We start from the raw sequence: 46,558 nt of genomic DNA on the forward strand, positions 1-46,558 counted from the left end.
TCACTGTTCCTTGGATTGGCTTTTTTGAAAGCAAGAAATATACCTGCGGCAGAAAAAATAATGAGTTCAGGCGTATCTATCACCAGGGGGAACCCAAGAATGTCCTGGTAAAAATTTTTGGTGACATCGAAATTTGTCGACCTCAGGCAGATGTGATGAATGCCCGGCGTTACAGGAATAATAGCCATACATTTAAAATTTAAAAGTTATTAAAAACGGCTTCCTATATGGGTTCTATTGAGGAGGTCTTTGATAGTCAGATTGGAAAATTAAATTCTGCTACAGCCAAGATAATAATAAATAATAAATCCGCGTAGTCTTTGCCTCTTTTGTTTTCGTTCGGGGCCTATACGTTACGTTAGCTTATTTTTGGAAAGATCATCGGATGGACAGATATTTAGAGAATTGGCAGTTCAATTATGAATTCAGTTCCTTTACCTCCGTTCCTTTCTACCTTTATCTCCCCTCCATGTGCTTTTATAATGTCATAACTCAAGCTCAACCCTAATCCTGTTCCTTCTCCAGTTGGTTTTGTAGTAAAAAATGGTTGAAAAATTTTATCAACTATATTTTGCGGAATGCCATTACCGTTATCCGTTACTGTTAGTTCAATGGCATTATTTAATTTCTTAGTTGTTACTGAAACTGTAGGTTCATAGCTGTCAGTTTGTTGCTTTGATTTTTCGTTCACTGCATAAAAGGCATTGTTGTATAAGTTGAGTAGTACTCTTCCAATGTCCTGCGGAACAATATTGACATTACCAATGGTTTCATCAAAATCAGTTTTTATTTTGGCATTAAAAGAGGCATTTTTTCCTTTCAACACCTGGTATGCCAGGCGCAAATATTCATCGGCCAGGCCATTAATGTTGGTAGGTTCTTTTACACCTGTGCTTGACCGTGAGTGTTGCAACATTCCTTTTACAATGGCGTCGGCCCGTTTGCCGTGATGAATTATTTTTTCCTCGTTTTCTATCACGTCTTTGGCAATTCCTTTTGCATCATTAAAATTTCCTTTATCCATTTCATCCTTCATTTCCGCCAGTAATTCTTTGTTCACTTCCGAAAAATTGTTCACGAAGTTTAATGGATTTTGTATTTCGTGGGCAATTCCCGCAGTTAGTTCGCCCAATGAGGCCATCTTTTCGGATTGAATCAATTGTGATTGTGTTGCCTTTAATGTTTCGTGGGCTTCCTCCAGTTTATGATACGCCTTTTCTATTTCTTTAGCCTGCTCCAGCTCACGGGCACGGTTTTTTTCGCGTTCTTTTTGCAAGAGCCGCCGGCGCAGATAACGATTGACGGCTAAACTTGCCGCTATTAACAACAACGCATAAACGATATATGCCCAGGTTGTTTTCCACCAGGGAGGATTGACAGTAATTTTTAACGAGGCTCCCTCCTCATTCCATACCCCGTTATTATTTGCCGCTTTTACCCGGAAGACATAATCGCCGGGTGGAAGATTTGGGTAAAAAGCAACACGTTGACTTCCTACTTCCCGCCAATCATTGTCATAGTTTTCCAGCTTATAGGCATATTGATTTTTGGATGGATTAGAATAATGAATGGCCAGGAACTCTAAGGAAATATTGTTCCGGTTGTACGGCAATACAATCTCTTTGGTTTCGTAAATTGGTTTTTTTAAAATTGATCTTTCACCCGGTATCACTGATTTGTTGAACAACTTCAGGTCCGTTAAAAATACTTTGGGTGGTGTAGATGATTTGCTGATAGCATCAGGATTGAAGATGGTAACTCCATTGGAGCCTCCAAAAGCCAATAGCCCCGACGATGTTTTCAATGTAGACCCGTCGGCGAATAGCTGGCCCTGTATTCCGTCTGCTATCGAAAAATTATTAAAGGTCTTTGTTTTCAGATCCATCCGGCTAAGGCCATCAAATGTGCTAAGCCACAAGGCATTATTTTTTTCATCAGGAAGGATACCCTGTATACTCATGGAGGGCAGCCCGTCGTTCCGGGTATAGGTTGTGATCTTTTGGGTTTCCAAGTTATACATACTCAATCCGCCTTGCCAGGTACCTACCCATGCCATGCCATCAACATCTTCATAAAATGAATTTACATCCTGCGTAATAAATATATCACCCTTGCTTTTATCGTAGCCGTGTCTATCAATTTTATCAGTTGCGTAATTGTATAAGAACAACCCATTGTTTGTAATTAGCCATAACCCGTGTCTTTTGCTTTCAAATGCCCGGGTAATCTCGTTACTGCCGGCGTTGCTGCCGGGCAATGTGCTTAAGTCATATCTTTTAAGAGTATCCGTTCCTTTATTCTTTTTGAAAAGTCCTTTTAGTGTACACAGCCATAAATTCTCTTTGCTGTCTTTATAGAATTGATTGATGGCGGTTGTTTCGGGCAACCAGCCCAACTCTATTTTTTTTACATCGCTGGTTGTAGTTGAAAAATTATAGTTGCCTGATTGCGTATTTAGTAACAATTCCCCGGGTTTGGTTTCCATGAGCCCATTTATCTGGTGGACGCCAGGTAAAAATGATCCCAACGGAAGGGGATGGATGGTATTGTTTGCCAGGTCCAATTCATTTATTCCCGAAGTAGTACCCGGGCCGGCAGTAGTAATCCATATTTTGCCATCACTGGTTTCATAAATATTGTTAGCCCACCCCGGGGTAATTGAATTCTTATCAACCTTATCAAAACTGTAAGTTTTAAAAACAGCCTTTTCTTCATATCTCAATAATCCCAGGTTTCCGGCGCCAATCCATAATGAGCCAAAAGAATCAAAACAAAATACATTCACATTTGATTTTTCGATTTGCTTTTCGGATGCGGATGTAAAGAACTCAAACTTCCCGGTTTGTCTGTTGAACCGGAATAAACCTCTTTCGGTACCAAGCCAGATACTCTTATTTTTATCCAGGACCATTGTGTTGAAGAAGTTGGCAGATGGTATTCCTGGCGGTGTATAAATCTTATAGGAAGTGTCAGCAAGATCAATTTCGTAAAGCCTGGATTTAGTGCTTATCACCCAGAGATGACCTTCCTCATCAAACTGAATGTCTGATGGTCCTTCGTCATTCTTCTTAAATTCCTCTTCAATTCTTTGTGAATAAACTTTAATGAGCTTTCCCCGCAAATCAATTTTTAATAATCCGTTATAACACAGCAACCAGATGTCACCCATTTTATCTTTAGCCATCCGCATAACATTTTGTATCGGAATGCTGTCGGGGGAGTCGAATCGTTTCAGTGTGTCTTCATTTTGCTCTTTGTATAAAAGCGCTGAGGGAATAGTTTGGCCGTAGTTCGTATTTATTCCAAAATATATTCTTCCGTTATTATCTTCGCAAAATGCCATTACGTCCGGTTCTACGTTTGCCGGGTGATTAATCAAATTAGTGAAACGGTACTGCCTGAATGTTTTGGTAACAGGGTTGTATGCATTAATAAATGATGGTGCGGAACCTATCCATATCCGGCCTGTGTGATCTTCAAAAAGTGACCACACATTGAGACCGTGCAGCGTAGCGGTATCGTTGGGGTTGTAATAATATCGTTTGAATTCGTACCCATCAAAGCGGGCCAAACCGTTGATAGTTCCAACCCACACATAACCCAGTTTGTCAACCAATATTTGACTAACCTGTGCACCCGGCAATCCATCAGTTTCGGTGTATTGCGTTAAATTATTGATATTAAGTTGCGCAACAGAATGGAACCCGGTAAACAGCAGCGCAACAAGAGCGGCATATCTAAAAGTTTTTGAAATATTCCGGTATAGGGGTCTCATTTTAAAGAATTAGCAGTTTAATTCAATAATAAATTTTGTTCCTTCTCCTTCTTTTGTTTCCACTTTCAATTCACCATTATGTGTTTTCACAATATCATAGCTCAAGCTCAAACCCAGTCCTGTTCCTTGCCCTGTTGGCTTGGTGGTAAAGAATGGTTGAAAAATTTTATCTACTATATTTTGAGGGATGCCATTACCATTATCCTTTACCGTTAGTACAACCCCAAAATCGCCTGAAGGGGACTTGACAGACTTTGTGCTAACCGCGACTGTTGGCTCATAAAGTTGTCCTGCTGATCTTGTCGAAGCATTCTTTTTTTCACTAACTGCGTAAAAAGCATTGTTATATAAATTCAACAACACTCTTCCGATATCCTGCGGGACAATATTGATTTTTTTAACAGCCTCATCAAAATCTGTATTCATTGTTACATTGAAATCTTTGTCTTTTGCCCGAAGACCGTGATAGGAGAGACGTAAATATTCATCAGCCAATGCATTGATATCAGTTGGTTCTTTTACACCTGTGCTTGACCGTGAGTGTTGTAACATTCCTTTTACAATTGCATCGGCACGTTTGCCGTGATGATTTATTTTTTGTTCGTTCTCTTTAATATCTTTTGCTATTGCCCTGGCTTCGTTAATATCTCCTTTATCCATTTCCTGTTCCAGTTCATCTATTAGTTCAGTATTCACTTCGGAAAAATTATTCACGAAATTTAAAGGATTTTGTATTTCATGTGCAATGCCTGCAGTAAGTTCTCCAAGCGAAGCCATCTTTTCGGATTGAATGAGTTGGGCTTGTGTGGCACGTAACTCACTCAAAGCATCTTCGGCACGCTTTTTTTCAGTTTGCAATTTTATCAAATCTTCCTCTGCCTGTACCGCATGGGCTTCTGCAACTTTAAGATCATTAAAGCGGGTATAGGTAAGATTAAATACTGCTGCAAAACGCTCAATCAGTTGTATTGTTTCCTGGGGTTGTGGATCGGGTGAAGCAATGCCAATGAGACCTTTTCCGAAATAGGCTATGTTCTGTACTCGCCGTTGCTGCGTATGGCCAACGGTAACAGGTACATGAATTTCTCCTGAGATATATGCGATATAATCAGCAAGCTCTTTGCCTTGCATATCAATAGTGATCGATTTTTCCTGGAGTTTCCATCCATCGTACATTTTCTTAATAGTTGCGTTTCTACTGCTGGTTAGGGTAAACCGGCTATTAATTTTACCGCCGTCTTCATCAGTGGCCCAGGCTTCAATGTCTCCCGTATCATCATTTATAATACCGATGTATAAACGGTTGGGTGCAATACCAAGGTCGATTAGTTGCCTGAAAACTACCGTGGCAGTCTCTGCAAGTTCATCGCTTTTTTGCATGGCAAGCGTGCGGCTTCTTACCCGTTCCAAGGCGGTTTCAATCCTCGCTTCTTTTGCTTGTGCTTCTGCCTGTTTCAAATCGTTAAAGCGGGTATACGACATGTCAAATACTTTGCCCAGCCGGTGAAGAATTTCGAATTTTTCATCAGAAAGGTGTTCGCTGCCTACAATTTCCAATGCGCCGAAATTATAAAACGACGCAGAAAACACCACGCTTTCAGGAGCTTCCAGGGCTTTTTTAATAAGTGTAGGGAAACTGCCGACTTCATTAAAAAATTGTTCCTGGAAAACTTTTTTCTCGTCACCTTTCATTTCGTACACCCATTTTTTATTTTTCTCTTTAAATGCATCTATTACTGATTTAAAATAAGGATGACGGAAAGGTTTGATGTAATAAGGTTCCGGCGGCTTATTAAGTTGGGTGCTGGCTACCCACATTTCAGCGGTTAATAATTCAGGATTATTGATCCAAATAATACAACTCGTTAATGCAAATTCAAGACGGTTCAGTTCAGTAAATACAGTCGCTACGAGCTCGGCAAGTTCATCCGAATTTTGCATGGCCATGGTTCTTGAACGGACCCGTTCCAAAGCAGCTTCAATCTGTGCTTCTTTTGCCTGTGCTTCCGCTTTCTTTAAATCGAGATACCGGCGGTAAGTTTGCCCAAACACACCCGTAAACCGTTTAAATATTTTTTTCTGTTCTTCACTTATTTGCTCCAGCGAAAAGGCAAACAAAATGCCTTCGGGGAAATAAAATTCATTATGATGAATTCGCCTGGGCAAGGAAGCAGTATCATATCTAATCGGGTAACCCGGATAATTATTTATCGCGTCGAAATAACTTAATAATTCATCATCTTTTAAGTCATAATAATATGATTCATTTTTCAAGCGCCAACTCTCAAATGCGTTATGCAAAAGCGGGTGCATGTTCATATCAAGCCAGCCAATAATGATGTCTGTTTTGTTATTTTCATCGGTGCGTATGGTCCAGACTTCCATATCCCCCTCTTCGTGCATAATGCCGATTCCACAGCGTATGGTTTCTATTCCAAGTTTCTTTAATTCTTCCACCATAACAGCAGCTGTTTCACCAACATCTGCGCTGTTGTGCATGGCCATTGTTTTTGCACGTACCCGTTCCAGTGACAGTTCAATCTGCGATTCTCTTGCTTGCGCTTCTGCCTTTTGCAGATCGAGAAAACGGGTATAGGTTTGTCCAAATGCATTCGCAAATCTTTCTAATAAAGCATCCTCCTCGCCGCTGAAAGGTATTGTGTTGAATTTGCAAATTGAAACCCAGGTGTCTTTCAAAATCACCATTGACCAGGCATAGCCAGACTTTTCATACATTGACTGTTTGATCTCTTCAGAGGTTAAATCCTTATAAATTGTTTGGGTATTAACGTAATCCTGCCACGAGTCTTTATCTTCTTTTGAGAATACGTCTTTAAATATATGTGTACCATCCTTCCTGAAGGTTTCAATATTTTTTTCCACATGGTGAAAATAGGGGTGATCTATGCGGGGAAAATGAACATAATTATTAAAAATAGTACCATCGTCTGCCGCCACCTCAATCCACAAATCCCAATCTCCGCCGGGTATTCCGTTGCTGAAATTCGCAACTTGCAGATTTACTCCCAGCTTTACGAGTTGCTCAACTAATAAATCCAGTACTCCCAGCAAATCATTTTGTTTCTGCATTGCCATTGTTCTTGCTCTTACTCTCTCCAATGCTAATTGAACTTGTGATTCTCTTGCCTGCTTTTCTGCTTTTTGCAGGTCGAGAAAACGGGTATAGGTTTGTTGAAACACTTTTCCAAAACGCATCAACGTATTATTCTCTTCATAACTATAAGGCGTACCCGAAAAATTCTCGATGTATAAGCCAATATTATCTAACAATACACCTGATCCGGCAAGGCCATGACAATTGAGATAATATTCCAATGTTTCCTCGGGCACATCGGGGATAAACTTAAAAAGGTCCCGATAAAATTTGTTTTTTTCTTCAAAGGTCAGAAGGTATTTAAAGAAATCCTGTCCTTTTTCTTTTGCTTCCTTAATGCTGTTATTGGGTGGAGAATCAAACCAGGGGATTGTTACCTCTGAAGGAACCAGGTGCTGGTCAGCCAGCCAGATATGCAAATCATCCCTTACTTTATAATCAATTAGAAAACCTGTATGTTCTATATAAATATTTAAGTGAATAAATTGTTCATATACAAGTTGAATTACTTCTTTGAGCTCATCGCTTTTTTGCATAGCCATTGTCTTGGCACGAACTCTTTCCAAAGCCAATTCTATCTCTGCTTCTTTTGCCTGTGCCTCTGCTTTAAGTAAATCATTGAAACGGGTATAAGTAAGATCAAAGACTTTTCCGAACCGTTCAAGTATATCGAGATTACTATCTGACAAGGGTTTGTCGCCTACTGTTTGCAGTCCGCCAAAATTGCTGAACGAGAAAGAGACAACATATTTTTCCATTGCCCTCGATGCGGCCTTTGCTTCTTCAGGAACTTTTCTGAATTCAGTTTCATTAAATAAATATTCATCATAAACTTTTTTCTCAAGCCCCTCAAGAACGTATATATATTTAGTGGCCCTTTCTTTATAACCCTTCATCATCGCGTCATGAAAAGGATAATCTTCAAACTTCATGTGATAAGATTCCGGTGCGCCATTAATATCCGGGTTAGCTGCCCAAACAGTATTAGACAAAGTACTTTCATCGATGATATTAATGATGCACCAATTCAATGCAAAATCAAGTTTGGTGAGTTCTTTAAAAACACAATCAACCAAATTGGACAACTCATTAGAACTTTGCATGGCCATAGCTCTTGCCCTCACTCTTTCCAATCCTAACTCTATTTGCGTTTCTCTCGTCTGTGCTTCTGCCTTCTGTAGATCGAGGAAGCGGGTATAGGTTTGTTCAAATACTCCTGCAAATCTTTCCAACAGGCGGATGCTCTCCGCGGACCGCACTTCATTTGACTGCACATTGATAAGACCCTTTGAAAAAAATGCAACATTGATCACGCGTTTATTTTCTTTGGCGTTATAGGCAGCTCCGCCCATGCTTTCCCTGAAGGTAGAAAAATCGTAAAGCTCCTTCCCGGTAAGGGTTATCACCAATGATTTTTTGTGTTCTTTCCATGCCTGGTATATCTTGTTGGTAACATTGGGCTCATCAATGGGAAATTTATACATCCGTTTGGTTTGGTTGCCGTACATCGTTACCCAATAGTCAATTGCACGGTCTGCCTCGTTTATAATGCCTATGGTAGCCTGGTCAGGGTTTTCACCCAATTCTTTAAACTGCTGAAAAAGGATGAACACTGTTTCCGAAAGTTCCTCGCTTTTTTGCATCGCCATTGTTCTGGCTCTAACTCTCTCTAATGCCAGTTCCACGAGGGCTTCCCTTGCCTGGGCTGCAGCCTGTTCAATATCCAGGTATCTCGTATAAGCGAGTTCAAATACATTCAGGAAACGTTTGAATAAATTTATTTCCTCCTTGCTTAATGAAGCATAAGTGGAAATTCCCAAAGCAACAGGCCCTAATGAATACCAGTAATAATTCAGCGAATTTTCGCTTTCCAGGTAGTGGTCGATAAAGACATTGGTTGTTTTCTGATAGGCCAGCCATTCTCCTACTTTTTTGCCCTTGATGTGGGTAATATAAAATTCCCCCTTGCCTTTGAGCATTTTTGCAGCAAAGGCCCTGGCTACTTCATGATTGGTATAGACGGTTTCTGTAATGACTGTTTTATCGTGCCTTGCATAATATTCGTAATTCATGTAACTGCCTCGGTTCTCATAAAAAATTGCCGTTTGCACATTTCGAATTTCTTTTAATCCTAATGATTGCAATTGAAGCGCAATAGTTTTACATACTTCAGGCATGTCTTCTGCCCTCTTCATCCTAAGAGCGATTGAACGGACTTTTTCAAGTGAGGCCTCGATTTCCAAATTACGTTTCGCCCGCTTTATAACCATGGCCTTTTGCTCCAGCTTCCGCTCCAGTTGCTGTTTTTGTAATTGCAGGGATTTTTCGGTTTCCATGTTCATTAGTTCAAATTATATCAAATCATTTTGAATACTCATTCTTCAAGCCTTTTCGGATCCAAAGCTAATTGACAGTTATTTGTTTCATAAAATGTTGTAATTGTCTAACTCGCCAATTAATCGGATTTATAGATTTCATTGGATTGCAATAAGAGGTTTATTCAGTGTAATCTCTTCGTCGAACAAGCCTGTAATTCAGATAACGGGCAATGAAATAATAAACTTCGTCTCCTCTCCCTCCTTCGTCTCCACTTTTATTTCCCCTCCATGTGCTTTTACAATATCATAACTCAAACTCAAACCTAATCCCGTTCCTTGCCCAGTGGGCTTGGTGGTAAAAAAGGGTTGAAAGATTTTATCAACTACTTTTTGAGGAATACCGTTGCCATTATCCTGAACTCTAATTTCAACTTTATTATTGATCTTTTTTGTAGTTACTGAAATCGTTGGTTCGTAACCGTTGGTTTGTTGCTTGGCTTTTTCAGTCACCGCATAAAATGCATTGTTAAATAAATTAAGCATCACTCTTCCAATATCCTGTGGAATAATATTTATGTTGCCAATATACTTATCAAAATCAGTTTTCATTTCGGCATTGAAATTTTTGTCCTTTGCTCTCAAGCCATGATAACTTAATCTTAAATATTCATCAGCTAATGCATTAATATCCGTTGGTTCTTTTACACCTGTGCTTGACCGTGAGTGTTGTAACATTCCCTTTACAATGGCGTCGGCACGTCTTCCATGATGATTTATCTTTTCTTCATTCTCTCCAACATCTTTGGCCAGTGCATTTACTTCATCATAATTTCCTTTTACAATTTCATCTCTCATTTCTGCAATCAATTCTTTATTCACTTCAGAAAAATTATTCACAAAGTTTAACGGGTTCTGTATTTCATGGGCAATGCCTGCGGTGAGTTCTCCCAAACTTGCCATTTTCTCGGACTGGATGAGTTGCTTCTGGGCAGATTTTAAATCGCTGAGCGTTTGTTCTATCTGGCTGTTTTTCTCTTGCAGTGTTTGATTTGCTTTTTGCTTTTGACGATTGTTGCGGTAAAGTAAGAATCCGATAGTACTGAATACGGCAATCAATGCTATGATGGCAATCGTTTTTTGTTCACCCTCTTTTTCAATTCGCTCTTGCTCCTGTTGCTGCAACGTTAATTGCTGATTGAATGCTGCCACCTGGAATTCCTGGAGCCTTTTCTTTTCTATGCTGCCAAGACTATCATTTAGTAATGTAGCCAGTGTTAAATAAGCAAAAGAACTGTCTGTATTGTTTTCATCGTGATAATAATCTGAGATCATCCGGGAGGCAATTGCTTTTTCCTTTTCGTAACCACCCAGTGTAAAAGCGTCAAGGGCTTTTTTGGCATAAATAAAAGCCGAATCTGCTTTGTTCAATGATCGATAAAGTTTTGCTAATTGAAGACATGCATTTCCGGCAAGCCGGGGATTACTATTCTGTTCACTAACCTGTGTCGCTTTTTGATAATTTCCCCTGGCGAGATCAGTGTTTCCCATTTGCTCGTAGATCATGCCTATGGATGTATACGTACCGCCTTCAAACTTTCTGGCGTCAAAAGGTAACTTTGAATAATAATATAGTGACTTGTGCTGATAGAAAAGGGCCGAATCGGGCTTATTCAGTTTTAGATAACTGTCACCAATGTCAGGGTATAATCCGGCAAGGTTGAAAGTATCTCTTGCGGCTTCCAAACGTGGAATTGCTTCATGGGCAATTGCAATTTGCTTTTCATAGTTGCCGGCGTAACCGTAAAGGCTCTCAAGGGCTGTATACAGTATGCCGATTACACTAAGCCGGTACATTTGCAGGCTTTGTCCGTTTTGCAGATATCCTGCTTTTTTCCCATTGGAAAGATCTTCGGTAATTTTAAGTCCCTGGTTTATTAACTTAAGAGCCTCGGGATAATTTCCCGTCTTCATGAGCGGCCAGGCCATATATGCCATCATCATAGCCTTGTTTAATTGCAAGTCGAGTTTTTCGGCAATGGCTATCCCCTTATTACAATAATAAATACCACTATCGGCGTTTATATCATCGTATAGACTTCCCAGCATGGAACAAGCACCCATACGAATAGTATCATTCGCTGCATGCTGAAGTATAAGATAGGCGCTGTCTATCTGGCGCCGGGCCTGGGCTTCAACAAATGCAGGCAATAACAAAAGCACCGTAATTTTTAGCAATAATTTCATGCAATCAATTTAAGCTATTGGTAGTTGAATAATGAACTCTGTTGTCTCATCCTCTTTTGTCTCCACTTTTATTTCTCCCCCATGTGCTTTTATAATATCATAGCTCAAGCTCAATCCCAGCCCTGTTCCTTGTCCTGTTGGTTTGGTGGTAAAGAAGGGTTGAAATATTTTATCAACTACTTTTTGAGGAATACCATTGCCATTATCCTGAACTCTAATTTCAACTTTATTATTTATCTTTTTTGTAGTTACTGAAATCGTTGGCTCGTAACGATTAGTTAGTTGTTTAGCTTTTTCAGTCACGGCATAAAATGCATTGTTATATAAATTAAGCAGCACCCTTCCGATATCCTGTGGAATAATATTGATGTTGTTAATATCCTTATCAAATTCAGTTCTTATTTCGGCATCAAACTTTTTATCTTTTGCTCTTAACCCGTGATAACTTAATCGTAAATATTCATCTGCTAAAGCATTAATGTTGGTTGGTTCTTTTACACCTGTGCTTGACCGTGAGTGTTGCAGCATTCCTTTTACTATGGCATCGGCACGCTGGCCATGATGTAGAATTTTTTCGAGATTTTGTTTTACATCATCAGCAATCGCTATTGCCTCTTGCTGGTTGCCGGTTGCTAATTCTATTTTCATTTCATCTATCAATTCATTACTTACTTCCGAAAAATTATTTACGAAATTCAACGGGTTTTGTATCTCGTGGGCAATACCTGCCGTCAGTTCTCCCAATGATGCCATTTTCTCGGATTGGATGAGTTGGGATTGGGTGGCTTTTAATTCTGTAAGCGTACTTTCTACTTTTGTTTTTTGCTGCTGCAATACCACGTTGGCTTTCTTTCTTTGCCGGTTATTTCTAAAAAGAATAAATGCAATGACCAGCAGTACTGCCAGGCCTGCCAAAAATCCGTTCTGTCTTAGCCGGTTTTGTTTTTCCATTTGGTCATCCCGGATTTGTTGCTCATGTTGTTGTTCTTCTGAAAGAGTCTTTTGAAGTTCCCATATTTTCTTTGCTCCGTAAAGAGAATCATTGGCAGCAAGTCCTATCTTAAGATAATATAGTGCCTGCTTTGGGTCCATCTTCTCATATTGATCAGAGAGTATCTTACTGTTATTAAGTATTCCTGTTTGGTAATCAAATTTAAGCGAAGCATCCAGCCCTTTTTTTGCATAGAAAATCACAGAATCAGCGTTGTTCTCTTCATTGAAAAAACCGGCAACGATACTGCTGGCATCAGCAGTTCCAAACGGATCCTGGTAAACATCATAGGTTTCAATAGCCTGGTGGAGGTAATTAAAAGCTTTTTCAAAATCACCTCTTTTAAAATAAAGCTCCCCATAAAACATTAATATCGTGGGGCGGATACTGTACAGATCAGTAAACCCGGGATGGAAAGCATTGTTGTATGCTTTTTTAAGAAAAATATCTGCGGAATCCAGTTTGTTTAAATCTGAGTAATCTGTTCCCAGCCAGAATTCGATATAAATTTTCCAATAAAGATCATGTGGTGTATGTTGTATGGTTTCATTGATTGATTCTGCTTTTCTTGTAAAGTCAATTGCTTTCGACTTGTCGTTTAAAAAAGAGTAACAGCTTCCAATGCTGTTAAGACAAATGGCCGTTTCAAGCGAGTAATTATTTTTTTCTGCTAATTGTAAAGCTTTGAATAGTGTATCAAGTGCCTGCGGAATGTTGCCGTGAAATGACAATGACATGCCCAGGCTATTTAGAATCCGAACTTCTCCTCTTGCAAATTTTAGTTTTTGAGAAAGCTCCAATCCTTCTTTACTGTAATAATTGAGCGAATCAATATTAGTCCATTGATAGGCAGTACATAAATCAACAATTAACAATACCTGGCTGGTATCAGCTCTGGCATTGATTAATTCCTTCTTTACTTCTTCAACGCGTTTCACACCTTCAGCATTTTGAGCTGATGAAATACCGCAGGTAAACGCAAGAAGAAAAGAAATGGTTATTATTTTTATCATTTTTTTCATTAAACTGGTAATTGAATTATAAACTCAGTTCCTTCCCCCTCCTTCGTTTCCACTTTTATTTCTCCGCCGTGCGCTTTCACAATATCATAACTCAAACTCAAACCCAGCCCTGTTCCCTGCCCGGTTGGTTTGGTAGTGAAGAAGGGTTGAAAGATTTTATCCAATGCTTTTTTGGGAATGCCGTTGCCATTGTCAGCAACTTTAATTTCAACGATACCATCATTTTGTTTCGTACTAACGGTAACCGTTGGCTCGTATCCATCTCCAACCTGTTTTTTCTGTTCCGTCACTGCATAAAATGCATTTGTAATTAAATTCAAAATCACTCTTCCAATATCCTGCGGAATGATGTTTACTTTTTTCAATCCTGCGTCAAAATCTGTTTTCATTGTTGCATTGAAAGATTTGTCTTTTGCACGTAACCCGTGAAATGTCAACCGCAAATATTCATCTGCCAATGCATTAATATCCGTTGGTTCTTTTACACCTGTGCTTGACCGTGAGTGTTGTAACATTCCTTTTACAATACTATCAGCACGCTTGCCATGGTGATTTATTTTTTCTTCATTATCGGTAACATCTTTTGCAAGAAGTTTTACTTCTTCAAAATTTCCTTTTTCAATTTCTTCGGTCATTTCTGCCAGTAGTTCTTTATTCACTTCTGAAAAGTTGTTGACGAAGTTTAAGGGATTTTGTATTTCATGGGCAATACCGGCGGTGAGTTCTCCAAGAGAAGCCATTTTTTCCGATTGAATCAATTGTGTTTGCGTCGCTTTCAGTTCGCTGAGTGTTACTTCAATGCTTTGTTTTGCTTTTTCCAGTTTGGTAAAATCTTCATAACGGGCATAGGCAATCGAAAATGCTTCTGCCAGCGATTTAACCAAATCAATTTCATCGTCAGTAAGCAAAGCGGTGTTGCCAACATACAACATGCCCTGCGTGAAGGGAACGAAATGAAGGTGAAGTGACTCGGGAGGTTTTGCGGCACCCTGGTAGGTTTCAGGGTTTTGCACCTGCCCCTGTTCCATCATTGACTGCATCCAGTGAATAAAATCTTCTTTATTCCAATGCTCTGTATAGACAAGCCCTTTGCGCCAATAATCAACTGAATTGGCTGTAAGTGTATTTGATTGCAGCGGTAAATTCATAACGGCTAATGAATGGCCATCGGGCGAGGATAAATAGATATGCGCTTCTGCTTTTGCTTCATCAATAATAAGAACACCGCAGCGGATGAAAGGTACACCAAGCATCGTGAGCTCATGCCAGATCAAAGGTGTTATTCGTTGCAGATCTTCAGTAGAACGCATGCTGGCAATCTGTCCCCGAACCCTGTCCAGGGATGCTTGTTTGGTGGCTTCCCTTGCCTGTGCTTCTGCTCTTTGCAGATCGAGAAAACGGGTATAAGTCTGGTCAAAAACCGCGGCAAATCTTTTGAAGACATCATGAAATTCAGGACATGGCGCCAATGAAATAAAAAGCAAATTGCCGTGCGAAAAATTAGCGAGGTAATGTATTTGTGTTTCGGGCAAATCAAAACCCACACTTATTGCGTAGTCGAAATATGCCTTAAAAGCCGGGATCGTTTTAAGATATTGATAATGCTCCTGCATTCTTTCTCCACGCAGTTCCAAAACAAAAAATGATTCGCCTTTTTCTTTTGACTCAACATAGCGGATAAAATTAGCGTCTTCAGTCAGCGGGATATTTGGAACACCGTTAATGATACTTCCATCCTGTGTACTCATCCAGGAAGTGAATTCCTTATCATCTTTTTCCCAGATATTATAACCGCAACTATAAGCGGGTACTCCTAATGCTTTTGCCTGCTGAAATAATAATGCAGCTGCTTCTTTCAGTTCATCACTATGCTGCATCGCCATTGTTCTTGCACGAACCCTTTCCAATGCCAATTGAATTTGTGATTCTCTTGCCTGTGCTTCCGCTTTTTGCAGATCAAGATATCGCCGGTAGGTCTGGCCGAACACAGCGGCGAACCGTTTAATTACCCGGGATGTTTCATCAGGAATGAATTCTGGAGTAAATGCAAAAACAGCACCTTCAGGGAAATAGAAATCGCTATGAAATTCCCTTGCAGGCAATGTTTCCATGTCAAACTTTGTCGGATAATATTCCAGGTCATTGAGTGCCTGGTAATAATTTCTCAGGTCACTGCCCTCCATTGTGTAGGTGTAAAAAGTCTCTTTCTTTTTCCACGAATTATGAATTCCCTGTAATAATGGATGAACCGTCAGATCCAGTTTACCAATAATTAAATTAGCTTTCCCGCCAGGATTTGATTTCGCCGTCCACACTTCAGCAGCGGGATCATCGCTAAAAATTAAAATGCCGCAACGATTGGTTTGTATACCCAATCTTACAAATTCATTAAACATAGTAGCTACAGTTTCCCCTACATCCTCACTGCTATGCATCGCCATGGTTTTAGCACGAACTCTCTCCAATGCTGCTTCTATCTGTGCTTCCCTTGCCTGCGCTTCAGCTTTTGCAATATCTATGTACCTTTTATAGGCCAGGTCAAATACGTTTCTGAATCGTTTGAGTACGTTCTTTTTTTCGTCTGTAACAGCATTGTATGTTGAAATGCCGATAGAGCCGGTACCGAATGAATAAAAATAATAGTGCAGGGAAGAACAGTCGTCCAGCTTCGGATCATCCTGTTCGCCGTTATTTTTTCTTAATTCCCTGAAGTCTTTTAATTCGTTACCGGCGAAAGAAAATTCAATAAAAGCATCACCCGCATTTTTAGTTTCACTAACCTGTTTATTAATTAACGGATGGAAATTATACGGAATGTGGGTAACGGTTTTACCCGGCCCGGGGGCATAATCATAATTTAAAAAATAAGTTTTATCATCCTCATAAATATTGATCATCGCATTCCTGAGTTCATTAAAACCCAGTAACTGAATTTCCGCAAATAGAATTTCACATATGTCAGGAAGGTCGTTGGGTGTGCGCATACTCATCGCCACTGTTCGTACTCTTTCAAGTGCCGATTCAATTTCCAGTTCCCGGTTTTGCCGTTCAACTGCTTTACGTTTTTGTTCCAGTTCTTCAATGGTTTCCTCCAACAGAATAGCTGTAGTATGCTTCACCTTTTCGGTGCGCTCGAGTTTGAAAGCAGAGATCTCCAATTCTTTGTCGGCATCCTTTAGTGATTGTAAAGCTGCTTGTTTTTGATCTGCAGCCAGGCCTTCAGCCTGCTGAAGGATCTTCATTAAGTTTTGAAGGTGCTTGTTCATATTTTTTCTTTTAAAGCCGCCCAGCAACAGGTGTTGTTATGAAACTCATTGTTTCCATTTTTAGTTCTGCCAAATTCTCCATAAGTAAAAAACCCCGCCATGGGTACATTGAAGACTTTTCTGACGCCCTCTATTTCATCACCTATCAGTGGGCCAAATTGGCTAAGCCTGCCTATACATGAAAACATCAGTAACGCATCTGCTTCCGGCATTTGTTCCTGTTTTATTTTTTCCGCATTTTTACTCACTTCTTCCACCACATCGAAATCAGGAGGCAACGTGAGACGTATTTTATCTCCTTCTTTGATACTTCCAACAATAAATATGGATTTATTCTTCCAGTTGAACACTCCCACTCCCCGAAGCACGGGGTCGCCTTTATCGCGGGAAACGCTTAGCACAACGTTAGCATCCGTAGGATTGAAAGTTTCAGCTTCCTCTTGTGTTAAATTAAGTCCCAGGTACTTTAACACCATTTCTGCGGCAGGTTGATTTTCTATTTCATATACCCAATCACCTTCAGTTTTGGTTATCGTTTTTTCTGTGCCGACCGGTTTCTGCCCGGAAGCTGCCAGCCCCTTTACAGTAATTTTTTCTCCGTTTAACACGAGTAACAGAATTCCTCTTTTTGTTGAATGATGGTTGGTGAATACAACCGTTTCCCTGAACATGAAATCATCGCCCGCATTACCTCCCCATATTATCGTGTCCGTTCCGCATACCGCATCAATTGCCCTGACGATGGGTTCACCCATGACATTTGAATTCGCCAGTTCAAAGCTGTTTGAAATTATAAACGAGGGTTTTTTAAATTGTTCTTTTGCTTTTAGCGCCATCTCCCTTGCCACTGATTCAGGGTGTTTATCGTGGTAATCTCCGAGTAAGATAATAAAGTGGGACGGATCCATATCTACCAGCAGGATGGCAATGGTACCGGCGCCTATATCTCCATCAATAAATTCTCCGCCAGTAGTGGCTCCAAAAATCTGTATACCCTCCTGGGCCAGGAGCGTACAGACAGCATCAACATCTTGCTTAATAGAGATAAAGACAAAGGCTAATGTTGGTTTGAAGCCGTCATTTATACTCTGCTGCAAAGCAGTTTTAATTTCCGCGGTAGAATTTCCTTTGATTGATTTTGCTTTCATATGTTTTTTAATTTTACCTCAATACTTTTTTGATTTTTCTTATTTCAAAAAGCACCCTGTTTATTTTTCCTGCGGCTGTTCTAGAAAAATGAGAATCATTTCCGGGTTGTGTTTACAGGTATTTTCCTGCAATGATTTTGTTGTTTTTTATATAATCCATAAATGTATTTAAGTCAGAAGCGGTAAGGTGGTCTTAATATGTTAACAACGACGGTATCTCAACAAGCAAACGGTATATCAGAACCGCTAATTATTAATAAAAAATACGACAAATTTTCGGGGGTATAATTGTATCGTAAGATATGAACTTAAAATGAACTGGTGCCAGGCATCAATTCTAGGAATTAAGTAACTATTATAGTTTCACCTCATCTCGTTTATTAAGTAGTACTCCGTACCTGATAACCGATCAGGCGGTTTAAATATTTATAACAGTTAATGCTATACGCAGAAAATAGTTCCTGCCCCGGCAAACGCTTTATTAAAGTTATTGTTTCGAAGCAACATTTTTTAATGATTGAGTTTTCTCTTTATCCTGTCTGGTTTAGGTATGAAGGTGTAATTTCTTTTGCAAAAGATATTCTACCCATCAAGGAAATTATTGACAGATAATTTACTTTTCGAGCCGTGGTTTATCTTAACTTTAGTTATAATATGTTTTCGTAAAAACCTTTTAAAATCGGCTTGTATGAAAAGTATGTTTAAGTTGGTATTATCGCTGTTTACAATGTTCATTTTCTCATCCTCATTTGCACAAAAGTTTTCATTGGGGGCAAGGGGTGGTATAAGTATTCCTAATCTCTCTGCCGGGGGCTCCAATAACAATCCGCTCAATACCGGTTACAAATCAAGGTTTGGCCCCGATTTTGGAATTTTTGGGGAATTTACAATATCTGAAATATTCTCTATTCAGCCAATGATCGAGTATTCGTCACAGGGCGGGAAAAAAAGCGGATTACAGGCGTTTCCTACACCACCGGATTATGCGGCTTATTTCCAGCCGGGCCCTGCTCCAACTTACTTATATGCCGATTTTAAAAGTGAGGCAAAGCTTAACTATCTTTTGATTCCTCTGTTAGCCAAGTTTGGCTGGAATTTAAAACCCATGTCGCCCGTAAGAATTTATATTGATGCAGGTCCATTTGTTGGCTTTCTGCTTTCCGCAAAGCAGGTAACATCGGGTTCGAGTAATATTTATGGAGATTCGGGCGGACAACAGCCCCTTACGCAAAGTGCGCAATCTTTCGACGCTACAGATGATATAAAAAGTCAGTTAAATAAAACCAACATTGGAGTTGAGGGAAATGTAGGTATAAGTTATCTTATGGGTAAGAGCAATATTTTTATTGAAGGCGGATTTAATTATGGATTTTTAAATATTCAAAAAGGAACAGCTAATGGTAAAAATAATACGGGAGCCGGCACTGTTTCTTTAGGGTATGCATATAGGTTAGGTTCCACACGAAAAGGGAAATAATACATTGCAGGATTTTTCCGCAACAGTTAAAAGATCCGGTTTTATTTCTTGACCATTTCCAAAACTCCTGACCAGTTTTCAGGAGCTCCATTTTGTAAAAAACTTATTGAATTGTCCAGGAAAAATTGTGCAGTAAGGTCCGCAGGGTTGGTATCAGTTATGGATTCGAAAGCTTTTACAGCATTTCCAAATGCCCTATTCAAATAGTAGTACATTCCTTCATTAAAAGTAGTGAGTGTTTTTTCTTTTTTAAGTATTTGTTCTTCGCTATCGCTGCTAAAACATTCGTGTATACCAATAGAGGATTGCTTCCCTTTTACCTGCACTTTGCCGAGATATCGCAAGTGGAAATTTTCGGGATGTTGTATTTGTTGCAAAGTAATTTCGCTGAGCAATATTTTTACTTTATAATATTTCGTAAGGCTTTCTATTCGCGAAGCGGTATTAACGGCATCAGAAATGGTTGTTGCATCTAAGCGGTTTTTATCGCCGGTAATGCCCATAATGAGCGGCCCGGTATGCATGCCAATGCCCATTCTTATTGGAGGTAACTGATTGATTTTTCTCATGATATTGAACTCATGAATATTCTGTTGCATTTCTATTGCCGCCGACAAAGTGCTTTCAGCACTCGCCGGAAAAAGTGCCATGATGGCGTCTCCAAGGTATTGATTGATGAACCCACCGTGCTTTCTAATGATGGGCCCCATTCTTTCATTATACGCATTTACAAAGCGAAAGTTTTCTTCCGGGGTCATTTGTTCCGATATGGTGGTATAATCTCTTATATCTGTGAAAAGCACGGTAACAACTTTTTCAACCTGGTCGCCCAATTTTACATCAGTAATTATATTATGTCCCAGGGAACCAATAAACTCATACGGAACAAATTTTGCAGTTATTTCATAAACCCGCCTCATGGCTTCTTCTCTCTCACGGGCCTCTTTTAAATTCTTTTCATGTAGTAAGGCGCTTTCAATTGCAGACGATGATTGCAGCGCCAGCGTAGTAAGAAATTTCAGGTCTGAAGCGGCATATTGCATTTGTTTATTTCCGGCGAGGATAATAGCACCCATAATTCGATGCTTCACTTTAAGCGCTGAGTAAATAAGTGAATGAACATCGGAACCAATGATTCCCTCATCTCTAAGGGCGGAAAGATCACTCAATATTTCTGACTGGCCGCTTAAGCCAATTCTTAATAAAAGATCTGCATGGCTGGTTATTTTTTCCGTATCAAACAGGGGCTCACCTGCCGTTGCGGGTATTTGTAGTTGCATGGTTGCTTCATCCCACAATACAACGAGCCCGCTGTTTGAATGAATGAGGTGCATTGCTTCGTCTACGGCTAACTGTGATATGGCCACCGGCCCGATTGCCTGCGCCAGTTTATCAGAAAAATTGAATACCATATTTACTTCCTGGTACAACACGAGGACTTCACTGCCCAGTGTCTTTCTTTCAAATTCTCTTTGCGCCAGGAGTGTAAGCAGGTCTGCGATGTGTATGGCTTTTTCATCACCTTTTACCCATCCGATAATTTCATCGTCAAGGTTAACGGGGTGATTGAATGTGGACATTACGCCGGTGGTGCCGCATAACACAACTCCTTTTTCGTCTTCTATACTTATGTGTGCATTCATCTGCTCAATGAGGGAATTCACCAATGGAGAAACATTATTTTTTTTCGAAAGAATGCTTTTGAGCGTTACCCTTGCCATAGTTTTATAAAAGAATGAATTGCCAAAAAGGTGTTATTGCAAACCCAGTACTTCCCTTGCTTTGCTTAAAATGGCTTCAGGGTCAAAAGGTTTGGTCATATAAATATCAGCACCTACTTCAGCTCCTTTTTGCCTGTCCAGTTCCTGCCCTTTCGCAGTTAGTAAAACGATAAAAACATCGAAAAGTTGCAGTTCTTTTTTTACTTTTCTACATACTTCCATGCCATTCATTTTAGGCATCATTACATCCAGGAAAACCAATTGAGGCTTTTCCTTCTGAATAATCTGCAATGCGATCTCCCCGTTTTCTGCAGTTAAAAACTCTACCCCATCGTCTTCCAGTTCTTCCAGCGTTTGTTCAATCAGCATCCTTATGTGAGGTTCATCGTCTACAATCAAAATTTTCTGTTCCATTAAATCGATTAGTTTTAAATTAAAGCTTTTAGTTTTTTTTCGAATTTATTTTTTGATAAGCACTACTGGTAAATTAAAAACAATACATTTTCCAATCCTTTTTCGAAACGTAGTGATTGAACAATTTCATTTTTGTCTGACACAACCGAATTCAAAATGATGATATCAGGCTGTGTTGAGATTGCCTTTTCTACCAATTCTTTTCCGTCTGATTCAACAACAATATATCCTTTGGCCTGTAACACTTCCGTTAAAGAGCGTACTGCTGAAGTATCTTCATCAACTACCATCACCTTTTTCTTCGACTTGCCCTGCTCTAATAAATTGCCAACTTCCTCAAATAATTGCACGGTGTCGATGGGTTTGGTAAGATAACGGTCAACGCCTATACGAAAACCTCTTGCCTTGTCCTGTACAATGGATAAAATAATAATTGGAATATCCATTGTCTGCGGATCATTTTTTAGAATGGCGGCTACATCGAATCCATTTATTTCGGGCATCATCACATCCAGTATAATGAGATCGGGGCGATTTTTACGGATGCTTTCCAGGGCCATTTTTCCATCTCTCGCTTCTTCAATAATATAGCCGGCATCGCTCAACTCCTGGTGTAATAATGACCGGATAGAATCATCATCGTCAACTACCAGTATTGTTGCATTTTTGCCATCTGTTTTAATTCTTGAAAAAACCATTTGTTCTTTCAATTGTTTCATCAATTCATTTAAGTGAATCGGCGTATCCTGTGTCTTCCTTCCTGTTGGAACAAGCGGTAACGCAAATGAAAAGGTGCTTCCTTTACCCACTTCACTTTCGAGCCAGATGCGTCCGCCGTGATGTTCTATTATTTCTTTGCAAATTGGTAAACCTAAACCGGTGCCTTTAGGCTTGTCCGTTAGTGTATCTCCGCCAACCTGCTTAAATTGCTCGAATACGGCTCCAAAATCTTCTTTTGCAATGCCAATGCCTGTATCGGTAATGTTAACAATTACTTCATCATTAGTGTGAGATAAAGTGCAGTCAACAGAACCGGCGTCCGTAAATTTTACCGCGTTAGAGAATAAGTTAATTACAACCTGGATAAGTTTATCGGTATCGCCAATGATGGTTGGCACATCGTTTTCAATATGTTTTATTAGCTTGATATCCTTTTGGTCAAAAAGGGAAGTAGTGGCCGCTGCCGCTCTTTCAATAACTTCGACCAGCGATACATTCTCCTGGTTCCATTCCATTTTCCCGGCCTCAATTTTGGCCAGGTCAAGTACATCGTTTATGAGGTGTGTTAGCCGCTCACCTTCAGAAATTACGACATTCAAATTTTCAGAAACCTGGTCAACTGTCTTTTCCGTTTTGGAATCAGTTTTGTCCAGCATTGGAAATATTTTTTCTTCCAGTCTTTTCTTAATTATTTTGGCAAAACCTAAAACGGAGGTTAACGGCGTTCTTAGTTCATGACTAACGGTGGAGAGAAACGCACTTTTTGCCTCGTTGGCTTTTTCTGCAATTTTACTTGCCTGTTCAGCTTCCATCCTGGCCTGCTGGACATCTTCGAACAGCTGGGCATTTTTTAAAGCGACTCCTACAGAAGAAGCAATGGTAGAAAGCAGGCGTAAATCGTTTTCATTAAACCTGTTTTCCTGCTCGGTGCTTTGAACACTCAATACGCCAATCATTTCATCCCCTACGGGAATGGGAACGCCCAGGTACGAAGCTGCGGGTATGCCAACCCGTTGTAATCCTAACTGGTCGGTTTGTTCATCTACGCCCTTATTTATAAGGAGGGGTTCGCCTTTTAAAATAATGTTCGAAGTAAGGCCTTTACCCAATTTCATGGATGGCATGTTATCACCGTATTGATAAGGGAAATTTATAATATTTGTTTTTTTGTTTAACAATGCCAGGTAAACAATGTTCGCATTAAACAATTCTTTCAACTGGTCGCCAACTAAATTTATAAGGTCATGAGCATCTAATTTTGAAGCCAGAGCTTTACTGATGTTGTTGACAGTGCTCAGTTCGGAAGCCCTTTGTTTTGTTTGTGCAAGAAGATGGGCGGTTTCATCAAATAGTCTTGCGTTTTCAACGGCAACGCTCATACTATTGGTAACGGTTGTGAGTAAACGAACATCGGCTTCGGAAAACGCATGTTCCTTATCTACGTTTTGCAGGCTTAAAGAACCTTTCACCTCCTCGCCTACTATCATCGGGACAAATATTGCTGACTTGGGAGGCTGCCCTTTGGAAACTCCGGAACCCCCAAATTTTTTTGCCGTTTCAAGATAATTGTCATTAATGAGCATTGGCTTCTTCGTAACCAATAGTTGTTTGTTGGCCCAAATTAATGGTTGGGGGTCGTTCTTTAACTTAACCCCTTTTTCTATAGCATACTGCCAATGTTCAAGGCCGTTTTCGCGATCAAATGTGCGAATAACCATAGTTTGTGTTTCGGGAAACAAGCTGCAGATGCGGTCTCCAACAAGATTAAAAATAGATGCCGCATCTATCTCTCTTACGAGATCTTCCTGCACGCTGTTAATAACACCCAGTTCAGACGTGCGCTGTTCTGTTTCTTTAAGGAGGCGGGTGGTTTCATCGAATAATCTTGCATTTTCGAGTGCCACGCTCATAGCCGATACCACAGTTTGGAGCAAGCGTACATCGGAATCACTGAAAGCATTTTCTTTTTCATAATTGCTCATGCTCACCATGCCCAGCGCATTATTGCCGACTATGATAGGTACTGCCATGAATGATTTTTCCATTTGCGTACCCGGTATCGAAGTAGATCCCAGTTCAACCATTCGCTTTTCAAGCCCTTCATTAATAATCAGGGGTTGACGGGTTTCATAAACATATTTTGACATTCCCCGCATGGAGATGGGAGCCACTTCAATTTTCGTCCCATGATCACGCATATATGGAAAGAATACCTGGTTAGTTTCCGGTGAAAAGAGACGAATATCAATATCCAATGTGTGCATCACCTCGCTTAATTTGTCACCTACCAGTTCATAAATGGATTGCATGTTCAGTTCTCTTGCTAAGCCTTCCTGCACACTATTTATAACGGAAAGTTCGGCGGTACGTTGTTCTGTTTCTTTTAACAACCTCGTTGTTTCGTCAAAAAGCCGGGCATTTTCTAGTGCCACACTCATACTGTTGGATAATGTAGAAATCAAACTGACATCAGAATCTGAAAACGCATTTTCATGATCTACATTTTGCAAACTTAAATTTCCGATTACAACATCGCCAAGTACCATTGGCACAAATAAAGCCGATTTTGGGATTTCACCTTCCAGATTTTCTTCACTGGAAAATTGATTAATGTATTCCTTGAAATGGTTATTGATGAGCTCGGGTTTTCTTAAGCTTATAAGATGTTTCGTGAATTCATCAAACGCTCTTGGATTTATCGAAAGCCGTTTGCCTTTTTCAATGGCATATGGGTATTCTTCTATTTGATTTTTATGATCATAGGTTCGTATCACTACAGTTTGTGCATCAAAGAGATCCCTGATTCTATTACCTACCAACGTATAAATCTGGTCAATGTTCATTTGCGCTACCAGCCCTTCCTGCACGCTGTTTATTACTGAAAGTTCCCCGACACGCTGGCTTAATTGTGATGTTCTTTCTTCAACTGTTTTTTCAAGTTCAGCATGTTGTTCTTTTAACTTTCTTATTCTCCAACTAATGAATAAATAGATAATTAAAAATGCAGCCAATGCATAAAGTACATAAGCCCACCACGTAAAATACCAGGGCGGGTTAATAGTAAAACTGAAAACCGCTTCCTTGCTTATTTTATCATAAACATTTTTAGCCCGCACGTGAAAGTGATATTCTCCCGATGGCAGGTTGGTGTATTCTTTATAATAGTTATTATCAAAATCCGACCATCCTTTTTCGAAGCCCTCTAACCAAGTCTGATATTGTGTTTTCTCTTCCTGTTCAAAAAAAGGCGCTGCATATTCAAACCGTAACGTATTGTTTTTATAATAAATTGAAACCGGTTTTTGATTGGAAGTTAAGTCAACACTTATAGATCGCTTTCCCGCCTCAATATGTCTTAATACGGTTTGGAAAGACTCATCAAAATCTTTTTCAAGATTTTCATCATACCGTATCAACCCGTCTGTAGTGCAAAGCCATAAGATCCCGGTTTTCTCGGGATAAAAATCCTGGACAGTAAATTCTGCAACTGGTTTTAATTGAGAATAATCAAGGGTGTAGCCCCCTCCTGGCTTTGGTGTTGCCAACAGAGTTTCTCTTCCAACCCTGATCCACACCCTGCCGCTTGAATCTTCTTCAATTGCAAATTGGCTCGCAGAACTGCCTTTTGGGAACTTCCCAAATGTATAGTCGGGAACAAAACGGTTTTGCTGATCATCGAAAGTGTATAATAAAGTATCAGCATTAAAATAGCTTTTGCCTTTAATAGTAGTAACAGTTCCAACAGCATCTTTCAAACCTTGCTTAGCGCTGAAAGTTTCAACAAGCGTCTTTGCCTTATCCAGGTTTCCGGCATTATCAATAACGGGAGTAATTCTGTATACAATTCCATTTGCAGAGCCGGCCCATATTTTTCCTGAACTATTCTCTGAAAATGACCAGATCTGCTCTGTTATGCCAGGGATATTACCACCAAAGTGCCAGGCCGTTGGTTCTGCCCCGGGCTGGTTGCCATTTTTGCGGGTAAAGACAACGGCGCCAAAAGGGCCACCCCCAATCAGTAAATCACGATTTTTCCGTGGGATGTATAATCCTGATAAAGTGAGATCACCGCTAACTGAAGGCCTAATGGTGGTAACTTTTTTATCCTTTATCGCAAAGAGTCCGTCGCCGGCTACGAGCAATTCGTCGCCATCTCTTAAAATATTAAATATTTGGTTTTGAGGGATTCCCGGAACAGCCGCAAAAAACTTTTTAGTGCTGTCGTATTGTAAAAGGCCGTTGGTGGTGCCAAGATATATGGTGCCGCCAAACCTTCGCATGGTAAGAACACCGGTACCTATGCCGGACTGCAAAGCAAATTTGGTAAGCGGTGAAGATATTTCCACCCTCGATATTCCATTATCCAGTGCCAGCCACAATGCACCTCTTGAATCAACGAAGGAATTGTAAATTGATTCGTCCTGTAATCCTACATCCCTGTTTATTTTTTCTATCAAATTTCCAGCTGCATCTATTATCACAAAGCCTTTACCTGTTGTTAACAATACATAATCCCCATTTTTCAATTGCAGGCCTTTATATAGAAGTGTCCCTGATTTGAAAACAACGTCAGCTTTGGTGGAAAATGGCCGAAACGTTTTCCCATTATAAATGTAAAGGCCACTGTAAAACATCCCGATGAGGTATTGTTTTTCATTATTCGGCCCGGGCGGGTATGGCAACATTACCTGCATTCTTTCTTTGCCAAGGAATTCACTACCCTGAACTAAAACCAATGAATCGTCGATCATTTTGTAAAGCCCCAATCCCTGTTGGTGGACATAGTAATTACCGTCCACGTAAAAGGAATACATGAATTTGGTTTGAGGTTTCCAAACTTTCACGGTCCTCTTTTCAGATGTGTTATTATTGCTTAACCTGAAAATGTATTCGCGGGATTGAAAATAAATTCCGTTGTCAGCAGCATAAGCAGACCATATATCCAAAAAATTCCGGTTAGCTTTTGGTATATCGTCGAGCAAGGATATGGTTTTCATTTGTCCCAGGCTGTCTTTTCCAAGATATCCTAAATCGCCATAGGCTCCGTAATATATAACGCCGTTTTTATCTTTGGGCATTGCCCTCACCACGGTAGATGGTGAATTGCCAACGGTTATCTTCCTCCATTTTAATCCATCATACTCCAGTACATAGCTTTGTATGCCGAAATACATAATTCCACTTTCGCCCTCCTGAATGCACCAGGTTTGGGGAAGCGCCTGGTATGTCTTGGCGAGATAATTTGTGATAAAGGGAAGCCCTTTTTCTGATTCACTTTGCGCTGCAATTGAATAAGAAGCGAGGACTAATAAGACATTAAGCAACCATTTAAATCTCATAATGGTTTTGTTTCGGCAGACGAAATTTTGATTTTTACTCATACTTATAGAACAGTTATTTGTCGGGACAGGCGTTCTATTTCTTTGCGTAAATACGATACACGATATTAACGAAGGAAAGGCTAGTTTTTAATAAGATAAGTAAATATAAATGACTTTTTAGAATCTTCAACATTTGATCACAGAAGATTTTACGCCTAAGGTGGCTGACGGCCGAATGGAATATTTATGGACGTCTTGTACAAACTAAGCCACCAAAATTATTTATATTACGAATAGTTTAAAGCAATACCACATAAATGAATTATTCAATAATTATGCAGGTGCTAAATAGCATGATAACCCGACCCAATGCATGAAAAAACGTATGAGGTTTTATCGATTTGTGCTGGAGCAGTTACCATTTGTTTAGGGTATGCGTTTGCGTTACGAAAGCAGAAATAATCGCATCAAAGCTATAGTGCCTCGATATCAGCCGCAAAATGTCACCTTTCAAAGAAAGTTTAGAACCAGCCAGCCTTTCACCGATGCCGTGGGCGTATTAACATTTAATTGTAATGGGTGGCAGAAATAAAAGCATCTCATTTACAGAAACGTCTTTAAACAATTAAAAAATGCAATTATGAAAAAGATTTTTACATTATTACTTTCTGTTGGTGCTTTTACAGCTTCTTTCGCACAAAGCGGCCATTCAACTAAAGACAAAAGAAGTAACCGGTATGTTACCAATAATGAGTATAAAAAAATCGATAGTCACCGCGATAACCTTTATACTTTTTCTGCAAGAGAAAGAGATATGCAAATTGCTAAGATCAACGGCAATTTTAACTTGAAGGCAAAATCAATCGTTAGCAATCGTCGTATTAAGAAGAGTGAAAAAAGAATATTGATTCAAAAAGCTGAGAAAGAAAAGGATCAACAAATTGCTGCCGTGAATGCAAAATTCAACAGCAAATTTAATGCGGCTTTTAATGATCGTGAAAAGCAACCAGATAATCGCAAGCACTAATCCTCTCAAACATCAGAATATCAATAAGCCCGGCAACGGGCTTTTTTGATGCCTTTAGTTTTCGTCTAGGCATAACAGTATTTGCTATTATATGCGGTAATCATTTATGAAAAAAGTTTCGTGGTTATTTAAATGCGTCTATCCATAATAGTTTTTATTATTTGTATTAACATTTCATTTTTTAAACCTCAGCGATGAATCAATATCTCATATTACAGAAACACATTTTAAACAATTAAAAATTATAACGATGAAAACTATTAAACAAATTCAAAAGTTCTTTGGCTCACAGTTCTGGAACTTTGCCGCCCCTTCTAATTTTGGATGGGTTTACAATAGCTAAAAAACTACTATTGGCAGTACAAGATTCACTAACGAAATAAATTAAGAAACCATGAAACAATTATTTACTCTTTTAATTTCTTTGGGCGCATTTACAGCATCATTCGCGCAATACCATCCTGGTCACCGTGATGATAATACGACTTATAATCAGAACGGCCATTTCGAACATGGAAAGCCGTTTATTAAAGACCGGGGGTTTTTAATAATGAAAATAAACCGTGAGTATGACAGCAAAATAAGAGCTATCCAGAATGATTGGACACTAAGACGTCATCAAAAAAAAGTAGCTATACGTGCACTTGAAAGAGAAAGAGAAAGGCAAATTCGCCACGTGAAGGAAAGATCCAGGCACTTATAAGCAGGTAACTATCGGTAATAAATTTCCACAATATCTTTTTGAATACTCAATATATCGCCCCGTTATTCGGGGCTTTTTTATTATCATCAATATTTTTTGTAACTCATTTTTTTGAAAAATGAATTCGGCCACAGTATATTTATTCATCTTTGCACCATCTTTGTTCCCTCATATGCCAGTTGTAAATAAGTTGGATACAATTTTGAATGTAATAAAACAGTTATGTATTTTAAAAAGCCGGGGAAATATGTTATCACAAAAAAAATCGATAGTTTTTTTATTGGTTTAAATGATGCATTGCAATTTGTATTACGTTTTTTTAAGGAAGTATTCAGGCCGCCCTACGAACTTAGGGAAATTATCAGGCAATGCTATGAAGTGGGCTATCGGTCACTTTTTTTGATTACACTAACCGGGTTTATAACAGGCCTTGTATTTACGAAACAATCGAGACCCTCTCTGTCGCAATTTGGTGCCACATCATGGCTGCCTTCTCTTGTCGCCATCGCAATCATACGTGCATTAGCTCCATTGGTAACCGCCTTGATTGCTGCCGGAAAAGTTGGATCTAACATTGGAGCAGAATTAGGCTCCATGAAAGTTACCGAGCAGATAGATGCGATGGAAGTATCGGCAGTTAATCCATTTAAATTTTTAGTGGTGAGCCGTGTGCTGGCTACTACACTCATGATGCCCATGCTCATGTGTTATACAGGTTTTGTTGGCATGTTGGGTGCTTATCTAAACGTTCACCAAAACGAAATGACGAGTTTTACTTCATTCTTCCAGGCTGCTTTTGAGCAGATTTCTTTTCTTGATATATTTTCTTCGTTAGTAAAAAGTATCGTCTACGGATTTACGATAGGTATCGTTGGTTGTTATAAGGGGTTTCATGCTTCCAACGGAACAGAAGGCGTGGGCAGGGCAGCAAATGCATCGGTAGTACTTTCTATGTTCCTGATATTTGTAGAAGAGATATTAATTGTTCAGATTACAAACAGCTTTAGACCATAAATGGAAATTGAAACTAATAATATTTATCATGACGAAGTATTGATTAATGTTAGGGATTTGTATAAATCATTTGGGGATAACCAGGTATTGCAGGGAGTGGACCTGGAAGTTCACAGTAAAGAAAACGTAGTGGTACTTGGGAGATCAGGAACGGGGAAATCTGTACTCATAAAAATTATTTGTGGTTTATTAAAGCCTGATAGCGGTCTGGTAGAAGTTTTAGGTAAAGAAGTAGATAAATTAAAGGACCGCGAATTACGGGAGCTTCGCATGCAGGTAGGATTTTCTTTTCAAAATAGCGCCTTGTATGATAGCATGACTGTAAGGGAAAACCTGGCTTTCCCGTTGGTTAGAAATGCAAGACATTTATCTAAAAAGGAAGTATCTCATGAAATTGAGTCTGTGCTTAGCGATGTGGGATTGTCACAAACGATTAATCAAATGCCGTCCGAGCTTTCCGGGGGGCAAAGAAAAAGAATTGGTATTGCACGCACCTTGATTTTGCGGCCACAAATAATGTTGTATGATGAGCCAACTTCAGGCCTTGACCCGATTACGAGTATTGAAATCAATAACCTTATTAACCTGGTAAGGCATAAGTTTAATACAACCTCAATAATAATTACGCACGACCTTACCTGCGCTAAATCTACCGGCGACAAAATTGCTATGTTGCACGAGGGAAAGTTTATAAAGCAAGGTACATTTGGCGAGGTTTTTAATACAGATGACGAGAGGATACAGAACTTTTATAAATATAATTTTATCGACCAATGATGAAATGTGTTATAACATTGCAGGATGATGTAACGAATTTCATTAGTAAAATAAAAATACTCAAATGAAATCTACCGGCGCTTCACGAGCAGTAATAGTGGGAATATTTGTTTTCCTGGGGGTTACTATTTTTATAATAACCGTACTTACTCTCGGTTCCCAACATAAAACTTTTGAAAAATCAATAACCATTAAAACTTTTTTTCGAAATGTAAACGGGCTTCAGAAAGGAAATAATGTTTGGTTTTCAGGAGTGAAAGTGGGAACCATAAGAAAAGTAAGTTTAAAGGAAAACGGCGAGGTGGAAGTAGAAATTGATATCGAAAATGTATCTGTAAAATTTATCCCGAAAGACGCAAAGGCAAAACTAGGCTCAGATGGTTTAATTGGTAATAAAATAATTGAGATATACGGCGGTACAGCCGGTGGCGAAAAAATTGCCGCAGGCGATGTAATTGGTAGCGATAAATTACTAAGTACCGATGCAATGATGAACACGCTTTCGAAGAATAACGACAACATACTGGCTATTACAAACGATTTTAAATTGATTACGGGTCGGCTGGCTGCCGGTAAAGGTTCTATTGGGAAGTTATTGAACGATGAAACATTAGCTGACCAACTAAATGCAACGATGTTAGTATTAAAACGTGCTTCCCAAAACCTTGATAAACTTTCATTAAATGTTGCAGCTTATACTGCTAAACTTAACGACAAAGGCTCCTTGGCAAATGACCTGGTTACTGACACCGTTATATTCAGCAAATTGAGAGCAACCGTTGCCCGGCTGCAGAGCGTAGCCGATTCATCGCAGGTGGTTATATCAAATCTTAAAACTACCGGCAATATTATTAACGCCGGCTTAAGCAATAAAAATGCTCCAGCCGGCATGCTGCTCAATGATGAACAATCCGCCACAAAAATAAAAGGCACTCTGCAAAATTTGCAATCGGCGAGTAAAAAACTGGATGAAGATCTTGAAGCGCTTCAGCACAATTTTTTACTGCGAAGATTTTTTAAAAAGAAAGCAAAGCAGGGCCAAGAAGATTCCAGGACCGTGTTGGATACGGTATTAACTAATTGACACTTTTTTTAGGAGGCAAATCAAAAGCTTTGGCGTCATGCTCAAAATGCCCTTTGTGTGAGCCATCGCAAAACGGTTTAGTTTGCGAAAGCCCACATCGGCAAATTGAAACTGCTTCTCTTCCTGCCAGTCCGTAAATGTTTCCATCTATATCCACAATTTCAAAATCGCCTTCTATTTTTAATGAGCCATTGCTTTTTACCGTAATTTTCGTTGTAGCCATTTTTAATTTTATAATTGAAGGCGAAAATACTAAAATAAAATCCCTTGGCTTTTTGGCACCATCTCTGTAATGGAAGGTATAGTCAGAAGATAATCAATATTAATAAATTCAATTCAGTTGTTGACAAGATTTTTAAGATACGCCATGAAGGCGCTAGCAATAATATTGGGTGTCTTTGTCCTTTTATGTATCATTGCTTTCATTTATATTTCAGTTAATAAAAAGTCTATCATAAAAAATGTTACTGATGAAATTGGGAAAAAAATAAATGGTAATGTTTCAATTGGAGATGTTGAGCTAAGCTTCTTTAGCAACTTTCCTAACGCCGCTGTTGTACTTCATAAGGTATTAGTAACAGATACCATGTTTGCCCGGCATCATCACCCTTTTTTAAAAGCAGACGAAGTATATGTCCTGCTAAGCATATTAAGGGTTATTGAAAAAAAATCTGCCGTCAATGGAATACGGATTGAAGGTGCATCGCTCTATTTGTTTACCGACACTACTGGCTATACTAATGCTTATTTATTGAAACCAAAAAGTAATTCGTCAGGGGCGGGAAATAAAGCGACGCGTGAACCACTGCAGTTAAAATCTGCCGGGCTAAAAAATATGAGGATAACTATTGACGACAGGTTAAGAGAAAAATTGTTAGACGGTATGGTAAATAGTTTAAAGCTTAAATTGGATGACGAAGAAAACACAACTTACTTTTCTTCAAAAGCAAACATTCTGGTTAATAGCCTGGCATTTAAGTTATCGAATGGAAGTTTTATTAAAGGGAAAAAGTTTGAAGGAGATTTTAAGGTGAGGTTCGATAAGAAGTTACAACAATTACAGTTTGACAGTACCGATATAGAAATAAACCAGCAACGCTTTAATATGACGGGCAGGTTCGATCTTGTAAATCCAGATCCTCAGTTCAGCCTTAGAGTACATACGCGGCAGATATTTTATGATTTTGCAAAGTCGCTGTTACCAGCAAAAACCGATAGTGCACTATCTGTCGTAACTATGGATCAAAAATTAGATGCCGATGCAAATATTAGGGGGTTTTTGAATAGTGAGGATCCTTTGATCGTTGTAAAATGGAATGTTGCACACTCACAGTTGAAAACCCCGTTACTCAATTTTGATAATGCTTCCTTTACAGGCTATTACACTAACGAAGTTATTGCCGGTAAACCCAGGCGGGATCCAAATTCAAAAATAAGCATCAGCAATTTTACTGCAATGTGGAACGAGTTTCCTGTTTCTTCAAGCCATATTGAAATACTTAATTTGTCTCAGCCGGTTGTAAGCTGCGATCTCACTTCGGCATTTCCGCTTACAAAATTAAACGAACTAATAGTGAGTAACTATATACAATTGCAGGCAGGCGATGGTTTGATAGAACTGACTTACAAAGGACCGTTAGAAAAAAATAATAATACCAACTCTTTTGTAAATGGCAAGGTGTCATTTAAGCAGGGCAACGTATTGTACACACCCAGAAATGTAACCTTAAAAAATATTAACGGGCTGCTGGAATTTAAAAATTCTGATGTATCAATTGAAAATCTTCAATGCGATGTATTGAACAACAAATTTATAATGAATGGTGAGGCAAAAAACCTGATTACGCTTCTTACTACCGAGCCCAACAAGGCAGTTATTGATTGGAATATTTATTCGCCTTCGCTCAATATGGCCTCTTTTCTTTATTTATTAAAACCGACATCAAAAGTTACAGGTACCCGCAATGCTTCAAAACCTAAGTTAGATAAACTCTCATCCAGTATTGATGATGTATTGGCAAAAGGTATTTTGAATGTAAACTTAAGGACGCCAAATCTTATTTTTAAAAAGTTTGAGGCCTCTAATTTTACTGCCCACGTTACTTTGGTTGATAACCGGTACCAGATTAATAATGTAAGCATGGATCATGCAGGTGGACATATCAATCTTAAAGGCTCGCTTGTTAATAATAAAGAGAATGATCATCCCGCAAAAATTAACGCATCATTAGATAATGTTGATGTAAACAAAATATTTTCTGCATTTAATAATTTCGGCCAAAATGGAATAAGTGCTGAAAACATTGAAGGCAAACTAACGGCTGAAGTAAACGCAGATTTTGTTCTAAATGATGAGGGGCAAGTTTATCCCAACAGCGTAGAGAGTTTTGTAAATTTTTCATTAAAAAACGGGGCGCTTAATAATTTTGAACCTGTAAAAAAAATACAATCATTTATTTTTAAGAACAGGGATTTTGATAGTATTCGCTTTGCTGAATTAAAAGACAGTTTAACAATAAAGAACCGGGAAATTAAGATTAACCGGATGGAAATTCAATCCAATGTATTGTCAATATATGTGGAAGGTGTTTATAGCACGAAGGGAAATTCAGATATGAGTATCCAGATTCCGTTGAGCAATCTAAGAAAACGCGATGCAGACTATAGCCCCGTAAATAAAGGCATTGATAAAAGGGCCGGTGCCAGCCTATATCTCAGAGGCAGGCCAGGAGCGGATGGCAACATCCAGTTTAAGCCCGAGCTTTTGCATATTTTTAAAAAATCAAAAGACAAGTAGGAATTTGAAGTGGAAATTATTCGGATAAGAGTCGTTGGGTAAAATGGTTTAAAGAATAAAAACGACATTATACTTACTTTTATTTTTATTATTTATTAAGATGAAAAATATTTCCTCTATCATTTTTTTTCTATTACTTATAGTTACTGCTTTAGGCCAAAATAGTAAAGTTCAATACGGGAATAATCCTAAAGCCGGTAAATATTATACTATTCGCGGAATTAAAATTTACTGTGAAATTTATGGTAGCGGTAAGCCTTTATTAATGATTCATGGTAATGGAGGAAGCATTGCCAGCTTCGAAAATAATATTCCTTATTTCTCTAAGAAATATAAAGTAATTATTGCCGATAGTCGTTCGCAAGGAAAATCAAAAGACCTGAACGATTCCCTGAGTTTTGAAATGATGGCCGATGATGAGGCAGCGCTGCTGGATGCGCTCCACATCGATTCCGCTTATGTTTTAGGTTGGAGCGATGGAGGTATTAATGCGTTGTTGCTGGCAATGCGATATCCTGAAAAAGTAATAAAACTCGCTTCGACCGGGGCAAATTTACGGCCCGATTCAACGGCATTAGATCCATCCGGCTGGAAAGAAGATAAAATTTATTATGAGTCTTCAAAAAATAAAACGTTTAGAACTGAGGCTGAAAAAAATGCCTGGAAATTATTCCTGCTCGATTGGTTTCAACCCAATATACCTTTAGCAGCATTACACGCAATTAAATGCCCTGCATTAATTATTGGCGGCGATCATGATGTGATTAATATTGAGCATACGGTACAGATTTATAAAAATATACCGCTTGCTTATTTATGGATTGTTCCGGATTCAGGACACGGAACTCTAATTGAACATAAAGATGAATTTAATAAAATTGTAGACAGATTCTTTTCAAAACCTTTTCATCGAAGATAGAATGCTATAAGAGGTAAGGATTTGTTGAGAGAGCGTGTTCTTTGCATTTCTTATTTTTGATTAAATTAAATTTTATGAAAAATATCCGGATACTTCAATACTGCCTTTTTTTATTAATAATAATTTCATGCAATAATTCTTCCGCACAAAATCCTGAGAATTGGACGAGTGATCAACTTACACCACCTGCTGAACTAGCTGCAACACTTAAAGCAAATAAGGATTTGCCTATAATATTTAGTGTAGGCCCGGGAGCTATCATTCCCAATTCAATTGACATAGGAATGGTAAAAGATGAAAAGAATCTTGCTAAATTCCAGCAAGAACTGAGTAAGATACCGACATCAACAAATGTTTTGATTTATTGCGGCTGCTGCCCGTATGACCATTGCCCTGATGTTCGTCCGGCAATTTCATTGTTAAAAAGTATGAAGTTTACAAATTATCATTTACTTGATTTGCCACACAATATTAAAACAGACTGGATTGCCAAGGGATACCCAACCGTAGATAAATAAGTTATTGATATTAATTTTCTGTGGGCCTGATATCGGCATCATTTTCTTTTTCATACACTAAAACCTTAACGGACCATTCTGACATATTATAGTTGAGTGCAACTTCAATTTTAAGCTTTTGCAACTCTTTGTCGTTTATATCGGGTTCAAGAATGCTGGAAGCAAAAGGCCGGGCATTATCGGGCGTGTCATAAGATCCCTTAAATTTCCATGCCTTATGATCATGCATTATAAAGCCTGCACCGTTTAGTTCGTGATATATTTGTTTGTATTTTTCTACTGCCTTTTCAAAGTCATCGGTATTCAACATAACTGCCTGCCAGCTATAAACGTTGTATAGACCTTTTATTTGAGTAATACTACTTTCCAATGAACCTTTCGGAAGTATCTTACTCTGGTATTCAATAGTATTTTGCGTTTCGTCGGTTTGTTCTCCCTTAATATTATCAAAGTGATTGTAGTAATCACTAGCCACCTTTTCAATATCCGGCTTAATTGAATTGGAAGTTTTAAGAAGCGGAATTTTGTTTTGTGCAAAAACAGTAAATGTCGAAGTTGTAAAAATAAGCGTCATCAGCTTTTTCATTGGGCCTAATTTGGATTTAAGAAACTTAGTTAAAACACGATGATAAACTTAATCTGGCGAATTGTATTACTGCAAATAATCCACATGTGTTAATATCCCGGGGTTTTTACTTCACGGTGTGAAAACAGCTAATCCGAATTTGAATAATTGCAATAACTTCTTTATGACTGATTAGATTTATTTTTTTGATAGAACCAATAATTTATTTTAAATTAACTGCACATTAACGCTTGATATCATGAAAAATTTAATTTTATTCACTATAGTAGTTACTACTATAAACTTCAGCTGCAAATCACATGTAAAGGAAACTCCCAAAATGCCCGGCGCTTATTTTATGTTATCTCAAACAATAAATGACGGGAAAAAAGACACCAAATACACAGATCTGAAGCAACTTAAAATTTACACGGATAGTATGATGATGTATGCCCAGGTAAATCCCAGCGATTCTGCTTCGGGCTTTGGTGTTGGGTTTTACACAGCGGATACGGGAACAGTTATTGAAAATGACATTTATAGAGCTAGTGACTCAACCATCAATCCTCCTGCTTCATATAAACTGGAAATTACAACTAACCCTCAGGGTTATGTTCAGGTTATTCCTGATATATCGGTTGATTCTCAAAAAATAAAACTTACTGAAGAATACCAGTCTGTGGGCAAAGACCAAAAAAGCCCTTTAGACGGCGTATGGAAAGAAACAAGTGGTTACCTGGTGAAGGGAAATGATACAACATGGTATAAACGAACTCAATATAAAGCATTTTATGCTGGTTATTTTATGTACGGTCACACACTAAAAGATTCAGCAAATAGAAATTTTACCGGAATTGGTTTTGGAACTTTTGCAATGGATGGTGATAATAAAATAAAAGAAGTCGATTTGAATTCTACTTATTCAATTGCTGTGGGCCAATCGTTCGCAATTGGTTTTGAAATGAAAGGTGCGGATAATTACACTCAAACTATTGCAAATCCGGATGGATCTAAAAGTGTTGAAAATTATGAACGTGTAAAAAGATAGGCACCCATTACTCTACCTATATGTAACGAACAAGTAATATTCTTACTTACATCAAAGTAATATTCTGATATTTTTCAGAACCAGAAATCAATTTAGAATTACTTTTTAATTTTCTTAACCTCGATTCTTTTATTTTTAAGGTTCATCGAAAAGTATTAAATGAAAGCCTTTTTTATCTCTTTTTTACTGCTGTATGGATATTCCTGCAGTGCGCAAAAGTTTTATGATTTCCAGGATACACGTAAAAAAAATGAATCGTTTGCTAAATTGCCAAAGACAGAAATAAGAGCTGACCTGGCAACTTTTACCTTATCGGGTATAGATGAAGCCGTTGGCAAGGATGAATTGCAAAAAATTCCATTTACAAAATTTGGTTCAGACTTTATGAATTTTGCGGGAGATAATATTCAAGCTTCTATCAAATTGTTGCCTTTTGATAAGAGCAAGCACAGGCTGGATTATGACGAAAAATATTTGATAAGAATTGACCGGAAAACCTATTACGGCAATTATGGAAATCTGCCAACAACTTATATTGGAAGTATTACAATGACGGTAGGCAATGATACCGTTGTTATACCTCCCGCTGCTTACGCCGACCTTTACAACCTTAATTTAACGTATACGGATAATGGCACATTAAAATCCCGCAATGGAATTTATATATCGAAAGACGGTCATAGAATCTATTTATATCTTTTTTGTAAAGACGCTACAGGTAGCTACGAAGTAACATGGATAATCCAGGATACAAAATATTTTCGAAGGGTGCTGGATTATGGATTCATGTAATTTTCAAGCGACATGAAAATCTAATTTTGCCCTAATGTTTAAAATTGGAATGGTTTTAGAGGCGCTTTTTATATGTCGCTTAATAAATCTTCTATTGCTTACTTAAGCAGGTTTGGAATAATTTCCTCAGTTCTATATTGTATTCCTGTTGTATTTTTTTTGAAAGATCAAAGGTATACTGATACCTGGCTCTTATATTTAGGAAATGCCATATTTCTAATGTGCATTTTTATATTCGGAATTGTCTATGGCGGCAAAAAAAATAATCAAACTTCAATAAAATATAATGGGTTTACCGTTACGACGATAGGAGTAATTTTTTCATGCATTCTTATACTATTGATAACTCTTATATTCGCTCCGGGTGTTTTTAATATTGGATCGTCTGCCGATTTATTGAAGCAAACTCCCGCAGCCATCTCAAAAAATAATGGGCATAGTTTGTTGTTTATGATGCTTGCAGATGCGATTATCATTAACTTTTGTGCAGGAACATTTGCAGCAGTTATGACACGAAGTAAAAATGAGGAAAAAAAACTTCCCGCAAATGAGTAAAAAACTGGCTACATTTATTTCATCGTTTGTGAATACCGGTTTTACTCCAACTATTTAATTTTTTATATGAACAAGTTAGTAAGAGCATTAATTGCCGGATGGGGCGCTAAGAAACTTGGCGGAGGTTGCGTAAGCACCATAGTTATTTTTATAATTATTTATTATGCTTTAGGCACATGCAATTCACATCCCGTAAACACTGCGCCGCATAAGAATTCAAGTATTCAATTTCATACACCCAAAACGGCGGTTGTTTATTTTTCAGCATCACATCCAACAATGAACTAAGAAATCTTTCTAATTTGATGTCTTAACAAATTGCTTCCCCAAATCTTGCTCAATTTATTTTTTACAATTGAGTTGGATGATAATTTTGTATTGAATAAATCTTTCAATTCATACACGTTTCCCGCAGTTGTCCATTCTTTAAGGGCTGCGTACCATACAGGAGTTTCTTTGCTTAATAACTTCAATCGCAATTGATCAATCGTAAACGGACCCGATTCGCGGTCTCCATCTTTAATGAAATAAGTCGTCATAAAAGTTGTGGTTGCAGATAAAATGCTTTTATACAACGCGAAATAAGATCATATTATTTCCTTTATTAAGGTTACAAGATCAAAATTTTTGAGTAAGGGCAAAGTCATTTTGGTTGCGCATCAAAATTTGGTCTGACTGTCAGAACATTTTCTTATTTAATTTTGTTTTAAATAAAATTTTAGAAATGAATATGAAAATATTGTGGGCAAGTTTAAGTCTTGCTTCAATCTCGTTTATTTCGTGCAATCAACAGGGCACTAGTTCCAATTCTGCTGACATTAAAGATTCCACTACCGCAAAGGCAGTCGCCATTAAAGAGGAGCCGGTTACTTATAGTGTAGGTGGAAGAAATTACGATGGGTATGTAACTTACGACTCTAACCAGGTTGGTAAACGGCCAGGTGTACTCGTAGTTCATGAATGGTGGGGTTTGACAGATTATCCCAGGATGCGGGCAAAAGAATTGGCTTCTTTAGGTTACATAGCAATGGCTGTGGATATGTATGGAGATGGGAAAATTGGGCCTGACCCTAAAACGGCCATGGAATTAGCAACGCCGTATTATAAAGACCCCACTTTAGCCAAAACAGTCCTTGATGCTGCTATCAATAAACTTAAATCTTTTCCTGAAACCGATACATCAAAGTTGGCAGCTATTGGATATTGTTACGGGGGCTACATAGTATTAAATGCGGTAAAATTAGGTGCCGATCTAAAAGGTGTGGTAAGTTTTCATGGCGACCTTTCAGGCGTTGCTCCTGATAAGAGACTTGTCAAGGCAAAAATATTAATATGTCATGGGGACTCAGATCAATTTGTAAATCCTGAGGTTGCCGGCTTTAAAAAAGCTATGGACTCTGCAGGAGTCGCCTATACTTTTAAAACTTATCCCAATGCTACCCATGCGTTTACAAACCCGGCTTCTGATGAAAATGGTAAGAAGTTTAATATGCCTATAAAATATAACGCCGCGGCAGATACCGCATCCTGGAACGATATGAAAGATTTTTTCAAGACAATCTTTTAATTCAGTAACATTTTAGAATAGTATTTGAAATAACTTTAGTAAGTGGGTTGTTAGATAATATTTTTGTCTTTCGATAGATATATTTCTTAAGTATTTGATAACTATATTATTAAATAGGTATGACTTTTCCACACTCCCAAAATTTGTGAAAAAAAGCTTGGATTAGTTGACACCAGGACTTAATTTTACAGCGACTACCAAGCCCCCCTTTTTCCTACATCCTCTGAATTACTGTAGTTACTTTTCCTTAACTTTTTATTTCAATTCCTCCGAATTACCCAAAGATTTTATTTGATATTCTAAACAATTATTTGAATATCAATACTACAATTCGGATGCCTGCAATACCCATGAGAAGCCCCACTGGTTTTAGAATTCGTATGTAAATTGATTAGAATTCTTTTAAATCTCCCATATCCTTTAAATACCAAACTAAATTAAGATCGCTGTCAAAATTTTGTATTCGACAAATTACAAGGATATAAACACTAAGGCTTAACCTCAAAAAAAAACACGTATGGAAAATTTTTACACTGCCTACACAAAAATTGTTCAGAATTCAACTTTCTACTTTGTCAAAAAGTACCTCACTTTTCCTGAGTTGAAAAATGTACCCGGTATTCTGGAGAGTTACGGAATGCATACTGATTTTAATCGTGCATGTGAAATAGCCGCCATTAATGATAAAGAGATCCGGGAAAACCTCTTTGCAGATCTGCAAAACAGCGACGAACAAAGCGCAAGAATTATTCACATGAATATAACAACAGGATTAAGCGCTGCTCAATAAATTCAACTAAATGGGTTGATGAGTTTTTAAAGTAATTGACAATAATTATTTGGGATCGTATTAATATACCATCCCTTTTTTTATTGCATCAATTTTGTCAGCTCTAATGCAGATCAAACTTTTCTAACTGTCATCAAATAATTACATTCTAATCCTTCTTTTACGCCTGGAGTTAAAAAACTTTAATGTGGCAATCTATTAGACGAATGGTCTTAGTTTTATTTGGCTTAATATTAAACCAAGCATGTATTTCACAGTCTCAAAAAAGTTATATTAATAATAAAGAATCAGTCTTCCTATGTTTTCAGTTGGAGCATTAACACAACGATACCAATGCCAGTAGTCAATAACCAGGTAAAAAATCAGCATTTGCTGTGGAGAGCCGCATTCGGTCCGATGGCTGAAAACGTTAATGAACTTTCAGACATTTCACAAAAAGATTTACACTCGTTACTCGTAAAAACTTCCTCCAAAAAGCCGCAGGAATTTAATGTTGCGAGTAATCTTCTTGATGGATTAGTAAAAGGTGTTCAGGATATTGGAATAATGCAAAAACTTTCCCAGGACCAAAAGAAAATGTTGCGGAAACAATCTGTTGATGATCTTAAAAATTTAAATCTTACCTGGCTAAGTGAAATGATAAATAGCGAGGCTCAAATGAGAGAAAAGATGAGCCTTTTCTGGCACGGACACTTTGCATGCCGGGTTATAAATATTTATTTTCAACAGCAACTTGTAAACATTATCCGCGAAAATGCTTTAGGAAATTTTGGCGATTTATTGCGTGAAGTAAGCAAAAGCCCGGCTATGCTTTCATTTCTTAATAACCAACAAAATAAAAAGCAACATCCCAATGAAAACTTTGCAAGGGAAGTGATGGAGCTTTTTACAATGGGCCGTGGCAACTATACTGAAAAGGATGTAAAGGAAGGTGCCAGGGCTTTTACTGGTTGGGGATTTAATTTGCAGGGAGAGTTTGTGGACAGGTCCTCTGCTCACGACAATGGCCAAAAGACATTTTTAGGAAGAACAGGAAATTTTAATGGTGACAATATCATTGACATGTTGTTGCAACGAAAGGAGACAGCCAAATTCATAACAGTAAAATTATACCGGTATTTCGTAAACGAAACTCCCGACACCGAAAAAATCGATTTGCTCAGTGACAGGTTCTATCAAAGTAATTATGATATAAAAGAATTATTGAACGACATATTTACAAGTGACTGGTTTTATAGTAATAAAAACATAGGAACACACATTAAATCCCCAATAGAATTATTAGCAGGTATTCGAAGGTTAATACCATTGCAAATTGATAAGCCTGAAGTGCAACTATTGTTTCAGCGTGCGCTCGGGCAAATTTTATTTTATCCGCCAAATGTAGCAGGTTGGCCCGGTGGCAAAAACTGGATTGATAGCAGTGCACTGATGTTAAGAATGCGAATTCCGCAAATTCTTACGAATACTGATGACTTTGTTGTGAAGCCCAAGGACGATGATGACATGATGATGGGAATGGAGGGTGTTGATAGTAGGCCAAGAGCGAAACAGGTCATTGCAACCGTTGACTGGAATGCCGTGACGAAGCTTTTTGACAAAACTCCAAGAGAAAACCTGATGCAAAAAATAAGCGAAATTGTTTTGCAAACTAAGAGTAAAATAAATTCAACGATTCTTGACAGATATGTTGAAAAGGATGCGAAGGATAATTACATTAAAACAGCAATCGTAGAATTAATGAGTACACCTGAATACCAGTTGTGTTAACGGAAGAAGTGTCATGATTATTAATTTTTTAATGATTTAAAATGTTATTCAAACGAAGAGATTTTTTGCAGATAGGCTCGCTGGCAACCGCATCTCTCATGTTGCCAAAATTCTTGAAGGCATTTGATGGTAAAACTATAGTGCCTCCTGGCAACAAAATTCTTGTCGTTCTTCAGTTCAGTGGGGGTAATGATGGGCTTAATACGGTTATCCCTATTCGAAATGATATTTATTACAAGTCACGACCGAGGTTGGGTATTGAAAAAGATAGGGCCTTGTTACTTACTGATGAAGCAGGCATTAATCCTGCGTTGCCGGCATTTAAAGCTTTGTTTGATGATGGGAGCCTTGGCATTATGAATAGTGTAGGTTATCCTAATCCTGATCGTTCGCATTTTAGAAGTATGGATATCTGGCAAAGTGCAAGTGACAGCGATAAATACATTTACACTGGCTGGCTGGGGCGTTATCTTGATGCACAATGTAACGGCTGCAGTAAACCAACCCAGGCGCTTGAGGTCGATGATATACTAAGTCTCGCTTTAAAAGGTGAAAATAATAAAGGCATTGCAGTTAAAGATCCGAAAAGCTTATATAATACAAGCCATGAAAATTATTTTAAAGAAATAAATGCAGCCCACGTAAATGGAGAAGAAACCGTCGACTATTTGTATAAGACACTTAGCGAAACACTCAGTAGCGCTGATTACATTTTTCAACAGAGCAGGTTGCACCCGTCGTCGCTTGGTTATCCTGCCACGGAAACAGGCAAGAATTTAAAAACAATTGCTTCGCTTATAATGAGTGATATTAATACCAAAGTTTATTACTTAAGCCTTGGTAGTTTTGATACTCACGTAAACCAGGAAAATCAGCAGAAGAGATTGTTTACTGAATTGAATGATTCTATAGCCGCTTTTGTTAAGGATCTGAAAGATAACAACCGTTTCCAGGATGTGATGATAATGACCTTTAGTGAATTTGGAAGAAGAGTTGCGCAAAATGCAAGTGGTGGCACTGATCATGGAACCGCGAATAATATGTTTTTTATCGGGGGTGGCTTAAAGCAAAAAGGTTTGATAAATGCAATGCCCGATCTTTTTAACTTAAATGAGGGCGATTTGATACACACGGTAGATTTTAAAAATGTATATGCAACTTTATTACGTAAATGGTTAGACGCAGATGATATAAAGATATTGGGGAAACCATATGATTATATGGGTTTTATATAAGTCTAAACTCACTTCATCTAATCATCCATTTCTTCCGCTTCCACCACCACTTTATTTAAGCGCTTGGTTAAGGGAAGTAAAAGAAGGAAAGCAATGACGGCCGCTACGGCACTTATAGCAAAAAACACCGCCTTATTATCAAACTTATCCCAAAAGCCGGCAAGTATTCCTGAAATTTTTCCACCTAATGAAGTAGTAATAAACCAGCCCCCCATCATTAGAGCCGTTAACCTCCTTGGCGCTACCTTTGAAACAAGCGACAAACCTACAGGACTTACAAACAATTCACTTACTGTAAAAACTCCATAGCTGCTTACAATCCACCAACTCGAAACTTTATTTAAATAAATGTTGGTCGAGAGGCATGCACCAATCATAACAACAGATGACAATCCTGCAATCAAAGTTCCCCAGGCAAATTTACCCGGTGTAGAAAGTTCTTTTCCTTTTGATTTCATGTATCCAAAAAAGGCAACTATAATTGGCGTTAAAACAATTATCCAGAATGGATTTACCGATTGATATATTTCTGTGGAAATTAATTTTAAATCCTGCCCCGGTGGCGGGTATTTGTCTTTTTGCAAATTTTGAAAATACAAATCTGTTCCCTGCTTGGTTATCACCTTGCCACTTGCGGTTGCTTGCGCACGAAACTGGTTATCAACAACAGGAACTTCAGTTGGTTTTGTATTTACTGTTTCCAAAAAATTAAAAGGCTTCAATACAGGTTGAATCGCTTTAGGAGCTTCACGATCAGTGTACGTTTGTGCCCAAATAGTAAGAGCTGTCGAGTTTTGATTATAAATGTTCCAAAATATGATGGATACGCCAAATAAAATAAGTAAAGTGCTAATACGCTTTTTTTCAAACCCTTTTGCACGATACCATAAACTAAAATAAAAAAATATAATAGGTATGCACGCAAAGATGAAAGCATCATTGGAATCAGATCCTAAAATATTTCCAGGAATAAACCACCCAATAACTCCGGCAATTAAAGCAGGTAAAAAAACACTCATAATAATCTTAGAAATGGGCATATCATCTTTTTGAACTGGTTTTACTACATCAGCATATTTCACATGCCTCAGACCTATTGCAAGCCAAATCATGCCAACTACCATTCCAAAGCCGGCAGCCGAAAAAGCCCAGCCCCATGTATAATTGTTACGCAAATAAGCTGCAACAAAATTGCATACGAATGCGCCAATATTAATACCCATGTAAAAAATATTATAAGCTATATCTTTCTTAGGCTTTAAATCGGGCCTATTATAGATATTCCCCAGTAGTGTGCTAATGTTTGGTTTAAAAAATCCATTACCAACAATTGCAGCGAATAAACCACTATACATTACCGTGTCACTGCCATTTAACGCAATTAAGAAATATCCCAATGCTAATAACGAACCGCCCAAAAAAATTGCTTTGGTGTAACCAATATATCGGTCCGCAATTAAGCCTCCTATAAAAGGCGTTAAATAAATCAATGCCACATAAGTTCCTACAATACTAACTGCGGCCACATTATCCAGGCCTCTTCCGCCATGGCCCACTGTATCCGTTAAGTACAAGAAGAATATCCCTATCATTAAATAATATCCGAATCGTTCCCACATTTCTGTAAAAAATAAAACATATAAACCCCGTGGATGTTTTCCTTTATTTGCTTCAGTAATATCTGCAGGAGTAATTTCGGCTTCTTGCATAAAAGTGTGTTTTATAAAAATTTAAAATGCATTTTTAATAAATTGTAAAGTACAGATTAATTTCAAATATCGATTTTCAATTTATAAAAAATAAACGGACTCATATTAAATCTTTATAAGTGGCACTGAATTAAAAATTGTAATTCCTAACTTGCA

The 46,558-nt window shown here is 38.3% G+C and carries 32 protein-coding genes; 18 read left to right on the top strand and 14 right to left on the bottom strand.

Annotation, left to right across the window (positions count from 1 at the left end; translation table 11 throughout):
• The 7 genes from ACO1O5_RS17645 to ACO1O5_RS17675 all read right to left on the bottom strand — a co-directional run.
• A partial coding sequence (locus ACO1O5_RS17645) for a VOC family protein (protein WP_486272564.1) occupies positions 1-188 on the bottom strand: 188 nt, incomplete at its 3' end.
• Between the two features lie 209 nt (positions 189-397).
• The gene (locus ACO1O5_RS17650; RefSeq protein ID WP_486272566.1) at positions 398-3,775 is read right to left on the bottom strand and encodes a sensor histidine kinase; all 3,378 of its coding nucleotides are present in this window, start codon (positions 3,773-3,775) and stop codon (positions 398-400) included.
• Positions 3,776-3,784: 9 nt separating this feature from the next.
• On the bottom strand, positions 3,785-9,226 hold the full coding sequence (locus ACO1O5_RS17655) for a sensor histidine kinase (protein ID WP_486272568.1): 5,442 nt from the start codon (positions 9,224-9,226) through the stop codon (positions 3,785-3,787).
• A 198-nt stretch (positions 9,227-9,424) separates the two neighbouring features.
• A complete protein-coding gene (locus ACO1O5_RS17660; protein WP_486272570.1) occupies positions 9,425-11,452 on the bottom strand; it encodes a tetratricopeptide repeat-containing sensor histidine kinase in 2,028 nt (675 codons plus the stop codon).
• Between the two features lie 9 nt (positions 11,453-11,461).
• On the bottom strand, positions 11,462-13,456 hold the full coding sequence (locus tag ACO1O5_RS17665) for a tetratricopeptide repeat-containing sensor histidine kinase (protein ID WP_486272572.1): 1,995 nt from the start codon (positions 13,454-13,456) through the stop codon (positions 11,462-11,464).
• Positions 13,457-13,464: 8 nt separating this feature from the next.
• Positions 13,465-16,731, bottom strand: coding sequence for a sensor histidine kinase (locus tag ACO1O5_RS17670; RefSeq protein WP_486272574.1), 3,267 nt, complete (start codon positions 16,729-16,731; stop codon positions 13,465-13,467).
• Positions 16,728-17,879: an FIST signal transduction protein gene (locus tag ACO1O5_RS17675; protein WP_486272576.1), complete on the bottom strand. Its 1,152-nt coding sequence runs from the start codon at positions 17,877-17,879 to the stop codon at positions 16,728-16,730. Before ACO1O5_RS17675 ends, ACO1O5_RS17670 begins: the two co-directional genes overlap by 4 nt.
• A 438-nt stretch (positions 17,880-18,317) precedes the next feature.
• Here ACO1O5_RS17675 and ACO1O5_RS17680 point away from each other — a divergent pair, with 438 nt between their 5' ends.
• Positions 18,318-18,491, top strand: a complete 174-nt coding sequence (locus ACO1O5_RS17680; RefSeq protein WP_486272577.1) for a hypothetical protein — start codon at positions 18,318-18,320, stop codon at positions 18,489-18,491.
• 76 nt (positions 18,492-18,567) lie between these two features.
• Positions 18,568-19,356: a porin family protein gene (locus tag ACO1O5_RS17685; RefSeq protein ID WP_486272579.1), complete on the top strand. Its 789-nt coding sequence runs from the start codon at positions 18,568-18,570 to the stop codon at positions 19,354-19,356.
• A 41-nt stretch (positions 19,357-19,397) separates the two neighbouring features.
• On the opposite strand, the gene ACO1O5_RS17690 is transcribed toward ACO1O5_RS17685, so the two are convergent.
• The 3 genes from ACO1O5_RS17690 to ACO1O5_RS17700 form a co-directional block, all read right to left on the bottom strand.
• Positions 19,398-21,077, bottom strand: a complete 1,680-nt coding sequence (locus ACO1O5_RS17690) for an adenylate/guanylate cyclase domain-containing protein (protein ID WP_486272581.1) — start codon at positions 21,075-21,077, stop codon at positions 19,398-19,400.
• A 33-nt stretch (positions 21,078-21,110) separates the two neighbouring features.
• Complete coding sequence (locus ACO1O5_RS17695; protein ID WP_486272582.1) at positions 21,111-21,491, bottom strand: response regulator transcription factor; 381 nt, start codon at positions 21,489-21,491, stop codon at positions 21,111-21,113.
• A gap of 62 nt (positions 21,492-21,553) precedes the next feature.
• Positions 21,554-27,550: a GAF domain-containing protein gene (locus ACO1O5_RS17700; RefSeq protein ID WP_486272584.1), complete on the bottom strand. Its 5,997-nt coding sequence runs from the start codon at positions 27,548-27,550 to the stop codon at positions 21,554-21,556.
• 622 nt (positions 27,551-28,172) lie between these two features.
• Here ACO1O5_RS17700 and ACO1O5_RS17705 point away from each other — a divergent pair.
• The 5 genes from ACO1O5_RS17705 to ACO1O5_RS17725 all read left to right on the top strand — a co-directional run bounded on the left by ACO1O5_RS17705 (position 28,173) and on the right by ACO1O5_RS17725 (position 32,137).
• Entirely contained in the window at positions 28,173-28,559 is a 387-nt protein-coding gene (locus ACO1O5_RS17705; protein WP_486272585.1) for a hypothetical protein, read from the top strand.
• Between the two features lie 394 nt (positions 28,560-28,953).
• Complete coding sequence (locus ACO1O5_RS17710) at positions 28,954-29,262, top strand: hypothetical protein (protein ID WP_486272587.1); 309 nt, start codon at positions 28,954-28,956, stop codon at positions 29,260-29,262.
• Positions 29,263-29,484: 222 nt separating this feature from the next.
• A complete protein-coding gene (locus ACO1O5_RS17715; RefSeq protein WP_486272589.1) occupies positions 29,485-30,276 on the top strand; it encodes an MlaE family ABC transporter permease in 792 nt (263 codons plus the stop codon).
• Positions 30,277-31,053 (top strand): ABC transporter ATP-binding protein, encoded by a 777-nt coding sequence (locus ACO1O5_RS17720; protein WP_486272591.1) that lies wholly within the window; start codon positions 30,277-30,279, stop codon positions 31,051-31,053.
• Between the two features lie 64 nt (positions 31,054-31,117).
• Positions 31,118-32,137: an MlaD family protein gene (locus ACO1O5_RS17725; protein WP_486272592.1), complete on the top strand. Its 1,020-nt coding sequence runs from the start codon at positions 31,118-31,120 to the stop codon at positions 32,135-32,137.
• Here ACO1O5_RS17725 and ACO1O5_RS17730 read toward each other — a convergent pair.
• The gene (locus tag ACO1O5_RS17730; protein ID WP_486272594.1) at positions 32,130-32,360 is read right to left on the bottom strand and encodes a CDGSH iron-sulfur domain-containing protein; all 231 of its coding nucleotides are present in this window, start codon (positions 32,358-32,360) and stop codon (positions 32,130-32,132) included. The two genes, ACO1O5_RS17725 and ACO1O5_RS17730, sit on opposite strands and share 8 nt — an antisense overlap.
• A gap of 144 nt (positions 32,361-32,504) precedes the next feature.
• Here ACO1O5_RS17730 and ACO1O5_RS17735 point away from each other — a divergent pair, with 144 nt between their 5' ends.
• The 3 genes from ACO1O5_RS17735 to ACO1O5_RS17745 all read left to right on the top strand — a co-directional run bounded on the left by ACO1O5_RS17735 (position 32,505) and on the right by ACO1O5_RS17745 (position 36,371).
• Positions 32,505-34,934 carry a hypothetical protein gene (locus ACO1O5_RS17735; RefSeq protein ID WP_486272596.1) on the top strand — a complete coding sequence of 810 codons (2,430 nt, stop codon included), beginning with the start codon at positions 32,505-32,507 and terminating at the stop codon, positions 34,932-34,934.
• 100 nt (positions 34,935-35,034) lie between these two features.
• Positions 35,035-35,853, top strand: a complete 819-nt coding sequence (locus tag ACO1O5_RS17740) for an alpha/beta fold hydrolase (RefSeq protein WP_486272598.1) — start codon at positions 35,035-35,037, stop codon at positions 35,851-35,853.
• 74 nt (positions 35,854-35,927) lie between these two features.
• A complete protein-coding gene (locus tag ACO1O5_RS17745; protein WP_486272599.1) occupies positions 35,928-36,371 on the top strand; it encodes a rhodanese-like domain-containing protein in 444 nt (147 codons plus the stop codon).
• Between the two features lie 10 nt (positions 36,372-36,381).
• Here the strand turns inward: ACO1O5_RS17745 and ACO1O5_RS17750 are convergent, their stop codons facing one another.
• Entirely contained in the window at positions 36,382-36,957 is a 576-nt protein-coding gene (locus ACO1O5_RS17750; protein WP_486272601.1) for a hypothetical protein, read from the bottom strand.
• Between the two features lie 238 nt (positions 36,958-37,195).
• Here ACO1O5_RS17750 and ACO1O5_RS17755 point away from each other — a divergent pair, with 238 nt between their 5' ends.
• From ACO1O5_RS17755 to ACO1O5_RS17770, 4 genes are all read left to right on the top strand, one after another.
• Positions 37,196-37,984, top strand: coding sequence for a hypothetical protein (locus ACO1O5_RS17755; protein ID WP_486272603.1), 789 nt, complete (start codon positions 37,196-37,198; stop codon positions 37,982-37,984).
• Positions 37,985-38,143: 159 nt separating this feature from the next.
• Positions 38,144-38,776, top strand: a complete 633-nt coding sequence (locus ACO1O5_RS17760; RefSeq protein ID WP_486272605.1) for a hypothetical protein — start codon at positions 38,144-38,146, stop codon at positions 38,774-38,776.
• A gap of 72 nt (positions 38,777-38,848) precedes the next feature.
• On the top strand, positions 38,849-39,331 hold the full coding sequence (locus ACO1O5_RS17765) for a hypothetical protein (RefSeq protein WP_486272607.1): 483 nt from the start codon (positions 38,849-38,851) through the stop codon (positions 39,329-39,331).
• Positions 39,332-39,397: 66 nt separating this feature from the next.
• Positions 39,398-39,619, top strand: coding sequence for a hypothetical protein (locus ACO1O5_RS17770; RefSeq protein WP_486272608.1), 222 nt, complete (start codon positions 39,398-39,400; stop codon positions 39,617-39,619).
• Here the strand turns inward: ACO1O5_RS17770 and ACO1O5_RS17775 are convergent.
• Positions 39,616-39,870 carry a DUF4339 domain-containing protein gene (locus ACO1O5_RS17775; RefSeq protein ID WP_486272610.1) on the bottom strand — a complete coding sequence of 85 codons (255 nt, stop codon included), beginning with the start codon at positions 39,868-39,870 and terminating at the stop codon, positions 39,616-39,618. The two genes, ACO1O5_RS17770 and ACO1O5_RS17775, sit on opposite strands and share 4 nt — an antisense overlap.
• A 185-nt stretch (positions 39,871-40,055) precedes the next feature.
• On the opposite strand from ACO1O5_RS17775, the gene ACO1O5_RS17780 reads away from it, so the two are divergent.
• From ACO1O5_RS17780 to ACO1O5_RS17795, 4 genes are all read left to right on the top strand, one after another.
• Positions 40,056-40,898, top strand: coding sequence for a dienelactone hydrolase family protein (locus ACO1O5_RS17780; RefSeq protein ID WP_486272612.1), 843 nt, complete (start codon positions 40,056-40,058; stop codon positions 40,896-40,898).
• Positions 40,899-41,415: 517 nt separating this feature from the next.
• Positions 41,416-41,688, top strand: a complete 273-nt coding sequence (locus ACO1O5_RS17785) for a hypothetical protein (protein WP_486272614.1) — start codon at positions 41,416-41,418, stop codon at positions 41,686-41,688.
• A 333-nt stretch (positions 41,689-42,021) separates the two neighbouring features.
• Positions 42,022-43,458: a DUF1800 domain-containing protein gene (locus ACO1O5_RS17790; RefSeq protein WP_486272615.1), complete on the top strand. Its 1,437-nt coding sequence runs from the start codon at positions 42,022-42,024 to the stop codon at positions 43,456-43,458.
• A gap of 41 nt (positions 43,459-43,499) precedes the next feature.
• On the top strand, positions 43,500-44,693 hold the full coding sequence (locus ACO1O5_RS17795) for a DUF1501 domain-containing protein (RefSeq protein WP_486272616.1): 1,194 nt from the start codon (positions 43,500-43,502) through the stop codon (positions 44,691-44,693).
• A gap of 17 nt (positions 44,694-44,710) precedes the next feature.
• On the opposite strand, the gene ACO1O5_RS17800 is transcribed toward ACO1O5_RS17795, so the two are convergent.
• Entirely contained in the window at positions 44,711-46,402 is a 1,692-nt protein-coding gene (locus ACO1O5_RS17800) for a peptide MFS transporter (protein ID WP_486272618.1), read from the bottom strand.
• Positions 46,403-46,558 lie beyond the last annotated feature (156 nt).

The organism is Ginsengibacter sp. (assembly GCF_057362405.1).

What these genes read in the sequence shown, in the direction of transcription:
- ACO1O5_RS17650 (WP_486272566.1), bottom strand. Translation starts at nt 3,775, where the DNA reads ATGAGACCCCTATACCGGAATATTTCAAAAACTTTTAGATATGCCGCT.
- ACO1O5_RS17655 (WP_486272568.1), bottom strand. Translation starts at nt 9,226, where the DNA reads ATGGAAACCGAAAAATCCCTGCAATTACAAAAACAGCAACTGGAGCGG.
- ACO1O5_RS17660 (WP_486272570.1), bottom strand. Translation starts at nt 11,452, where the DNA reads ATGAAATTATTGCTAAAAATTACGGTGCTTTTGTTATTGCCTGCATTT.
- ACO1O5_RS17665 (WP_486272572.1), bottom strand. Translation starts at nt 13,456, where the DNA reads ATGATAAAAATAATAACCATTTCTTTTCTTCTTGCGTTTACCTGCGGT.
- ACO1O5_RS17670 (WP_486272574.1), bottom strand. Translation starts at nt 16,731, where the DNA reads ATGAACAAGCACCTTCAAAACTTAATGAAGATCCTTCAGCAGGCTGAA.
- ACO1O5_RS17675 (WP_486272576.1), bottom strand. Translation starts at nt 17,879, where the DNA reads ATGAAAGCAAAATCAATCAAAGGAAATTCTACCGCGGAAATTAAAACT.
- ACO1O5_RS17680 (WP_486272577.1), top strand. Translation starts at nt 18,318, where the DNA reads ATGCTATACGCAGAAAATAGTTCCTGCCCCGGCAAACGCTTTATTAAA.
- ACO1O5_RS17685 (WP_486272579.1), top strand. Translation starts at nt 18,568, where the DNA reads ATGAAAAGTATGTTTAAGTTGGTATTATCGCTGTTTACAATGTTCATT.
- ACO1O5_RS17690 (WP_486272581.1), bottom strand. Translation starts at nt 21,077, where the DNA reads ATGGCAAGGGTAACGCTCAAAAGCATTCTTTCGAAAAAAAATAATGTT.
- ACO1O5_RS17695 (WP_486272582.1), bottom strand. Translation starts at nt 21,491, where the DNA reads ATGGAACAGAAAATTTTGATTGTAGACGATGAACCTCACATAAGGATG.
- ACO1O5_RS17700 (WP_486272584.1), bottom strand. Translation starts at nt 27,550, where the DNA reads ATGAGATTTAAATGGTTGCTTAATGTCTTATTAGTCCTCGCTTCTTAT.
- ACO1O5_RS17705 (WP_486272585.1), top strand. Translation starts at nt 28,173, where the DNA reads ATGAAAAAGATTTTTACATTATTACTTTCTGTTGGTGCTTTTACAGCT.
- ACO1O5_RS17710 (WP_486272587.1), top strand. Translation starts at nt 28,954, where the DNA reads ATGAAACAATTATTTACTCTTTTAATTTCTTTGGGCGCATTTACAGCA.
- ACO1O5_RS17715 (WP_486272589.1), top strand. Translation starts at nt 29,485, where the DNA reads ATGTATTTTAAAAAGCCGGGGAAATATGTTATCACAAAAAAAATCGAT.
- ACO1O5_RS17720 (WP_486272591.1), top strand. Translation starts at nt 30,277, where the DNA reads ATGGAAATTGAAACTAATAATATTTATCATGACGAAGTATTGATTAAT.
- ACO1O5_RS17725 (WP_486272592.1), top strand. Translation starts at nt 31,118, where the DNA reads ATGAAATCTACCGGCGCTTCACGAGCAGTAATAGTGGGAATATTTGTT.
- ACO1O5_RS17730 (WP_486272594.1), bottom strand. Translation starts at nt 32,360, where the DNA reads ATGGCTACAACGAAAATTACGGTAAAAAGCAATGGCTCATTAAAAATA.
- ACO1O5_RS17735 (WP_486272596.1), top strand. Translation starts at nt 32,505, where the DNA reads ATGAAGGCGCTAGCAATAATATTGGGTGTCTTTGTCCTTTTATGTATC.
- ACO1O5_RS17740 (WP_486272598.1), top strand. Translation starts at nt 35,035, where the DNA reads ATGAAAAATATTTCCTCTATCATTTTTTTTCTATTACTTATAGTTACT.
- ACO1O5_RS17745 (WP_486272599.1), top strand. Translation starts at nt 35,928, where the DNA reads ATGAAAAATATCCGGATACTTCAATACTGCCTTTTTTTATTAATAATA.
- ACO1O5_RS17750 (WP_486272601.1), bottom strand. Translation starts at nt 36,957, where the DNA reads ATGAAAAAGCTGATGACGCTTATTTTTACAACTTCGACATTTACTGTT.
- ACO1O5_RS17755 (WP_486272603.1), top strand. Translation starts at nt 37,196, where the DNA reads ATGAAAAATTTAATTTTATTCACTATAGTAGTTACTACTATAAACTTC.
- ACO1O5_RS17760 (WP_486272605.1), top strand. Translation starts at nt 38,144, where the DNA reads ATGAAAGCCTTTTTTATCTCTTTTTTACTGCTGTATGGATATTCCTGC.
- ACO1O5_RS17765 (WP_486272607.1), top strand. Translation starts at nt 38,849, where the DNA reads ATGTCGCTTAATAAATCTTCTATTGCTTACTTAAGCAGGTTTGGAATA.
- ACO1O5_RS17770 (WP_486272608.1), top strand. Translation starts at nt 39,398, where the DNA reads ATGAACAAGTTAGTAAGAGCATTAATTGCCGGATGGGGCGCTAAGAAA.
- ACO1O5_RS17775 (WP_486272610.1), bottom strand. Translation starts at nt 39,870, where the DNA reads ATGACGACTTATTTCATTAAAGATGGAGACCGCGAATCGGGTCCGTTT.
- ACO1O5_RS17780 (WP_486272612.1), top strand. Translation starts at nt 40,056, where the DNA reads ATGAATATGAAAATATTGTGGGCAAGTTTAAGTCTTGCTTCAATCTCG.
- ACO1O5_RS17785 (WP_486272614.1), top strand. Translation starts at nt 41,416, where the DNA reads ATGGAAAATTTTTACACTGCCTACACAAAAATTGTTCAGAATTCAACT.
- ACO1O5_RS17790 (WP_486272615.1), top strand. Translation starts at nt 42,022, where the DNA reads ATGCCAGTAGTCAATAACCAGGTAAAAAATCAGCATTTGCTGTGGAGA.
- ACO1O5_RS17795 (WP_486272616.1), top strand. Translation starts at nt 43,500, where the DNA reads ATGTTATTCAAACGAAGAGATTTTTTGCAGATAGGCTCGCTGGCAACC.
- ACO1O5_RS17800 (WP_486272618.1), bottom strand. Translation starts at nt 46,402, where the DNA reads ATGCAAGAAGCCGAAATTACTCCTGCAGATATTACTGAAGCAAATAAA.